This window comes from Ruegeria sp. HKCCSA071 (assembly GCF_017872555.1).
Lineage (GTDB): Bacteria > Pseudomonadota > Alphaproteobacteria > Rhodobacterales > Rhodobacteraceae > Ruegeria.
In genome coordinates this window covers 57,672-115,342 of record NZ_JAEDOX010000007.1, presented here as the reverse complement: position 1 = coordinate 115,342, position 57,671 = coordinate 57,672, and the positions used below count along the sequence as shown (strand labels likewise).

General features: G+C 56.0%; 51 protein-coding genes and 2 pseudogenes (1 of these 53 only partly in view). 24 read left to right on the top strand and 29 right to left on the bottom strand.

Annotation, left to right across the window (positions count from 1 at the left end; all coding sequences use genetic code 11):
* Positions 1 to 17: 17 nt before the first annotated feature.
* A complete protein-coding gene (locus tag I9188_RS14160) occupies positions 18 to 725 on the bottom strand; it encodes a class II aldolase/adducin family protein (protein ID WP_209506821.1) in 708 nt (235 codons plus the stop codon).
* A gap of 44 nt (positions 726 to 769) precedes the next feature.
* Entirely contained in the window at positions 770 to 1,711 is a 942-nt protein-coding gene (gene pcaQ / locus I9188_RS14155; protein ID WP_209506820.1) for a pca operon transcription factor PcaQ, read from the bottom strand.
* A gap of 97 nt (positions 1,712 to 1,808) precedes the next feature.
* Here pcaQ and pobA point away from each other — a divergent pair, with 97 nt between their 5' ends.
* The 8 genes and pseudogenes from pobA to I9188_RS14115 form a co-directional block, all read left to right on the top strand.
* Positions 1,809 to 2,978 carry a 4-hydroxybenzoate 3-monooxygenase gene (gene pobA / locus I9188_RS14150; RefSeq protein ID WP_209506819.1) on the top strand — a complete coding sequence of 390 codons (1,170 nt, stop codon included), beginning with the start codon at positions 1,809 to 1,811 and terminating at the stop codon, positions 2,976 to 2,978.
* Positions 2,978 to 3,766, top strand: coding sequence for a 3-oxoadipate enol-lactonase (gene pcaD / locus I9188_RS14145; RefSeq protein WP_209506818.1), 789 nt, complete (start codon positions 2,978 to 2,980; stop codon positions 3,764 to 3,766). Before pobA ends, pcaD begins: the two co-directional genes overlap by 1 nt.
* Positions 3,759 to 4,136, top strand: coding sequence for a 4-carboxymuconolactone decarboxylase (gene pcaC, locus I9188_RS14140; protein WP_209506817.1), 378 nt, complete (start codon positions 3,759 to 3,761; stop codon positions 4,134 to 4,136). Before pcaD ends, pcaC begins: the two co-directional genes overlap by 8 nt.
* Positions 4,137 to 4,188: 52 nt before the next feature.
* Positions 4,189 to 4,917 carry a protocatechuate 3,4-dioxygenase subunit beta gene (gene pcaH / locus I9188_RS14135; RefSeq protein ID WP_209506816.1) on the top strand — a complete coding sequence of 243 codons (729 nt, stop codon included), beginning with the start codon at positions 4,189 to 4,191 and terminating at the stop codon, positions 4,915 to 4,917.
* Positions 4,918 to 4,919: 2 nt separating this feature from the next.
* The gene (gene pcaG / locus I9188_RS14130; protein ID WP_209506815.1) at positions 4,920 to 5,537 is read left to right on the top strand and encodes a protocatechuate 3,4-dioxygenase subunit alpha; all 618 of its coding nucleotides are present in this window, start codon (positions 4,920 to 4,922) and stop codon (positions 5,535 to 5,537) included.
* Between the two features lie 48 nt (positions 5,538 to 5,585).
* A complete protein-coding gene (locus I9188_RS14125) occupies positions 5,586 to 6,407 on the top strand; it encodes a 3-keto-5-aminohexanoate cleavage protein (protein ID WP_209599640.1) in 822 nt (273 codons plus the stop codon).
* A gap of 66 nt (positions 6,408 to 6,473) precedes the next feature.
* Positions 6,474 to 7,535, top strand: a complete 1,062-nt coding sequence (locus tag I9188_RS14120; RefSeq protein ID WP_209506813.1) for a 3-carboxy-cis,cis-muconate cycloisomerase — start codon at positions 6,474 to 6,476, stop codon at positions 7,533 to 7,535.
* A 690-nt stretch (positions 7,536 to 8,225) separates the two neighbouring features.
* A pseudogene (locus I9188_RS14115) lies at positions 8,226 to 8,774 on the top strand (IS5/IS1182 family transposase); the annotation flags it as partial.
* A gap of 529 nt (positions 8,775 to 9,303) precedes the next feature.
* Here the strand turns inward: I9188_RS14115 and I9188_RS14110 are convergent.
* The 4 genes from I9188_RS14110 to I9188_RS14095 form a co-directional block, all read right to left on the bottom strand.
* Complete coding sequence (locus I9188_RS14110; protein WP_209506812.1) at positions 9,304 to 10,656, bottom strand: aspartate aminotransferase family protein; 1,353 nt, start codon at positions 10,654 to 10,656, stop codon at positions 9,304 to 9,306.
* 106 nt (positions 10,657 to 10,762) lie between these two features.
* On the bottom strand, positions 10,763 to 12,226 hold the full coding sequence (gene phnY / locus I9188_RS14105) for a phosphonoacetaldehyde dehydrogenase (RefSeq protein ID WP_245220607.1): 1,464 nt from the start codon (positions 12,224 to 12,226) through the stop codon (positions 10,763 to 10,765).
* A gap of 3 nt (positions 12,227 to 12,229) precedes the next feature.
* On the bottom strand, positions 12,230 to 13,474 hold the full coding sequence (gene phnA / locus I9188_RS14100) for a phosphonoacetate hydrolase (RefSeq protein WP_209599639.1): 1,245 nt from the start codon (positions 13,472 to 13,474) through the stop codon (positions 12,230 to 12,232).
* Between the two features lie 18 nt (positions 13,475 to 13,492).
* Positions 13,493 to 14,680 (bottom strand): 2-aminoethylphosphonate--pyruvate transaminase, encoded by a 1,188-nt coding sequence (locus I9188_RS14095; RefSeq protein WP_209506810.1) that lies wholly within the window; start codon positions 14,678 to 14,680, stop codon positions 13,493 to 13,495.
* A gap of 120 nt (positions 14,681 to 14,800) precedes the next feature.
* Here I9188_RS14095 and I9188_RS14090 point away from each other — a divergent pair, with 120 nt between their 5' ends.
* Positions 14,801 to 15,691, top strand: coding sequence for a LysR substrate-binding domain-containing protein (locus tag I9188_RS14090; RefSeq protein WP_209506809.1), 891 nt, complete (start codon positions 14,801 to 14,803; stop codon positions 15,689 to 15,691).
* 27 nt (positions 15,692 to 15,718) lie between these two features.
* Here I9188_RS14090 and I9188_RS14085 read toward each other — a convergent pair whose 3' ends face one another.
* From I9188_RS14085 to I9188_RS14055, 7 genes are all read right to left on the bottom strand, one after another.
* A complete protein-coding gene (locus tag I9188_RS14085) occupies positions 15,719 to 17,740 on the bottom strand; it encodes a putative 2-aminoethylphosphonate ABC transporter permease subunit (protein WP_245220606.1) in 2,022 nt (673 codons plus the stop codon).
* Complete coding sequence (locus tag I9188_RS14080) at positions 17,737 to 18,852, bottom strand: putative 2-aminoethylphosphonate ABC transporter ATP-binding protein (protein ID WP_209506808.1); 1,116 nt, start codon at positions 18,850 to 18,852, stop codon at positions 17,737 to 17,739. The genes I9188_RS14085 and I9188_RS14080 overlap by 4 nt, the downstream gene beginning before the upstream one ends.
* Positions 18,853 to 18,984: 132 nt before the next feature.
* On the bottom strand, positions 18,985 to 20,004 hold the full coding sequence (locus I9188_RS14075; protein WP_209506807.1) for a putative 2-aminoethylphosphonate ABC transporter substrate-binding protein: 1,020 nt from the start codon (positions 20,002 to 20,004) through the stop codon (positions 18,985 to 18,987).
* Positions 20,005 to 20,409: 405 nt separating this feature from the next.
* Positions 20,410 to 21,192: an arginine deiminase family protein gene (locus I9188_RS14070; RefSeq protein ID WP_209506806.1), complete on the bottom strand. Its 783-nt coding sequence runs from the start codon at positions 21,190 to 21,192 to the stop codon at positions 20,410 to 20,412.
* 15 nt (positions 21,193 to 21,207) lie between these two features.
* The gene (locus tag I9188_RS14065) at positions 21,208 to 22,806 is read right to left on the bottom strand and encodes a 5-guanidino-2-oxopentanoate decarboxylase (protein WP_209506805.1); all 1,599 of its coding nucleotides are present in this window, start codon (positions 22,804 to 22,806) and stop codon (positions 21,208 to 21,210) included.
* Positions 22,803 to 23,990 carry a pyridoxal phosphate-dependent aminotransferase gene (locus I9188_RS14060; protein WP_209506804.1) on the bottom strand — a complete coding sequence of 396 codons (1,188 nt, stop codon included), beginning with the start codon at positions 23,988 to 23,990 and terminating at the stop codon, positions 22,803 to 22,805. The genes I9188_RS14065 and I9188_RS14060 overlap by 4 nt, the downstream gene beginning before the upstream one ends.
* A gap of 8 nt (positions 23,991 to 23,998) precedes the next feature.
* Positions 23,999 to 24,637, bottom strand: a complete 639-nt coding sequence (locus I9188_RS14055; RefSeq protein ID WP_209506803.1) for a TetR/AcrR family transcriptional regulator — start codon at positions 24,635 to 24,637, stop codon at positions 23,999 to 24,001.
* A 95-nt stretch (positions 24,638 to 24,732) separates the two neighbouring features.
* On the opposite strand from I9188_RS14055, the gene I9188_RS14050 reads away from it, so the two are divergent.
* The 4 genes from I9188_RS14050 to I9188_RS14035 are packed head-to-tail and all read left to right on the top strand — an operon-like array spanning position 24,733 to position 27,843.
* The gene (locus tag I9188_RS14050; protein WP_209506802.1) at positions 24,733 to 25,509 is read left to right on the top strand and encodes an ATP-binding cassette domain-containing protein; all 777 of its coding nucleotides are present in this window, start codon (positions 24,733 to 24,735) and stop codon (positions 25,507 to 25,509) included.
* A gap of 29 nt (positions 25,510 to 25,538) precedes the next feature.
* Positions 25,539 to 26,312 (top strand): transporter substrate-binding domain-containing protein, encoded by a 774-nt coding sequence (locus I9188_RS14045; protein ID WP_209506801.1) that lies wholly within the window; start codon positions 25,539 to 25,541, stop codon positions 26,310 to 26,312.
* Positions 26,313 to 26,320: 8 nt separating this feature from the next.
* Positions 26,321 to 27,073 (top strand): ABC transporter permease, encoded by a 753-nt coding sequence (locus I9188_RS14040; protein WP_209506800.1) that lies wholly within the window; start codon positions 26,321 to 26,323, stop codon positions 27,071 to 27,073.
* Positions 27,070 to 27,843 (top strand): ABC transporter permease, encoded by a 774-nt coding sequence (locus I9188_RS14035; protein WP_209506799.1) that lies wholly within the window; start codon positions 27,070 to 27,072, stop codon positions 27,841 to 27,843. The genes I9188_RS14040 and I9188_RS14035 overlap by 4 nt, the downstream gene beginning before the upstream one ends.
* A gap of 129 nt (positions 27,844 to 27,972) precedes the next feature.
* Here I9188_RS14035 and I9188_RS14030 read toward each other — a convergent pair whose 3' ends face one another.
* Positions 27,973 to 28,860 (bottom strand): LysR family transcriptional regulator, encoded by an 888-nt coding sequence (locus tag I9188_RS14030; RefSeq protein ID WP_209506798.1) that lies wholly within the window; start codon positions 28,858 to 28,860, stop codon positions 27,973 to 27,975.
* A gap of 171 nt (positions 28,861 to 29,031) precedes the next feature.
* Between I9188_RS14030 and I9188_RS14025 the strand changes: the two genes are divergently transcribed.
* On the top strand, positions 29,032 to 29,652 hold the full coding sequence (locus tag I9188_RS14025; protein ID WP_209506797.1) for a glutathione S-transferase: 621 nt from the start codon (positions 29,032 to 29,034) through the stop codon (positions 29,650 to 29,652).
* 73 nt (positions 29,653 to 29,725) lie between these two features.
* Positions 29,726 to 31,378 carry a pyridoxamine 5'-phosphate oxidase family protein gene (locus I9188_RS14020; protein WP_209506796.1) on the top strand — a complete coding sequence of 551 codons (1,653 nt, stop codon included), beginning with the start codon at positions 29,726 to 29,728 and terminating at the stop codon, positions 31,376 to 31,378.
* 198 nt (positions 31,379 to 31,576) lie between these two features.
* Here the strand turns inward: I9188_RS14020 and I9188_RS14015 are convergent, their stop codons facing one another.
* Positions 31,577 to 31,909: a YegP family protein gene (locus tag I9188_RS14015; protein WP_209506795.1), complete on the bottom strand. Its 333-nt coding sequence runs from the start codon at positions 31,907 to 31,909 to the stop codon at positions 31,577 to 31,579.
* Between the two features lie 154 nt (positions 31,910 to 32,063).
* A complete protein-coding gene (locus I9188_RS14010; protein ID WP_209506794.1) occupies positions 32,064 to 32,966 on the bottom strand; it encodes a LysR family transcriptional regulator in 903 nt (300 codons plus the stop codon).
* Positions 32,967 to 33,095: 129 nt separating this feature from the next.
* Here I9188_RS14010 and I9188_RS14005 point away from each other — a divergent pair, with 129 nt between their 5' ends.
* Together I9188_RS14005 and I9188_RS14000 are read left to right on the top strand one after the other, a co-directional pair.
* Complete coding sequence (locus tag I9188_RS14005) at positions 33,096 to 34,007, top strand: PhzF family phenazine biosynthesis protein (RefSeq protein WP_209506793.1); 912 nt, start codon at positions 33,096 to 33,098, stop codon at positions 34,005 to 34,007.
* A gap of 544 nt (positions 34,008 to 34,551) precedes the next feature.
* Complete coding sequence (locus tag I9188_RS14000; RefSeq protein WP_209506792.1) at positions 34,552 to 36,531, top strand: bifunctional 2',3'-cyclic-nucleotide 2'-phosphodiesterase/3'-nucleotidase; 1,980 nt, start codon at positions 34,552 to 34,554, stop codon at positions 36,529 to 36,531.
* Positions 36,532 to 36,649: 118 nt separating this feature from the next.
* On the opposite strand, the gene I9188_RS13995 is transcribed toward I9188_RS14000, so the two are convergent.
* The 7 genes and pseudogenes from I9188_RS13995 to I9188_RS13965 form a co-directional block, all read right to left on the bottom strand.
* Entirely contained in the window at positions 36,650 to 38,014 is a 1,365-nt protein-coding gene (locus I9188_RS13995) for an aminotransferase (protein ID WP_209506791.1), read from the bottom strand.
* Positions 38,007 to 39,581, bottom strand: a complete 1,575-nt coding sequence (locus I9188_RS13990) for a trimethylamine methyltransferase family protein (RefSeq protein ID WP_209506790.1) — start codon at positions 39,579 to 39,581, stop codon at positions 38,007 to 38,009. Before I9188_RS13990 ends, I9188_RS13995 begins: the two co-directional genes overlap by 8 nt.
* Positions 39,578 to 41,644 carry an FAD-dependent oxidoreductase gene (locus I9188_RS13985; RefSeq protein WP_209506789.1) on the bottom strand — a complete coding sequence of 689 codons (2,067 nt, stop codon included), beginning with the start codon at positions 41,642 to 41,644 and terminating at the stop codon, positions 39,578 to 39,580. Before I9188_RS13985 ends, I9188_RS13990 begins: the two co-directional genes overlap by 4 nt.
* A 60-nt stretch (positions 41,645 to 41,704) precedes the next feature.
* Positions 41,705 to 42,766: an extracellular solute-binding protein gene (locus I9188_RS13980; protein ID WP_209599638.1), complete on the bottom strand. Its 1,062-nt coding sequence runs from the start codon at positions 42,764 to 42,766 to the stop codon at positions 41,705 to 41,707.
* 17 nt (positions 42,767 to 42,783) lie between these two features.
* Positions 42,784 to 43,770, bottom strand: a pseudogene (locus tag I9188_RS13975) (ABC transporter ATP-binding protein); the annotation flags it as partial.
* Positions 43,728 to 44,492: an ABC transporter permease gene (locus tag I9188_RS13970; protein ID WP_209599636.1), complete on the bottom strand. Its 765-nt coding sequence runs from the start codon at positions 44,490 to 44,492 to the stop codon at positions 43,728 to 43,730. The pseudogene I9188_RS13975 and the gene I9188_RS13970, both read right to left, overlap by 43 nt.
* Positions 44,489 to 45,346: an ABC transporter permease gene (locus I9188_RS13965; protein WP_209506785.1), complete on the bottom strand. Its 858-nt coding sequence runs from the start codon at positions 45,344 to 45,346 to the stop codon at positions 44,489 to 44,491. Before I9188_RS13965 ends, I9188_RS13970 begins: the two co-directional genes overlap by 4 nt.
* Positions 45,347 to 45,485: 139 nt before the next feature.
* Here I9188_RS13965 and I9188_RS13960 point away from each other — a divergent pair, with 139 nt between their 5' ends.
* The 3 genes from I9188_RS13960 to I9188_RS13950 all read left to right on the top strand — a co-directional run bounded on the left by I9188_RS13960 (position 45,486) and on the right by I9188_RS13950 (position 47,917).
* On the top strand, positions 45,486 to 46,121 hold the full coding sequence (locus I9188_RS13960; protein WP_209599635.1) for a TetR family transcriptional regulator C-terminal domain-containing protein: 636 nt from the start codon (positions 45,486 to 45,488) through the stop codon (positions 46,119 to 46,121).
* Between the two features lie 137 nt (positions 46,122 to 46,258).
* Entirely contained in the window at positions 46,259 to 47,044 is a 786-nt protein-coding gene (locus I9188_RS13955) for a phosphodiesterase (protein WP_209506783.1), read from the top strand.
* A gap of 3 nt (positions 47,045 to 47,047) precedes the next feature.
* Positions 47,048 to 47,917 (top strand): EamA family transporter, encoded by an 870-nt coding sequence (locus I9188_RS13950; protein WP_209599634.1) that lies wholly within the window; start codon positions 47,048 to 47,050, stop codon positions 47,915 to 47,917.
* Between the two features lie 146 nt (positions 47,918 to 48,063).
* Here I9188_RS13950 and I9188_RS13945 read toward each other — a convergent pair whose 3' ends face one another.
* Positions 48,064 to 49,239, bottom strand: a complete 1,176-nt coding sequence (locus I9188_RS13945; protein WP_209599633.1) for an alpha/beta hydrolase — start codon at positions 49,237 to 49,239, stop codon at positions 48,064 to 48,066.
* A gap of 263 nt (positions 49,240 to 49,502) precedes the next feature.
* Positions 49,503 to 50,540: an AraC family transcriptional regulator gene (locus tag I9188_RS13940; RefSeq protein ID WP_209599632.1), complete on the bottom strand. Its 1,038-nt coding sequence runs from the start codon at positions 50,538 to 50,540 to the stop codon at positions 49,503 to 49,505.
* A 138-nt stretch (positions 50,541 to 50,678) separates the two neighbouring features.
* Here I9188_RS13940 and I9188_RS13935 point away from each other — a divergent pair, with 138 nt between their 5' ends.
* Genes I9188_RS13935 through I9188_RS13920 form a run of 4 tightly spaced genes read left to right on the top strand, consistent with a single transcriptional unit; the run spans position 50,679 to position 53,422 of the window.
* Entirely contained in the window at positions 50,679 to 51,743 is a 1,065-nt protein-coding gene (locus I9188_RS13935; protein ID WP_209506779.1) for a DUF1214 domain-containing protein, read from the top strand.
* A 15-nt stretch (positions 51,744 to 51,758) separates the two neighbouring features.
* On the top strand, positions 51,759 to 52,763 hold the full coding sequence (locus I9188_RS13930; RefSeq protein WP_209506778.1) for a DUF1214 domain-containing protein: 1,005 nt from the start codon (positions 51,759 to 51,761) through the stop codon (positions 52,761 to 52,763).
* A gap of 20 nt (positions 52,764 to 52,783) precedes the next feature.
* Entirely contained in the window at positions 52,784 to 53,002 is a 219-nt protein-coding gene (locus I9188_RS13925; protein WP_245220605.1) for a glycine zipper 2TM domain-containing protein, read from the top strand.
* A gap of 48 nt (positions 53,003 to 53,050) precedes the next feature.
* A complete protein-coding gene (locus I9188_RS13920) occupies positions 53,051 to 53,422 on the top strand; it encodes a hypothetical protein (protein WP_209506777.1) in 372 nt (123 codons plus the stop codon).
* 338 nt (positions 53,423 to 53,760) lie between these two features.
* Here I9188_RS13920 and I9188_RS13915 read toward each other — a convergent pair whose 3' ends face one another.
* The 4 genes from I9188_RS13915 to I9188_RS13900 all read right to left on the bottom strand — a co-directional run.
* Positions 53,761 to 55,032, bottom strand: coding sequence for an AGE family epimerase/isomerase (locus tag I9188_RS13915; RefSeq protein WP_209506776.1), 1,272 nt, complete (start codon positions 55,030 to 55,032; stop codon positions 53,761 to 53,763).
* 67 nt (positions 55,033 to 55,099) lie between these two features.
* Positions 55,100 to 56,167, bottom strand: coding sequence for a sn-glycerol-3-phosphate ABC transporter ATP-binding protein UgpC (ugpC, locus tag I9188_RS13910; protein WP_209506775.1), 1,068 nt, complete (start codon positions 56,165 to 56,167; stop codon positions 55,100 to 55,102).
* Positions 56,168 to 56,178: 11 nt separating this feature from the next.
* Positions 56,179 to 57,021, bottom strand: a complete 843-nt coding sequence (locus tag I9188_RS13905) for a carbohydrate ABC transporter permease (protein ID WP_209506774.1) — start codon at positions 57,019 to 57,021, stop codon at positions 56,179 to 56,181.
* 10 nt (positions 57,022 to 57,031) lie between these two features.
* Positions 57,032 to 57,671, bottom strand: the 3' portion of a protein-coding gene (locus tag I9188_RS13900; RefSeq protein WP_209506773.1) for a sugar ABC transporter permease. 311 nt of this gene lie beyond the right edge of the window; the window shows 640 of its 951 coding nt (coding positions 312–951); its start codon lies beyond the right edge, outside the window — the gene reads right to left on this strand; the stop codon is at positions 57,032 to 57,034.

Genomic DNA, 57,671 nt, shown 5'->3' with positions numbered 1-57,671 from the left:
CGCAGCCAACTTGGCAGTCAGGTCTGTTCAGACGGAACTTGTTCCTGCGCAGTACCTGCTGCGACATCCTTGTAGTCGCCCTGAACACCGTAAGAAGCGAAACCGGATAGCGTTTCGGAAATCTGTTCATCGGTCAGGATCACCGGACCGAGGGCCAGAGAAAGGTAATACTGCCGGGCTATGGTTTCCAGTTCGACCGCGCGCCACATGGCCTTGTCCAAATCCTCACCCATGGCGATGGACCCATGATTGCCAAGCAGGCAGGCGGTTCGGTCTTGCAGCGCTTCGATCGCCAGCTCCGACAGCTCGGGCGTTCCAAAGCGCGCAAAGGGTGCGCAGCGAACATTAGTACCACCGAAGGCCGCAACCATGTAATGCGCTGCCGGAATTTCCTTGTGTGCAATCGCCAGCGCCGTGCAATAGGTCGGATGTGCATGGACCACCGCGCCCATATCGGGTCGGGTCTTGAGAATGTCGAAGTGGAACCGCCATTCGGTCGAAGGTTTGAGCGGGCCATCCCAGGTCCCATACTCTCCATCAAATGGCATTGAGACGATCATCTCGGGGTTCAGCTTGTCATATGGCGTCGCCGAGGGTGTGATCAGCATCCGGTTCTCGTATCGGGCCGAGATATTGCCGGATGTGCCTTGGCTAAGACCACTGGAATTCAGAAAAAGGCATTTCTCGATAATCGCCTCGCGGACTCTGCGTTCCTTGTCATCCATCTTGTGCTCCTGTCCTCGCGCCACCCCGGCAGAATGGACCAGCTTTAGTTATCAGAGGTCGCACCATCAGCCGACAAGCCCAACCTTGCAATTGCATTGTCCAAAGCCAACCCGAAAACCTGCGCCTGAGGTGACAGGACCTGGTCTGGCCGACGCATCAGCCCAACGGGTCCGCGCGTTATCGACGTATCAAACGGCAACGCCACAAGGTGGCCATCGCTGATTTCATTGGCAACCACCCCCGCCGAGATGATCCAGATCGCATCGGTCTGCCGGGTATACACCCGCCCGAAAGCACCCGAGACAGTTTCCAGACGATCTTCGATTTCACCAATCCCATGCGCGATCATGAGGCGATCCACCAAGGGCCGAATTGCCGATCCTTCAGGCGGGTAAAGCACTTGCCACTCGGTAATCCGCCTGAGATCGGGGGCTTTCAGCAGTGGGTGATCCGCGCGCACGACAAAGACGACCTTCTCCTCATAAAGCTGGGTAAAGGAAATGCCCTGCATGGTTTCAGGGCGACCCAAACGCCCGATAACAAGCTCCAGATCTCCCAGACGAAGACGCTCCATCAAATGGCCATGTGGACCGTCGAAAACGCTCAGTCGGGCATTGCCCGCAAGTTCGGAAAATTCGGTGGCAACGGCTGGCATCAAGCGAGCCGCAGCCGAAGGCAGCACCCCGACCCGGAGACTGGCTCTGCCCCGCGCCTCGATCTGCTCCACACCAGAAAAGCCTTGCTGCAAAGCGGCCAGCGACATTTCTGCGAAATGCAGAAACACTTCGCCCTGCCGTGTCAGAGAAACACCGGACCGGTTACGGGACAACAGCACAGTGCCCAGAATATCCTCAAGCTCCTTGAGCGTCTTGGATATCGCCGGTTGCGTGAGAAACAGCTTCTCTGCCGCAACTTTCAGGCTTTTCTCGCGACATATCTCAATAAAACATTGAATATGCCTAACTTTGATGCGGCGATCTATCATTACTTTCCAATTCCGGCAACTAAGTCCCAGCAGAACTCATTTTACATATCGAGAAATGGCGTTCAATTATTAGATACGCGAAATCAGGAGAGCCAACATGCGCGTTCAGGTCGCGATCATCGGCGGTGGACCTTCAGGTCTTTTGCTCAGCCAGTTGTTGCACCGCAAAGGCATAGACACCATCGTGTTAGAGCGCAAAACCAGAGAATATGTTCTGGGCCGCATTCGCGCCGGCATTCTGGAAACCGGTTTTGTGGAACTGATGCGCGAGGCCGGTGTAGCAGAGCGGATGGACAAGGAGTGTTTTGTCCATGACGGCACAGTGATCTCATACGGCGATATCGAATTCGGCATTAACTTTAAAGAGCTGACCGGCAGCCACGTGGTTGTTTACGGACAAACGGAAGTAACCCGTGATCTGTATGATGCGCGCGATGCGATGGGCGGCAAGATCGTTTTCAACGCCGATGATGTTCAGATTCACGGGGCTGACAGCGATACGCCTTATGTGACGCATCAAGCGGATGGAACCAGACACCGGATTGATTGCGATTTTGTCGCCGGGTGCGACGGGTTTCATGGGGTGTCGCGTCAAACCATCCCGCTGACCGTGCGCCGGGAATATGAAAAGGTCTATCCATTTGGCTGGCTAGGCGTTTTGTCCGAAACACCCCCGGTCCATGACGAACTGATATATGCCGGATCGGAACGCGGTTTTGCGCTTTGTTCCATGCGCAATGAGAACCTCAGCCGGTACTACATTCAATGCTCGCTGTCTGACAGTGCCGATGACTGGACTGATCAAGCCTTCTGGCAGGAACTGAAACGCAGGATCCCCGCGCAATATGCTGAGACACTGATCACCGGGCCATCGGTCGAAAAATCAATTGCGGCGCTGCGGTCTTTCGTGACCGAACCAATGCGCTGGGGCCGTTTGTTCCTGTGTGGGGATGCCGCGCATATCGTGCCCCCCACCGGGGCCAAGGGGCTTAACACAGCGGCAAGCGACATCCACTATCTGCACAACGCACTGCTGCAATTCTATGAAGACCACGACAGCGAAGGCATCGACCGCTATTCCGAAAAAGCGCTGGCCCGGATCTGGAAAGCCGAGCGGTTCAGCTGGTCCACGACCAACCTGTTGCACCGTTTTCCGGAACAGAACGGCTTTGACCTGAAAATGCAGAAGGCTGACATTGATTTCCTGCGCGAAAACAAAGAGGCCCAATCGGTGTTTGCACAAAATTACGTCGGGCTGCCCTACTGATGCAGATTGCGGCGCTGGATAACATTCACCTGCATTGGCGTGAGGATGGCGATCCAGATGGCACGCCTGTGGTGTTTGCCAACTCGCTGGGAACTGACCTGCGCCTTTGGGACAAGGTTTTGCCCTTGCTGCCCAAGAGGCTGCGCCTGATCCGGTTCGATCTGCGTGGTCACGGCCTGTCGGAATGCCCTCAGGCGCTTTACAGCTTGGCTGAGCTGACAGATGACGCCGAGGCGTTTCTTGACCATATCGGGGTTCGCGACACGGTGTTTGTCGGCCTGTCGAATGGCGGCATGATCGGTCAGGCGCTGGCTTCGCGCCGACCAGACCTGATCCGCGCCCTTGTTCTTTCCAACACCGCCGCAAAAATGGGGACGGCCCAGATGTGGCGTGACCGGATGGGCGCAATCCGATCGTCCGGCATCGAGTCTGTGGCTGACGCAATTCTGGACCGTTGGTTTGCAGCGGATTTCAGGGCAACCGATAACGTGCTGCTTTGGCGCAACATGCTGGTACGTACCCCTGTTTCTGGGTACCTGGGATGCTGCAACGCGATTGCAAATGCTGATCTCGAACCCATGACCCGGGCGCTGCGATTGCCAGTTCTGGCCATCGCCGGATCAGATGACCGCGCCTGCCCACCCGAACTGGTCCGGCAGACCTGTGCTATGATCCCCGGGGCGCGCTATGCCGAAATACCCAACACCGGGCACCTGCCATGCGTGGAAGCCCCCGCCACCTATGCTGAACACTTGTCCGCCTTCCTGATGGAGAACCGCAATGAGTGACAAATACGAGTCCGGTATGCGAGTGCGCCGCAGAATTCTGGGCGACGCCCATGTGGATCGCGCCGAAGACGCCAAGTCTGATCTGGACGATCCATTTCAGGCACTTATCACCGAAGGCGCGTGGGGTACCGTCTGGGCCTCGGACGGGATCAGTGACCGAGAGAGATCCATGCTAACGCTGGCTTTGCTGGCTGCGTTGGGAAATTTCGAAGAAATCCCGATGCATATCCGCGCCACAGCCCGTACCGGCGCCAGCAAGCGGGATGTACTTGAAGCGTTTCAGCACGTCGCAATTTACGCGGGCGTGCCACGCGCCAATCAGGCCCTCAAACTGGCAAAACTGACCTATGATCAAATGGAACAGGACTGAATGGGAAACGCGCAGAAACCCGAGTCAGACAAAAAGGAAGTGTGATCCAACAATGTTGAAACAAGGTGAATTCTACCAGCGTGACCGAGAGTGGCACCCACCTGCGCTGACGCCCGACTACAAGACCAGCGTGACCCGTTCACCGCAATATTCGCTGATCTCGCTGCAAAACTCGATCAGTGAGGTCACCGGCCCGGTTTTTGGTCACAACGATGTTGACCCTCTGGATAACGACCTGATCTCGAACTATGCGCAACCCGGCGAAAGCCCGATTGGCGAGCGTATCATTCTGCACGGCAGGGTGCTGGATGAAAACGGACGTGCGGTGCCAAACACGTTGGTGGAGATCTGGCAGGCGAATGCAGGTGGGCGCTATCGTCACAAGAAAGATACCTATCTGGCACCGATCGATCCCAATTTCGGTGGTTGCGGCCGCACCCTGACAGATGAAAACGGGTATTATTTCTTCCGCACCGTAAAACCCGGGGCCTACCCCTGGCGCAATTGGGTGAACAGCTGGCGTCCCGCCCATATCCACATGTCGATATTCGGAACAGGTTTTGCGCAACGCCTGATCACACAATGCTATTTCGAAGGCGACCCGCTGATCGACAGGTGTCCGATCGTGAAAACTATTCCTGACGCCGATGCGATCAGCCGCCTGATTTCACGGCTCGACATGAATTCAACGATCCCACTGGATACCATCGCCTATAAATTAGACGTGGTCTTGCGCGGTCGGCGCTCGACCCTGTTTGAAAACCGTCTGGAGGGGAACTGAAGATGCAACAGCTTAATTATCTGAAGGAAACCCCCTCGCAAACAGCTGGGCCTTACGTCCATATCGGCCTGGCACCCGGGGCTGCCGGATTCGAAATCTACAGGCAGGAATTGGGCTGGGACATAGCCGGACCAAATGCCGAGGGTGAGCGTATTCGGGTCGAAGGGCTGGTCGTGGACGGGGCAGGATCGCCCATCAAGGATGTTTTGCTTGAGGCTTGGCAGGCAAATGCCAGGGGCGTCTATGCCCATCCTGAGGGCGGCGGCGATGTCGAAGACGGCTTTCGCGGCTGGGGACGCGTCATCACCAACTTTGAAACCGGCGAATGGGCGTTCGACACAGTCAAACCCGGTCCGACACCGGGACGAAACGTGGGCCAGCAAGCGCCTCATATCAACCTTTGGGTTGTTGCCCGGGGTATCAATGTCGGCCTGAATACGCGTATCTATTTCGAGGACGAGGCAGAGGCCAATAGCAAGGACCCGGTCCTTAATCTCATCGAATGGGAACGCCGCCGCGCAACGCTGCTGGCCAAACGGAACAATCGGGACGGTCAAGTTGTCTATCGCTTCGATATCAAGATACAAGGCGAAGATGAGACCGTCTTTTTTGATATCTGACTACTTGGTGCTGTCTTTCCAAGGCAGCACTTAATTCAGGAAATCACCATGACCAAACCCTGCATCATCTGCGTGGCTATCACCGGTTCCCTGCCCACCAAGAAGAACAACCCCGCGGTGCCGATCTCGGTTGCGGAACAGGTCGAAAGCACGCAAGAGGCGTTCGAGGCCGGGGCCAGCATCGTCCACGCCCATGTTCGCAACGATGATCAGACGCCCTGCAGCGACCCCGAAAAATTCGCTCTCCTGAAAGAGGGTTTGCAAAAACACTGCCCCGGAATGATCATCCAGTTTTCCACCGGTGGGCGGTCAGGCGCCGGCCAGGCCAGGGGCGGAATGCTGCCCCTGTCACCTGACATGGCGTCGCTGTCGGTTGGATCGAACAACTTTCCCACCCGGGTTTATGAAAATCCACCCGATCTGGTGGACTGGCTATCAGCCGAGATGCAAAAATACAAAGTCACACCCGAGATCGAGGCGTTTGACCTGTCCCACATCCTGCAAGCGATCAGATTGCACAAGGAAGGCAAGCTGTATGGCAAGCTGTATGTTCAATTTGTCATGGGTGTCAAAAACGCGATGCCGGTCGACAGGGCCGTGTTCGACTTCTACGTAAAATCCATGCAGGATCGCGCACCGGATGCCGAATGGTGTGCCGCCGGGATCGGTCCAAACCAGATTGTGGTAAATGAATGGGCCATTGCTGCGGGCGGACACACGCGGACAGGTTTGGAAGACAATGTCCGGCTGGATCGGAATACACTAGCGCCTTCGAACGCTGCGCTGGTCAATCGCGTGACCGAGCTATGCGCAAAGCACGAACGTCCGGTCGCCACCTGGCAACAGGCCCGCGAAATTTTGGCTCTTTGAGCGCAGGGAGGAATGGCGCCATGACGATTGATATCCGCCCTCTTCAGTTCAAAGGCCACAAATAGGATGGAACAGCTTTCCACTCATCCCTGGCTCAGCGGGCTGTTTGAGGACCCACAGACCTCAGAGATGCTGGGTACAGAGGCTCAGCTGCGACACATGCTGTCCGTCGAGGCCGCTTATTCTGAGGCTTTGGCGGCCGTCGGCTCCGTACCAGCAGAGGTGGCGGATACCGCGGCAAAACTTATCCGACAACACCGTCCCGACATGCAGGCGCTGCGCGACGGGACGGCATTGGATGGCGTGGTGGTGCCCGCGCTGGTGCGGTCGCTCAAAGCAGCATTGCCTGATCATTGCCACGTGGCGCTGCATAAGGGGATGACGTCGCAGGATGTTGTCGACACCGCTCTGGTTATGTCAATCAAGGACATTCTGGAGTTGTTTTCGGCCCGTCTTTCAGACCTGACGGATGCGCTTGTGGCGCTGGAACAGGCACACGGCGAATGCGTGATGATGGGGCGAACCCGAATGCAGGCGGCATTGCAGATTACAGTTGCCACGCGCCTGCAAAACTGGCGGTTGCCATTGGCCGATCACCAGAAACGCCTGACCGAATTGCAGCCCAGATTGCTTGTGCTGCAACTTGGCGGCGCCGTTGGCGACCGCGCCGGGATGCACGGATCCGGACAGGCAATCGCAGATCATATGGCCCATAGGCTTGGCCTGATCAGTTGCGATGCAAACTGGCATACCCGCCGGGACAATCTTGCAGAATTTGCCTCATGGCTGTCATTGATAACGGGCGCGCTGGGAAAGATCGGTCAGGACGTGTCGCTCATGGCTCAGCAGGGGGTGGACGAGGTTTCGCTGACAGGTGGCGGCGGATCTTCGGCGATGCCTCACAAGCGCAACCCGGTCCGCGCGGAACTGCTGGTCGCTCTGGCCCGTTTCAACGCAATCCAACTGTCGGGAATGCATCAGGCACTGGTGCACGAGCAGGAAAGATCCGGTGCCGCCTGGACGCTGGAATGGATGATCCTGCCCCAGATGATCCTGGCAACGGGACAGGCTCTGATCAGCTGCCATACATTACTGCAACAGATTGACCGGATCGGCCCGGTGGAGTGACAGCACTATCGTTTTGAGTATTGGAGCGTTTGAGCACTGTATTGTCCCTGCGACTTAACCATCAACCCATGCGGCAAACGGCCAGTACATTCGGCCGGGTCGGAAGCGGATCAGTGTCACCATCGCTTGCCACGCTCCAGTCACTGTCTGCCGCTTTGGAAGTCCCGTTGATGGCCCTCTTCGTCCTTACCGATGTATCGGCGGTTGTTCATCACGTTAAGACAGGCGAAGGATTACCTTCGCAACGCGTCACAAAGAGTTACACGCATGACGACCGTTTGCTGGCAAGCACGGTGGGCCTGGCGGCATGTTTCAATGAGCAATATCGCGATTGCCCCGCGACCAATCCAAATCACTGCCAAGATACCAACGCGAAGGATAGGGCTTTCTGTACGTGATCCGGGGCGGAGCCGTGCATCAATGCAGAGCTGATGATTTTGTTCTGGGGGTCAGCGACTCTTTGAGCTTCGATGCAATGCTGGCGCATGATTACACCGAGATATGTTCCGAAGAAGTTGAGGTCATCACCGTGTCGCCACGCCCGCAGAAATGCGCGAAGAACGATCGTTCCAACACAAGGTCAAAGAAACCAACACCTCATGGAGGACACGTTCAAACAAGTTGAGGCATTTCGAGCGGTGGTTTCGACCGGGACGGTGACCGAAGCCGCTGCCATGCTTGGAATATTGCCGCCGGAAGACCCTGACCATGAACATCCCGTATCACAGATCCAACGGGCCGCTGCACCTGCTGATCAACAGCACCGGGATCAAGGTCGAAGGTGAAGGCGAGTTGCACTCCCGTAAGCATCGTGGCCCCAAACGGCGGGTCTGGCGCAAGAACCACCTTCGGATCGATGAGGAAACGCTGAAATCCGAGCGGTCTGGATCACCGGGGAGTCACGGCAGATGGTGCCTTCGACCCGCGCAAGTAGCTCGATGCGATTGCAGATAGCGGTACCCTTGCCGTCATCCCACCCGGCTAGAACGCGAAGCCCTGGAAGACGATCACTTTTGGAGCCGTGGCCCGCAACAAAACCCTGCACGTCAAATACCTCGGCCGCGCCCTGTGACGACGATGGAGTGGATACCATCGTGGGAGCCGTGTCGAGGCGAAGATGCAGTGTGTGAAACTGCTGGGCCAACGGCGCATGGCAAGGCATGTCGACCGTCAGGTCGCCGAGATCCAGGACCGCATCGCCGTCCTGAACGCTACACCGCGCTCGGCATCCCGGCCACGAGGCTGTGGGATACGTCTGTCCGAGGAAGGGCCAAACGCGCCCATCATCTGGTTTATGCAACAGGGCCAGACTGACAGGCAGCCTAATGACTTTGCCGACATAGGCAGTCCGAATTACCTATGGCAGGTAGAATGTAGTCGCCTGTTGATCTGCATAGTTTTTTACATTTTTTTGCAAAGACGACGGCCTGCTGTCTATAGAGCGCAGTAACAAAAGGTCCTTCAGCTTCTGAAATACATTCGGTACCATGAAAGACCCCGCTCTGTTGATATTGAGTTTCTGAAATTCCGCCAGTTTGGTCTGTTTCAGTTGCGCCAATGTCCGAATTGAAGTTTCTGCCTTTCTCCGTCGCTTTGTCGGCGTTTGAGGGCTAAGTGCATTTGGATATTACAACGCCATCGGCCAAACCCAAAATCCGTTGTACGCCGAGCACCATCGAACTCGTATTCGCAAACCGTACTTTGGAACCTTCGATGCTGTCCCGGCTAGCCCCGTTTCACAACAGCTGAGACTGACTGTTCCGACGCGTCAACTCTCGGCCTTGATCGCAGCAACCACAATGTCGATTGCGTGGTCCAGATCCGATTGCGAGATGGTCAGCGGCGGCGACAATGTCAGAACGCATCCCTGACTGATCTTATAACTCAAACCGGCCTCCAGACAGGCATAGTAAATCCGTTCAGCACGCGCATTACCCGGCGTTTTGTCGGCGCGATCATCGACGATTTCGACCCCGAACATCAAACCCCTTCCCCGGATGTCTCCGACGGTGGGAACGTTCTGAAGTTCGTCCATAAGACGGCTAATTGCGTGCTCCCCCAGCGTGGCCGACCGATGAACCAACCCCTCATCTTCGATGATCTGAAGTGTTGTCAAAGCGGCCCGTGCGGTGACCGGGTTCTTTTCGTGTGTGTAATGACCTATGGCAAAATCTCCGCAGACGTCCAGCTGTTTGCGGGCAACACAGGCGGCAATTGGCAGGATGCCACCGCCAAGCGCTTTTCCAAGCGTCACAATATCGGGAATGATCTCGTCATGTTCAAAGGCGAACATCCTGCCGGTCTTGCCAAGGCCGGTCGGGATTTCATCCATGATCAATAGCGCGCCGTGACGATTGCACGCCTCGCGCACGGATCTCCAAAACCCCGGTGGTGGCACATAGGGCACCGCACGCATGGGTTCAGCTATGACCGCCGCCACATCTCCTTCACGCTCCAGGACATATTCGACCATTTTCGCGCAGGCCAACCCGCAGGTTTCCGGTCCCGCGTGATTGTAGGGGCACCGATAACAGGCGAAAGGCGCGACATGTTCAGTACCTGACAAGAGGGGCCCCGCTATATGGCTGCGGAACGTCGCCTCGCCACCGACGCTTGCCGCGCCGAAACCCGCACCATGGAAGGCATCCCAGAAGCTGATCGTTTTGAACCGACCGGTAGCGGCGCGCGCGATCTTGAGGGCAACCTCGTTGGCGTCAGAACCGCCGGTGGTAAAGAGCATTTTCCCAAGATCGCCAGGCACGATATCTGCCAGTTTTTCCGCCAAATCCACTGCCGGATCATTGGTAAAACGGCGGGGCGCGAAAGGAAGATCGTCAAGCTGTGCCTTGATTGCGGCTACCAGACGCGGGTGCCCGTAGCCTATGTGATGCACCGAGTTGCCATGGAAATCCATGTACCGGCGACCCTCCATATCCTCGATCCAGATCCCCTCGGCCTTTGCAATAGTGCTAACGCAGGGTGATGACAGAGATTGATGCAGGAACACATCCGCATCGCGTTTGAGCAGAGGTGTCGACTTCGGTCCCATGGACTTTCGCAACCATGCCTTGCGCGCTTCGGATGTGTTTGATTCCCCTTCCGTGTGGACAATCTGTGGCATGTCCGCTCCTCGTTTCTGTCATCAAAAGATGCGGGCCCCAAAAGACCCGCCAGTATCAGGGAGGAATTGAGGCGCCCTTCCCGTTTGTGGGGAAAGGACGCAAGGTTTAGTTGGGCCAGGGCAGCGAATAGGTTTTGACGTTGGTGAAGAACTTCATCGCCTCGATAACGCCCTCTTTCACCCCGTTTCCGCTGTCCTTGATGCCGCCAAAGGGTGACATTTCAATGCGGTAACCCGGCTGTTCCCAGATGTTGCAGGTGCCGACATTCAATCCGTTGATAAAGGCGATGGCCCGGTTCAGGTCATTGGTGCATACCCCCGAAGACAGGCCGAACTCGGTCGAATTCGAGATCGCCATCACCTCTTCATCGTTGTCTGGCACGCGTACGATTGGCACGATAGGACCGAAAGTTTCTTCCATCACCAGCTCGCTGTCATGGGGAACCTTGTCGACGACGATAGGCGGCAGCAATGCGCCCTGACGGCCCGGATGATACAGGATTTCTGCACCCTCTTTTTCAGCCTGAAGAACGCGGTTCTCGAATATCTCTGCGGCTTTGTCGTGGATCACGCACCCCAGCTCGGTCTCGGGGTCCTGCGGATCGCCGAATTTGATCTTCTTGGCCTTCTCCAGAACCAGCGGCACGAACTTGTCGGCCACACTTTCCTGCACGAGAATGCGCTTGACCGCCGTGCACCGCTGGCCGGAATTTCCGGTAGCCCCCGCCACCGCAATGGCTGCCGCCTTGTCCAAATCCGCATCGCTGAGGTCATTCAGAACGATCAAAGGGTCGTTGCCGCCAAGTTCCAGCGCCTGACGCTTGTAGACGCCTTTTTCGGCGATCATCTTGCCCACCGGCACACCCCCTGTGAAGGTGATGATGTCGATATGTTCATTGGTGATCATCTCATCGCCAATGTCAGCCGGCCAGCCGGTCACCACCTGGAACATCTCGTGTGGCAGGCCTGCTTCATAAAGTATGTCAGCTAGTGTCAGCGCGGTCAGCGGCGTCAGCTCGGTCGGTTTGCAAACCATGCAATTGTTGGTGGCAATCGACGGCGCGATCTTGTGGCTGACCATGTTCAACGGGTGATTGAACGGCGTAATCGCACTGATTGCTTTCACCGGCTCTCGGGTGGTGAAAATCTTGCGGGCCTTGCCGTTGTGGGTCAGGTCGCAGGAGAAGATCTCACCATCATCCTTCAATGCCTCGGCCGCCGCGAATTGATACACGTCCTGCGCGCGCTTGGTTTCGTAGATCGCATGCTGGTGGCAAATGCCCAACTCCAACGTGAGCCATTTCGCAAGGTAATCGCGTTTCTCGCCGATCAGCTCGCCTGCGCGCTGCAGAATCTGGCTGCGCTCGTACCGGGTCAGTTTAGGTTTGTAATTCGCCGCGATTTCGAAAGCCCTGCGTGCATGTTCTGCGGCGCCGGCGGGAACATGACCCACAACTTCGTTTGTGTACGGGTAGAGAACGGGAATGGTTTCATCGGTAAAGACGATCTCGCCACCGATCCGCATTCCTTCGTTACGAACTTCGATTTTCGACATGGTCTGGTCTTTCATGGCTTACTGTGCCGCCGCTGTAGTTGCGTAGAAAAAGGCATCAAAGTTGCGCAGCACGGGTTGGTTCGGCAGGTCGATGACACGGTTCACGATGAAGGGAACTTCTTGTTCCGTCAAACCACCATGGCTGCGCAGCGGTTCCTTCAGGGCCGCAAGGTCATGGCGGTGCTCGGACGTGCCGATGCAGATGTTTTCACCAGAAACCATAACAATGTCGCCAATGCGGTCGCCCGGCAATTCGAATTGCTCGATCGCCTCGGCCTTGGTCATAACATGAGTGATGCCGCTGGTCGCCTTGAGTTTGGCAATGATGTCGCCCTGATCCGCGCCATCCGGCAGATAAGCGGTCGCGAACGAACCCAGTGCACCATGATGCACGACATAGGGGTCAGTGATCGGAAGGATGACTCGTGCCGCATCCTTGCCCAGCCATTCGTCCATCAGATCCTGCACATAGACGACCGAAGGGGATCCATCTGCCAAGTGCTTTGGCTTCATGCCGTGATCAGCCGTCACCACGATGGCGGCCCCCAATGCGTTCAACTCGCCCAGATAGCGGTCAAACATGGCGTAAAAATCCAATGCGCCCTTTTGATCGGGTGCAAACTTGTGCTGGATATAGTCGGTGGTCGACAAATACATGACGTCGGGCTTGAACTCTTTCAGCAGCTTGACGCCAGCAGCAAAAACGAATTCCGACAGCTCGGCCGAGTATACCTCGGGCACATCCATGCCCAGCCACTTGCTGGCATTGTCGATGCCATGTTCCTCAAGCGTCGTTTCACCCGAACGCTCAGAAGAGAATGCAACCGCCCTGCCCTCGTCAAACTTCAGCCCAGCACCAAGCAGCGCGCGAAGCTTGTCCTTGGCGGTTACCATCGCCACTCGGAAACCTGCATCATAGAACTGCGAGAAGATGGTCGGCGCGCGCAAGAAGCGGACATCGTTCATCATCACCTCTTCACCAGTATCGGGATCGATAAGGTAGTTGCCGCAGATTCCATGCACGATCGGCGGACGCCCGGTGGCAATCGAAAGATTGTTGGGGTTGGTGAACGACGGGATAACAGAATGCGCCAGACGGTCCGTACCTTCCTCCCGCATTCGTTTGAGGTTGGGCATCAGCCCTTTCGCAATCGCCACGTCGAGGTATTCTGGTTCACATCCATCAAGGCAGATGGCAATAGCGGGCACCTTCGGCGTCGGGTAGACACGCTCATTTGCTTCGACAGGGGTTTGAATGGTCATCTGTGTTTTCCTTGATGTTTATGCAGCCAACTTGGCGCGTTCTTCCAGTGCCCGGAGAGGGGGAGCAGCGCTTGTCACGCCCATTTCTTCCAGAGATTCTTTTGCAGCGATCACAACTTTACGCATGACATCTTCGTCCATCTGACCGATGCAACCGACGCGGAAACTGTCAACGACGGTCAGCTTGCCCGGGTAGATAATGAACCCCTTGTCCTTCATCAGTTTGTAGAACTGATCGAATACGAACTTCTCATCAGCCGGGCAGAAGAACGTGACGATGATCGGGCTGAGCCAACGATTATCCAGCAGCGTCTCGAAACCCAGTTCACGCATACCGGCGACCATGACGTCCCGGTTGCGGGTATAGCGGGCGCCGCGACCTGCAACACCTCCTTCGGCGGTGTGCGCCCGAAGCGCCTCGATGAAGGCGGCGACCACATGCGTTGGTGGGGTAAACCGCCACTGGCCCGTTTTATTCATGTGCGCCCACTGGGCATGCACATCCAGAGACAGCGAATGACTGTTACCTTTTGCGGCTTCCAGCTCGGATTTGCGCGCCACGATGAACCCAAAGCCCGGAACGCCCTCGATGCATTTGTTCGCCGAAGACACCATCGCCTCGTATCGGATTTCAGTGGGTTTGAGCTCAATCGCTCCAAATGCGGACATCGAGTCGATCAAAAGCTTGCGCCCGGCGGCATATGTGACCTCTGAAATCTCCTCGACTGGGTTCAGGATGCCCGAACTGGTTTCGCAATGAATGGCGACGACATGCGTGATGTCCGGGTCATCCGCGAGAATGCGCGCCACCTCGTCACCCCTCGGAGGCAGGTAATCGCCCTTGTCCAATACGACATGATAACGACCCAGATACTGCAACGTCTGGGCCGAACGCTGCCCATAAGCACCATTGGCCAACACCAGCGCCTTTCCGTCCCGCGGAATAAAGGATGCCAGCATCGCCTCGACAGAAAACGATCCGCTGCCCTGCATCGGCACACAATCAAATTCGTCAGCGCCTTCACCAAGCAGGTTCAGCAGGCTTGATCGCACCTCCCGCGTCATGGCGCGGAAATCGTCATCCCAGCTTCCCCAATCGCGTAGCATGGCCTCTTTGACCGCGTAGGACGTTGTCAAAGGACCGGGTGTCAGAAGGTAGGGTTCGCCAAGGCGCGGTTGCTCAATTTTGGGTATGGATGGCGTCATTACCAGGCTCCAGAACAGCGTTTTCAGGAACACATTTGCAGTAACGGTTGCTATATGTGAAATTGCAATTATCAATCCATTAATAAGCGCAGCCTATGCATTCATATTCAGGAAACCGCTATGCGACACAGCCAGTTGAAAGCTTTTCATTACGTGGCCAAACATGGTGGATTTTCCCGTGCGGCAGAGGCTTTGTATCTGACCCAGCCAGCGATTTCCGAACAGGTTCGAAAACTGGAACAGGATCACGACCTGTTGTTGTTCCAGCGTGAACGAAAACGCGTGAACTTAACGCCCGAAGGCGAACAGCTTTATCGATTCACGAAACAGTATTTCGAGATCGAAGATCAGATTGAGGATTATCTCTCTGAAACCAAAGCCGCGATTGATGGAGAATTAAGGATCATTGCCGATTCAGCGCATCACATGACATCTTTTCTAGGTGCATTCCAAAAGAAATATCCGAAAATCACGATCACCGTACGATCCGGCAACACCGAAGAAATCCTGGAGGAGCTTCGGTCTTACAATGCGGAAATCGGTGTTGTAGGCAGCCTGTCTCCTGGCAAGGACATGGACGTATTGAATTTGGGGTCCACTGAAATTGTGGCCTTTGCTGCCCAGGGCGTGCTTTTGGCATCCAAACCAACCTTATCCCTGGAAGAGTTGGCCGAATTGCCCCTGATTTTCAGAGAGCACGGGTCAAAAACACGCGAGAAACTAGAGGATGCAGCCGAGAAACACGGCATCAGATTAAACCCGGCGATCGTTGCAGAAGGCCGAGAGGCCGTTCGCGAGCTTGTTGCCTCGGGTGCGGGTATCGGTTTTGTATCTCAGGCGGAATACGGGCACGATGATCGATTGCAGCAAATCAAATTGAAGGGTGTGAACTTGCAAATGGGTGAAAGCATGATCTCACTTTCCCAGCGTTGCGACGTCAAGATCATACGGGCGTTTATGGACTTTGCTGAGCGGGTGCTTAAGGAGAAAGAAACCCCCGCTGATATGTGACCTGCGGGGACTTGAGTTTTGTGGGGCTTACCTGCTGCGCCAGGCCTGTGTGCGGGCCAAAATGCCTTTTGACGCAATCAGGTGGACAATCCGGGCGGCTGCGTTGGTATAGAAGATCATCATGCCCATCGCAGCTGCGGGTGCGATGTCCCCGGCATCATCCATGTTCAGCACCGCGATGGACGCGAGTGTGGTTTTGGGTGAGTAGAGGAACACAACCGCCGACACAGTCGTCATCGCGTTGACAAACAGATAGATTGAGATGTCCAGCACCGCAGGCAGGCAGACCGGCACCGTCACACGGGCAAACAGCTTCATTGTTGGCTGTTTGAGAGAGGCTGACACCGACTCGAACTCTTTATCCATCTGCTTGAGAGCGGTGACCGCCGTCAGGTGCGATACGGTATAGAAATGCGTCACCGTGCAAATCACCAGGATCGCCATGGTGCCGTAGATCGCATTGAACGGATTGGACGGGTTGTTGAAGAAAAAGATATACGACAGCCCCAGAACCATGCCCGGGATGGCCATCGGCAGCATGGCGAACATCTGAAAGATCGACCGCCCGGTTTTGAAACCGTTCGATTTTTCCACCAGATACGCACCGAAGAAGACAACCGTTGTGCCGATCACCGCCGTCAGGAAGGCCAGTTTGATCGAGTTGAAATACGACCCCCAGCCGCCGCCATCCATCTTGTTGAACTGGTAGTTCTTGAGGCTCAGGCTCAGATCGTAGGGCCAGAATTTGATCAGCGCCGCAAACTGACACACGGCCAGAAGACCAACGATGAACAGGCCGATCAAGCTGCAGTAAATCAGGAATATGCGATCGGTTTTCGGGTTTGGCGTTGCCTGATATGGAACCGAACGCGCAGAAAGCAGCGCCACCTGCTTGGACTGAACCATCCGGTCGATGCCAAAAGCCAGAATTGCGGGGATCACCAGAACCACCGAGACCACGGCGCCCATCTCAAAATTCTGCTGGCCGATCACCTGTTTGTAGATATCCACGGCAAGCACGTTGAACTGGCCGCCGATCACCTTTGGCAGGCCGAAATCGGTGATCACCAGGTTGAACACGACAAAGGCTGCTGAAATCAGGCCATAGCGCGCGCCAGGTATGGTGACGGTCCAGAATGTCCGCCAGGGGGTAGAGCGCAAGCTGACAGCGGCCTCGTACAACCGCGCATCCGATATCGCGAGCGCGGTCGATATGATCAGGAACGCGTGTGGAAAGGTAAAGAAGACCGATCCGATCACGATGCCTATGGGGCCATAGATACTGGCGCCGAATAGCAACTCCTTGATCATCCCCTGATTGCCGAACAGGTAGACCAGCGCGATGCCCGGCAGCAGCGAGGGAACCAGAATCGGCGCCATCGCAATCAGGCGAAAGGCCCCCTTGAACCGCATGCAGCTTCGGTTCAGCGCATAGGCAAACCAGAACGCCAGCGTCACCGTAACGATTGTGCTGACAACCGAAATCCAAAGGGAATTCTTGATCGAGTTGAACAGGGCCGGGGTTGAGAAGTAGTTGATGAAGTTGCCCAGACCCCGCGCTTGAACCGGTCGCATCTGTACCCGGCGGAACGTATTGGAATCAAGCTCGACCCAATCGGTGCCTTCGTTCAAAGTCGACCCGACCAGAAAGCGCCCGGCCTCCGTCGTGTTCCGCATCTGGTACATGACCGGGCTGCGAAAGCTGAAATCCGGAAAGAACCCGGTCACCGGCAAACGCCCGTCCGAGCCGGTTGTCAGATCGGTGTCGGAATACACCCCCAATTGCCTGTTCAGTTCGTCAGCCGTCAGGATCGTGCCGTCAAACACACCCGCTTCATCACTGACCTGAAACTCATACTGGGACAGCTCGACCCGGTAGGTCGAGAAGGACTTGGAGAGCATCGTGTAAAGTGGCAGCGCCAGTGTCACAATCAGATAGAGCGCGATCACCATCATGCTTCCGCGCATCAAGATGTCATCGCGGCTGAGCCTAGGCCTGATATCCGGCCCAGCTGGCAACGTGTCCTGATTGGTCGACATCGTGCTCATGCCCCGGCCTCCGGAATGTCAAACGCCATCAGGCGGTTCTCGGGAAGCTCGATCACCATGCTGCGACCTTCTTCCAACTCAAGGCGACGCACGGCGTTGATCGAAAAATCCGCGATCAGTTCCGATGATCCGAACCGCTCGTTGTTCAGGCGGCAGCGCCAGAATGAGCCCAGAAACTCCATTTCATCGAGCGTGACCTCGATGCAGTTCCGATTGCCGCCCGTGTCAAGATAACCGGCTTCATGAGGGATGATGTCTTCGGGGCGAATGGCCGCGATGACCGGGGTTCCATCATTGAACGTGTGGCTGAGGCAGGCAAAGGTCTTTTCCCCGACGCTCAACCGCCCGCCTTTGGTGACCTGCGACTGGATCTGGTTCATTTCACCAATAAAGTCGGCTACGAACAGGTTGGCCGGTTCGCGGTAGATCTCCGTGGGCGATCCAACTTGTTCAATCACCCCGTGGTTCATCACCACGATGCGGTCGGCCATGGCCAGCGCTTCTTCCTGATCGTGCGTCACCATCACGGTGGTCACACCCAGCTTGCGCTGCAATTCCTTGATCTCATGCCGCAGGTGAACGCGCACCTTGGCGTCCAGCGCCGACAGGGGTTCGTCCAGCAGCAGCAAACCGGGATTGGTTGCAATGGCGCGGGCCAGCGCAATCCTCTGCTGCTGGCCACCGGACAATTGTGCCGGGTATTTCCTGCCCTGATCCGGCAGACCAACAAGGTTCAACAGCTCGCTCACCCGAACTGCGATATCCGACTTGCTGCGGCCCGTGTTTTCAAGGCCAAATGCGATGTTCTTTTCGATCGTCAGGTTCGGGAACAGCGCATAGGACTGGAACACAATCCCGAAATCGCGCTCGGACGGAGGCAGGTTGGAGACGTCTTTGCCATCCTGCATAACCGTACCCTTGGTCTGCAGATCCAGCCCGGCAATCGCCCGCAACAAGGTGGTCTTGCCGCAGCCGGACGGGCCAAGGAAACAAATGAATTCACCTTCTTTGATTTCAAGAGAGATGTCCTTGAGTGCCAGAAAGCTGCCGAACGCTTTCCACAAATTCTGGATGCTGAGATACAGTTCACCGGGTGGTGTTTTCTGAAGCACGGGAGAGGTCCTCACATCTGCACCTCGGGCACGACCGATCCTGGCCGGTTCGCGCCGGGTGAGTTGGTGTTGTTGGTGGGAACAAGAGAGTGGCTTGCAGGAGAGGCACAAAAGCCCCTCCTGCCAATGGGTTTATTTCGCTTCAGACTTTCCGTCATAGCGAGACTGCCATTCCTTCAGGATTGCCGCGCGATTGTTGGCGGCATACTCGAAATCATTGTTGATCATCGCATCCAGAAGACCCTCTGGGAAGTGCTCAACCGGTTTTGCAACGCCGGGATACGCCACGACTGCATAGCCGGTATTGTACATCTCGTTGGCCTCTTTGGTGACAGTGAAATCCACCAGCTTCTGCGCGGCTTCCAGATTTGCGGTACCGGCAACGATTGCGGTTGCCTCCATGTCCCAGCCTACGCCTTCCGAAGGCACAATGATCTCTAGTGGTGCACCATCAGCTTTGGATTTCGCCCCACGGAATGCAAAAGAAATGCCAATCGGGATCTCGCCTGCCGCGGCCAGTTTGCAAGGCTTAGAGCCGGAATGGGTGTAGCGCGCAATATTCTCGTGCAGCGCATCCATGTATTCCCAGCCGCCTTCTTCGCCAAACATTTGAAGCCAGCTGGACACATCAAGGAAACCCGTGCCAGACGAATTCGGGTTCGGCATGATGACCTGATCCTTGTACATCGGATCAGTCAGGTCCTTCCACGAGGTGGGCGGCTTAAGCCCAGCCTTTTCCGCCTCAACCGTGTTGTAACAGACCGAGGCAACCCAGGCGTCCATGCCAACCCAGGCAGGTGGGTTGTCACCATCGACGAATTTCGCATCCAGCTTGTCTACGCCAGCCGGGGCATAAGGCTCCAGCATGCCTTCGGATTTCAGCAGCAGAAGAGAGGTCGCTGCCAATCCCCAAATGACATCCGCCTGAGGGTTGTCCCGCTCGGCCAGCAGTTTCGCCGTGATAATCCCGGTCGAGTCACGAACCCAGTTGATCTTGATATCCGGGTTACTCTGATTGAACGTCTCGGCATATCGTGCCAGATCCTCCGCCTCAACGGCGGTGTAAACTGTCAATTCTGTTTCCGATGCCGCTACCGTCGCCGTCAGTGCGCCGACGGCCAAAGCTGCGAGAAATGATGTGGTGTGTTTCATTGTTTTCCTCTGTTGGTGAATTGTTCGGCAGGTTCGCCATTCTTGTGCGGCGTTACATTCACATTTTAGCATTGGCATTTTGACAGAATAAGGTGTCAAGAAAAATCGATTATACCTTCAAAACCATAAGCCAGCCCTATGGATCAATTTGACTGTGAATTTCAAAGAGACCAGACAAGGTTTTGCGGGGGAGCGTGAGCAGAAGCGTGAATGGGCAAGATTGGTTCCGCCACAAACATCCCGGAAGACCACTATATCCCAAGTGTTCGGAGCTGAACGCGATTTACGCCTACTTGATGTAGTTGCCGAATAAATCAGATGACTCAATTCTGAACCGATGGCCCTGACTTTTTTGTCAGGACCAACAATTGCGATCGCCATAGGATAAAGTAACGTGCAAAGCCTTCAGAATCTAAGAGATAGGCATGACATTCCGCCATCCAGTTTTGCACATTCGGTGTTGTTGATTTCTACGACCTCGTAGCCGTTTTTCCGCAACATTTCTACTGTACGTGGGAACCCAGCCGGGGCCAGCACAAGCTCGTTGAACCGGATCGAGTTCGCCGCTGCTTCCTCACCTTCGGCTACGTGCAAAACGCGGTACCCTTCGAAACATCCTGAATCGTCCAGACGCTTGGTTGAAAGGATGGTTTCCCCATCCAACAGAGAACAATCCGTTTTGAAATGCAGTACACCCGGCGGTGTGAACACTTCACGCACGGTGTGGCCCCATTTCGAAACGATGTCGGTCAGTTCGGCAACACCAGCCGCGTCCGTGCGATCCGAACGCCCAACTAGGATTTCGCGGCCAGTGACCAGGATATCCCCGCCTTCAATATGACCCGGTCCTTTGATACGGTGCACTTCGTCGTAAACCGAGCGAATAGTTGGTTCCATCTCGGCCACTTCCCCCATGCGGCTGGGTGCCCCTGGGCGCATCATAACGGCGCCCAGGGGCAGACAAAGGGTTGTATCCTCGACAAACACTGCATCCGGGAACGTATCCAGCGGAGACAGTTCAATCACCTCGGCGCCGGTGCTCTTCAGCGTTGCTACATAGTGTGCGTGTGCCGCCAGCATCCCGTCCAAATCTGGTGTACCGATATCTTCTGCACGCAAACCCATGGTGATGGATGCAGCCGGGCGGCGCGTAATCGCCCGCGTAAACTGAAAAGTCGGGTCAGTCATTTCCGTTCTCGCTTTTTATGAGGAGTGTGATTGATTAGGTGCGCGGATTTCAACAAGTCGTGGGCCTTCATGGGACTGCGCAGCAGTCAAAGCTTGCGCCACCTCTGCTGCATCCGGCCCGATCCGCCAGAACGGCATCCCGCAGGAGCGGGCCACGCCTTCAAAGTCAGGCGGCGTTGGTTCGCACCCGAGAACGGTCACCCCGACAGCTTGCATCGAGGTCGCAATTTCCTGATAGCCATGATTGTTCCAAATAACGAAAGTAATCGGCAGGTTTTCATCAACTGCGGTCATCAACTCGGGCAGGCTGAACTGTGCCCCACCATCGCCAGAGATACAGAGCACAGATGCATTCGGCGCTGCCAGCGCCGCGCCGATCGCTGCGGGTATGCCGTATCCAAGTGCGCCAAACCCGGTCGACGCATTGAACCAACCACCAGGACGATCATGGTCATAGTAGAGATTGCCCGCGTAGATCGGATAAGTGGAATCGCCTACCATGATCGCGTCTGGAACGGCCCTGCGCATCGCAACGAGAATGTCGTGAAGCGCGCGCATATCCGCACCGATTTCCTCAAAAGCACCGCGGCGTGCCGCTTCGGCACGTCGTGCACCGTTCAAGGATGCGGTCGCAGGACCCAAAGCTTCCAATATCGCAGCGGCTACAACGCCTGCATCGCCAACAATTGCCACTTCGGCTTCGTGGCGACGCATTTGGTCGGGGCAGAGGTCGACCCGGATCAGGGACGACATACTGGCCATGTTTCCGGTTGCGTACATGTCAAAGTCCGTTTGCCCCAGCTCAGTTCCCAGCGCCAGTACCGCGTCTGATCCTTCAATCAAATCGCGTACAGCCTGAAGGCTTGGGCTTGCCGGCACACTGAGTGGATGACCATACATCAGCCCGCGCGCATTTACGGTCTGCACGACCGGCGCATCCAAACGTTCGGCCAGAAAACGTATTGCCGCGCTTTCCCGACACGCACCGCCACCGACTAACAGCACCGGAGTCTTGGCTGCGGCCAATCGGCTGACAGCTTTGTCAATAAGCGCCATGTCTTCTGGTTTTTCGGTCAGATATCCGGGCGTTACCGTTGTTTCAACATACTGATCCCCAGCAATATCCAAGGGAATTTCGATATGCGTCGGCCCCGGGCGTCCCGATTGGAACGGCCGAAAGGCCCGATCCATGGCCGGAAGCAAATCATCCGAGCCCTCAACACGCTCGGACCACAACGCGACTGTCCGCGCCATCGCCCTCTGATCCGGCAGCTCATGTAAGTGTCCTAAACCTTTACCAAGGCTGGACAGCGTATTCACCCCAGAGACCACAAGCATCGGAACACTATCTGCCCTGGCCTGCCCCATCGCAGTAAGTGTATTTGTCAAACCTGGACCAGTGATAACAAATGCAACGCCGGGCTTACCGGACACCCTGGCATACCCATCCGCCATAAACCCCGCGCCCTGTTCGTGCCGGGGGGTGACGTGGCGGATACCAGAGGATGCAAGCCCCCGATACAGCTCGACCGTATGTACGCCAGGAATACCAAAGACAGTATCTACGTCGCGCGCAACCAGTTGGGACACCAACGCCTCACCAATGCTTGTCATGCGTTCTCCAACTGCAACTGGTTCACGTGATTGATGATCCGGTCACAAGCCGTGGCAAAGTCCGCGTCATCCACCGTCAGTGCGATACGCACCCAGTCATCCACTGTGTCGCCAAACGATGTGCCCGGCATTACAGCCACTTTGCCATGTTCCAGCAGGTGAAATGCGTAATCGTTGCCGTTCAGTCCGGTCGCCGAAACGTCGATCATCGCGAACATGCCGGCCTGAGGACGATGAACACGCAGCCGCGTTTCAGTCGACAACCTGTCCTGCAAGATGCGCGCGCGATTGGCAAAGCGTTGCGCCATTCCTGCCGCGACATCCGATCCCTCGCGAATGGCCATTTCGGTCATGTCCGCGATGAAGGGTTGATTGCCGAAAAGCATGGTTTCAGACAGAGGCAAAAGGCGTTCTGCAAACGCCTCGGGGCCGATACACCATCCGCTGCGGAATCCAGGGGCGGCATGCGATTTTGATATGGATGACACCACAATGACCCGATCAGACAACTCTGGCAGGGACAGGGGCGAAACAAATTCGTTTCCGTCGAAAACCAACTCTTCATAGACCTCATCTGAAATGATCCAGAGATCATGATCGATGGCCAGCTGCCCGATAGCATTCAGATCTGCCTTGGTTAGGATCGAACCCGTCGGGTTGTGTGGCGTTGTGAGCAAAATGGCAGAGGTATTCGGGGTGATGCGAGCGGCGATGTCATCGGCAGCAATCCGAAAGCCATTCTCCGGTCGCAGAGGAACAGGCACGACGTCCGCCCCACTGGCGCGGATTACACCTTGATAGGTCGCATACATCGGATCACCTACCAGCACTTCACAACCGGTTTCCGCAACACCCATTAGTACGGCATAAAGCGCAGTTTGGGTCCCCGGGAAACACAACACTTGCAAATCGGAAATCGCCCGGCCGGACCTATCGGAGTAGCGCTCTGCCAATGCTGCACGCAGCCCGGCTTCACCGCGTCCACTCGAGTAGGTCGTTCGACCCTGATGCAGGGCGTTCACAGCCGCGTCCACAAGTCTGGTAGGTGCTGGAACGTCAGGCTCACCGATCGTCAATTCGATGATGTCCTGCCCTTCTGCAACACGGCGTTGAGCTGCAAGATGCACTTCCCACTTTGCGCCACCCAACCCGGACAGGCGTTCGGTTATCGCTGTTTCTTTCATCTTCGATCCTACTCAATAACCGTTAAGTCCAAACCGATGATTGATCCGACTGAGTCGAGCCCAATCTCTGGCAATTCGCCCGCTTTGAAAGCGCTTGGCAGGGCGCCACCTTCCATCCACAGTCCGTCGATCACCGCGTTGCAAGCGATGGCCATTCGTCTTAGGTGGCAGCTTTTTGGGGGCATACCCGCCTCTTGCAGAGCATCTGAAATATGCGCCTCTAGCCGATCACGGAAATCACGGTAGGTCTGCTCGTGGATTTCCTGCATTTTGGTATCTTTGCGCGTTTTATTCAGAAACCCCGCCCACAGACAAACCCAGTCCGGGTCGACCACGGGATGGGTCAACCCGGTCACTACAAACGTCGCCAGCCGTGATCTGGCGGAGTCATTTGGTTCAGCACTCTGCGCGGCAGTCATGGCGGTCATTCGCCGCATATGATAGTCGTAAGCTGCTGTAATCAGGTCTTCTTTCGAAGAAAAATGATGCCGGATCAGACCCTGAGTCACATTCGCCCGATCAGCAATCGCCCGAACGGTTGCCCCTTGCAAACCCTGCTCGGCAATCAAAGACAACGTAGCCTCAATCAACGACTCTTTACGCTGCTCTGCTGGTTCGCGCCTAAATTTTGTTACGTGATCCGGCATTATTCTTTCCAGATATTATAATTATACAGTTGCATAATTGTGGGGAATCGATAAAGCTGCAAGGAAAAAATGGTGGATAGGGATGGAAACAACAAATGAACGTTGACCCCGAGACCAAGCCGGATGAGGCCATTCGGGTCATTGACTTGCACAAGTCTTTTGGCTCGCTTGAGGTTCTCAAGGGCGTTTCGCTCACTGCCCATCAGGGCGATGTCGTCGCCATCATCGGAGGCAGCGGTTCCGGAAAATCCACGTTCCTTCGTTGCATCAACTTCCTCGAAACGCCTAGCTCTGGCGAGATCGTTGTAAACGGTGAAACGATCGCGATGCGCCCTGACGGGTTGCCCAAAGACCGGCGTCAGCTTGAGCGTATCCGCACGCGGCTGGCGATGGTATTCCAGGCCTTCAACCTCTGGACTCATCGCACCTTGTTGGAAAACGTCATCGAAGTGCCCGTTCACGTTTTGAAAGTGCCGCGTGACCAGGCAATCAAACGGGCGCATCAACTGCTGGAGCGCGTGGGTTTGGGCGACAAGGCCGACACCTTCCCTTCGTTCCTTTCAGGTGGTCAGCAACAACGTGCAGCGATTGCGCGCGCGCTGGCGGTCGATCCCAGTGTGATGTTGTTTGACGAACCCACCAGCGCGCTGGATCCCGAACTGGTCGGCGAGGTTTTGACCGTCATTCGGGGTCTCGCCGCCGAAGGCCGGACCATGTTGATAGTGACCCATGAGATGAAGTTTGCGCGTGAGGTTGCGACCCACGTTGTGTATCTTTTCGAAGGAAAAATCGAGGAACAGGGGCCACCTGACGAGCTTTTTGATAATCCTAAATCCGCTCGGCTGAAGCAATTCCTGAAATCAGTCGGCTGAGTAAACAAAATCATGACAGGGAGACTAAAATGATAAAAAGAAACCTTATTGCAGCAGGTGTGGCTGCGACAATGCTCAGCGCCGGAACGGTCAGTGCAGAAGAAGTTAAAATCGGGATCGCCGCCGAACCCTACCCCCCATTTGCCTCACTCGATTCCTCGGGCACCTGGGTCGGCTGGGAAATCGAGGTGATTGACGCGGTTTGTTCCGCGGCCGAGCTTGACTGCGTGATCACACCGGTTGCCTGGGACGGCATCATCCCGTCGCTGACCGGTCAGCAAATCGACGCTCTGATGGCGTCGATGTCGATCACCGAAGAGCGCCTGAAAACCATCGATTTCAGCGATCCCTACTACAACACACCGGCAGTGATCGTCGCCGACAAGTCGATGGACATCGAACCAACGCCGGAATCTCTGGCTGGCAAGATCATCGGCGTGCAGGCATCAACCATCCACCAGGCCTATGCGAACGAACACTTCAAAGATGCCGCAGAAATCCGAGTTTACCAAACCCAGGACGAGGCCAATCAGGACTTGTTCGCCGGTCGGATCGACGCGATTCAAGCGGACAGCATTGCCATGGCTGACTTTGTCGCAACCGACACCGGTGCCTGCTGCGAAATCAAGGGCCCGGTTGCGAACGACGTGGCAATTCTGGGCCGTGGCGTCGGCGCCGGTGTTCGCAAGGGTGACGACGCGCTGCGTGAAAAACTGAATGCGGGAATCGCGGCAATTCTTGCCGACGGTACGCATGAGGAAATTACCTCGCGCTATTTCACGACCAGCATCTACAGCGAATAAGCTTCGTCGTGGAAGCGCTCCTCGAAAGCCTGGGGCTTGCCCAAAGCTTGGAGCTGCTGTCCCTAACCCCTCCGGGTTGGGGCGGTAATCTCCTGCGTGGCCTCGTTCACTCGTTGCAGATCGCACTTGGCGCGTTCGGTTTCGGACTGATCATCGGGCTTTTCGGGGCCTATGGGAAACTATATGGCGGACCGGTCACCCGTGACCTTCTCGCCATATACACAACCGTGATGCGCGCCGTACCTGAACTGGTGCTTATCCTGATCCTCTACTATGTAGGGACCGACCTGATCAATCAGGCCGCACAGGCAATGGGTTATGGCCGGGTTGAAATCAGCGGCGTTGTAGCTGGTATCTGGGTATTGGGCATCGTTCAGGGGGCTTATGCGACCGAAGTGTTGCGTGGGGCTATCCAGGCGGTACCCTCAGGGCAGATTGAGGCGGCGCGATCCTTTGGTATGCCGCCATTCAAGCTTATGCGGCGTGTCACGATCCCCGCGATGATGTCCTTTGCCACACCGGGGCTGGCCAATCTTTGGCTGATCGCCACTAAAGACACTGCTTTGCTTGCCATCGTTGGTTTCAGCGAACTAACGCTGGAAACACGCCAGGCCGCTGCAAGCACTCGCGCATATTTCACGTTCTTCCTTGCTGCCGGTGCGCTTTATTTGATCGTCACCCTGTGTTCCGGCGTCGTGTTTGGCCGGATCGAGAAATGGGCCCGCCGCGGGCAACCTTCGTTGAAGGGAGCAAGCCGATGATGAACTGGCGGGCACTCATGCAACCGCACCGGATCGTGCTGATGGCCCTGTTTGCGGCGTTCGTAATCTGGTGCGCTCTCTCGTTACGATGGGATTGGATTCCGACCTATGCACCGCTGGCACTGGAAGGGTTGTGGAGAACCATCTGGCTGCTTGTCGTCACCACAGTGCTCGGGTTTCTACTGGCGATCCCGCTTGGCCTCGCGCAGGCGATTGGGCCCTGGTATCTGTCGGTCCCGGCGCGCGTGTTTTGCACCATCATTCGAGGCACGCCGATCCTCTTACAAATTTGGCTTTTGTACTACGGGCTTGGATCACTCTTCCCTCAAGTCCCGTGGATACGCGGCAGCGAACTGTGGCCCTATCTAAGGCAGGCCTGGCCCTATGCAGTTTTGGCTCTTACCCTATCTTACGCAGGCTATGAGGGCGAGATCATGCGCGGCGCATTCGCCAGTGTAAAAAAAGGCCAGCTTGAAGCGGCGCAGTCCTTTGGCATGCCGCGCTTTACGATGTTTCGCAGGATCTGGCTTCCTCAAGCTATTCGCAGTGTATTGCCGACCCTCGGTGGCGAGACCATCCTGCAGCTAAAGGCAACCCCGCTGGTCGCGACCATTACCGTGGTTGAAATTTACGCCGTGTCTTCCAGAGTTCGAGCGGATACGTTCGTGGTATACGAGCCGCTTTTGCTGTTGGCGCTAATTTACCTGATCATCGCGGGCCTCATTTCTCTGCTGTTCCGGCACATAGAGTTGCAGGTGCCCGCGCGGTAACCAGCCTCAAAAACAGTGAACCGAAACTTGCTGCATTCAGAATAAGTGCAGACACAAACAACGCAACCTGCTGGGAGCGCAGCGCGAGTTTTGTAACTGGGTTTTACCTCCTGGTTCAGGTGCGAAGCCTCAGCCTGAACGAAAATGCTGCGCCAGAAAATCAATCAACGCGCGCACCCGGGTCGTCAGATGACGATTGGGTGGATAGAGCGCATAGAGGCCGAAGTTTTCCGTTTCATAGTCCTGAAACAAGTGCTCCAGGGTACCCTCTTCCAGACTGCGGGCAATCACATAGTGCGGGCAACGCGCGATACCCAGCCCGGCAATCGCCATGTTGGCAATCGCCGCCGGGGCATTGGCATGAAACATCCCGGCCACCTTGACCGCAATATCCCTTGTCCCGGCCCGAAACCTCCATGCTGTTGCGTCGGCCGGGTTTTCGTCAATCAGGCAGTTATGTGTAGCCAGTGCCATCGGATCACCCGGACGGCCCCTCTCCGCCAGATAATCAGGCGACGCGCAAACGATCAGCGGCATATCCGACAGCTTCCGTGCAATCAGGGTCGAATCCCGCAACACTCCGATCCGAATGGCAAGATCGAACCCCTCTTCAACAAGTGCCACGCGCGAGTCCGACAGTTTAAGGTCAATATCGACCTTGGGATGCGCCCGCAGGAACAAGGCCAAAGCCTGTGTCAGGTTGATGCTGCCGAACCCGGTTGGTGCGGTTATTCGGATCGGCCCGGCCAGCGCCGATTGCCGTTCCTGAACAAGGTCCTCCAGTTCGTCGATTTGTTCCACGATCGGACGACAGCGTTCAAGGTACGCGATACCGACGTCCGTCAACGAAACGCTTCTGGTTGTCCGGTTGAACAACTGCGTCGATAGCTTTGCCTCCAACTGGGCAACATACTTGCTGACCAGTCTTGTAGACAGGCCCAGCCGCCGCCCCGCGGCAGTGAACGAGCCGTCATGAGCGACGGCCATAAATGCCCGCATCGTGTCAATTGTATCCAACGCAGCGCTCCTTCGTCAGGTTGATGTACGCCCTATTATACCCAATTCGTTCATAGTTACTGAATGAAATGCAGGATTATAACCGGAAATGGTTTTGCCATGTTCTAGCCAGTGATCGCTGACCCACATCGTCAGTTCACTCCCAAGAAACTCCTCCGAAAGGAAGCAGACATGCCAAACGCCATCCGAATCCACCGTCATCCATTGTCCGGGCATTCACACCGGGTGGAACTATTCGCCAAACTTGGCGGCATCAATCACGATTTGATCGATGTCGACCTGCTGTCTGGCGAACACAAGAAAGAGCCGTTTCTTTCCCTGAACCCTGCCGGGCAGGTGCCGGTGATTGAGGACGGTGAAATTGTGATCGCCGACTCCAATTCTATACTCGTGTACCTTGCGCGGAAATACGCGCCTGACTGGTTACCGACTGACCCGGTGCGCGAGGCGGAGGTTCAGAAGTTCTTGTCGCTGGCCGCCGGCGACATCGCCTACGGCCCAGCGGCAGCGCGATTGATCACCGTCTTTGGTGCTCAACTGGATGCAGAACGTGCCAAGGCCATCGCCAAATCCGCCTTTGACCGGCTTGAGGCGCATTTGAACGGACGCGACTGGCTGGTCGGAACCAGCCCATCCATCGCTGATGTCGCGATCTACAGCTATACGGCCCATGCGCCTGAGGGGAATGTTTCACTGGATGATTATCCCAATATCCGCGCCCTACTGGCCCGGGTTGAGGCGTTGCCCGGCTTTGTGGCCATGCAAAGCACCAAGGTCGGCCTCGCCGCCTGACACCAACGCGCGCCCGGCCCTGACGGCCGGGCGCGCGATGCACTTCCATGCACCGCATCAGAAGAGAGATCCCATGTCACCCATCGAACCCAGCGATAGCAGCACCTCCCCTTTTCATCGGGGCGAATACATGGCGCAGGCGCGGATGGGTGTCCGCGATATTGAACACTGGGCGCGGAAAGTTGTCCGCGACCACATGCCCGAACAGCATCGGGATTTTCATACCGCCCTGCCGTTTCTTGTGATGGCCGCGCGTGATGCGCAAGGTCGACCATGGGTCACGCTATTGGAAGGGCCAGACGGATTCGTCACTGCACCAGACAACAAAACGCTTTCCATAACCGCCTTGCCGACCCAAGGTGACGCGTTGCACGGTACCATTCACCCCAAAAGTGATATTGGCATCCTGGGTATTGAGTTGGCCACGCGTCGGCGCAACCGTATCAATGGTCGCGCCGGACGCGTCACTCCAACAGGTTTTGACTTTCACGTTGACCAGACCTTTGGCAACTGCCCTCAATACATCCGCGAACGTGCGTGGCACCGGGTTGAAGATTCTAGGCCCGGACCAATGTCGCGCAACCAATATTTGACGTCGGATCAGGTCCGGTGGGTCGAAACAGCCGACACTTTCTTTATCGCCAGCGGCTACCGCAAAGAGGGCGAAAGCCCGACCTATGGAATGGATGCGTCCCATCGCGGTGGCGACCGCGGTTTCGTGCAGGTTCTGGACAACCGGCGACTGCGGTTTCCCGACTATGCCGGCAATAACCACTTCAACACAATCGGCAACCTGTTGCTCGACCCAAAGGCAGGATTTCTGTTCGTCGATTTCGAAAGCGGCAGCTTGCTGCAACTGACCGGCACTGCCACAATCGACTGGGACAGTGACGAAGTTACACAGGTCCCTGGCGCGCGCCGTCTGGTGACGCTGGAGATTGACGAAGTAGTGGAAACGCGTGCGGCAGTCACCCTCAGATGGACTTCGGATGCAGATTCAGTCCGGTCGCTCCGCCTGATCGAAAAGACCCGTGAAAGCGTCGATGTCACCTCATTCGTTTTCAAAGCCCGCGATGGTGGCCCGCTAGCCGGGTTCGAGCCCGGCCAACACCTGCCAATCGAGCTTAAAGTTCCAGGGATCGCCGAACCGGTGCGCCGTACCTATTCGCTCAGCAACGGACCGAACAAGCATCGCTATCGGATCACGGTCAAGCGTGAGCCACAGGGGATAGCCTCGCAATTTCTGCACGATCATTTAGAGCCAGGCGCAATCATCAATAGCCGTCGGCCTGCGGGTAATTTCGCAATGACATGCGACCGGTGCCCATTGGTTCTGGTCAGCGCAGGTGTTGGTATCACACCGATGTTAAGCATTCTGAATAAGGTTGCAGGCGAGCGTGGCAATCGCCCTGTCTGGTTCATCCACGGTGCTCGGGACGGTCAACACCATCCTATGGCCGGTGAAGTTCACGATCTGGCGTCCAGGCGGTCGGGGATCACGTCGCATGTGGCCTACAGCCAACCAACGTCAGAGGATGAGTTCGGAGTGAACTATGACACGCATGGCCGTGTCGACGGGGCACTTGTGGCGCACCTGATCGACGATGCCAGCGCGCATTATTTTCTATGCGGCCCTGTCAATTTTATGGCCGAGATACAGGCAGGTCTGGAACGCCGGGGCGTCCCTGCAGACCAAATTCACACCGAAAGTTTTGGCCCAGTTTGACGATCTTTCACGATCCTCAAGTGTTCGTGAAAGTCAGCCTATGAGGTCAAGGGTAAGTGAGCATTCCCTGATGTGACGCGTGTAGGTAATAACTATGCCGGCCAACAGGCGTCTTGGCTTTTGGGCGGCGAGCTGCACTATCGCACTTCGCCGCCGCAGCCCGCACATTCAGAAACTACGCAGAGCAGCCGCGTCAAGTCAGGTCAGATCGTCGACACGTGCGTCTGGTGCATTCCGTTTGACGGAATCGATCCCGTTATCCCGCCCTGAAGCGCTGGTATAGCTTTCACTGGTGCCGATGACCTGACCATTGCTTGCCTTCAAGTTGAACATATGGCCGCCGGACTTGGTTTCCTTGCGTTCATACCGACTGTCATCCGGCGCGTTTTTCTTAACAGACTCGATCCCGTTCGTGGCACTTGCCCTCTGAACATATCCTTCACTGGCCAGAATGGTTTCACCATTCCCCGCTTTCAGGCGAAACCGAAATTCACCGGCCTTATCTTTGTATAGTTCGAACTTTCCAGCCATTTGACGTCAACTCCCTTTTTCTACGATCAAATTTTTCGAAGACATTCCTATAATTACACAAACGTCTCAAGAAAAAAGATGACACTTTCATTCGCCTGCCGACACAGCAATTTCCTCGAAAAACGGTAAGAGTGGTGGGTCGAGATGCGATGCTTCAGTATTCCAATGCTGCCTCACGCTTCAGGCGACTTGCGGCAAATTCGACAAACGCGCGAACTTTTGCGGACACCATCCGCCCTTCGTGGTGCACGATGTGAACCGGCGCAGGAGCCGGTTCGAAATCAGATAACACAGCACTGAGTCGTCCGTCCGCCAGATACGGTGCGATTTGATAAGACAAAAGCCGGGCCAGACCCTGACCGCGAAGCGCCATCTCGATCACGGCATCGTTGGTATTCATGCTGACCCGTGGATGAACACGCACAAGTTTCGGTTTGCCCAGTTGATCAAACTGCCATTGGCCCGACGGTGACAGGGGCTGAGAATTGATCAGTACATGACCGTTCAGATCTTCCGGTCTTTCGGGTTCACCTGCCCGTTCAAGGTATTCGGGTGCTGCAAAAACGACCTGTCTGACTGAACCACAACGCACTGCCATAAGGCTGGAATCCGCGAGCGGACCAATCCTGACACCAACATCCACACCTTCGTCGATTAAATTCACGACCCGGTCTACATAAAGTGTTTGCGCCTCGATTTTTGGATAGCGCTCCAGAAAATCCGCAAGAATTGGCGTGATGAACAATTTGCCAAACAATACGGACGAAGTGAGATTGAGCAATCCTTTGGGTTCCGAATAGGTCCCGACCGCAGCGTTTTCCGCCTGTTCCAGATCAACGAGAATACGCTTGGCATCTTCCAGAAATCTGCGCCCGCTCTCGGTCAACATGACAGATCGCGTCGTTCTTACGAACAACCGGATGCCAAGATCCCGCTCCAGCATCGAGATAGTGCGCGTCACAGCCGGCGGCGACATGTTCAGGTTGCGCGCAGCAGCAGCAAAGCCACCCAGGTCGGCTACTTTCGAAAAGACCAGAAGCGCGCGAAACTTGTCCATGCATTATTCCAAAATTGTAAATAACAAATTCAAACATACCATTATTCTGCTGACTGTTGAAACACACTACGTCTCAGGCGAAGACACTTTAACAAAGCAAAAGCGCCCGCAAGAAATGGGAGAAACGCCATGAATACAAGCCAAGCCATCGACCATAACGTGACTGTTCAGATCGTGCACGGTTTTGTGGACAACGGAGTAGGCGGCAACCCTGCCGGGGTTGTCCTGGACGCCGACGGGTTAACAGAAGCGCAGATGCTGAAGATCGCGTCACAGGTTGGCCTTTCCGAAACCGCCTTTGTCTCGCAATCTGCGACCGAGGGTTTCAAACTGGACTTCTTCACCCCGAACCGCAGGATCGCGCATTGCGGTCATGCGACCATTGCCGCTTTTTCCCATCTGGATGCACTTGGGCGTATTCCTGATCCCGAAACCTCAAAAGAAACTGTAGACGGCCCCCGCCGGATCATGATCAAGGATGGTGCCGCGTTTATGGAACAATTGGCCCCTAGATATGAAACGCCTGAAGATTGGACCTCTCAGTGTGTCAGTTTGCAGGACGTTTTGGGTTCTCTGGGGTTGTCCCCGAGCAATCTGGATCAAGAAATGCCGCCCGTCCTGGTAAATACCGGCAACAGTTTTGTCGTGATCGGAGTTGCCGACAGGGAAACCCTGGCTTCGATCAAACCCGATTTCGAGCAGATCAAAACGATCAGCGACCGTCTGGACCTGATCGGATATTACGTGTTCACAACGGCCCAATGCTTGGACGGACGCGACGCTACCGCACGCATGTTTGCCCCCCGTTACGCAATCGATGAAGAGGCCGCGACGGGAATGGCCGCAGGGCCGCTGGCCTGTGTCCTGCACGACCTGGGCCACCGCCGTCAGCACGGATTTCTGATTGAACAGGGCATGTTCATGGACACCCCCTCGCCTAGTTTGATTCAGGTTGAACTCGAAGTTTGTGACGGCGCGATCACCGGCCTTATGGCCGGCGGGCATGGAAAAGTTATGAAGTCCCTTCAAATTTCAGTTTGACGCGGACCGCGTTTTGTGCGGCATCAACGTCGCTGTTGTTGGAAGGGGTGCAGACGCCCCCTACCCTTTCTGGAGTGCCCCGCCAGTTATTCGCCGTGAGTTTTTGCAGCTGTAATCTTGGCCTGCTGTCGCCCGCTGACGTCGAAATCTGACAACACAAATTGACCAAGGCAGGTGGCTCGGAAACTGGAGGTATCTCACTCCTCCGAGGTATACGCCAAGATCGCCCCGGAAGGCCTCCGAGACGAGGAGCGCGATGTGGTGTTGTGCCAACATTAGTGTGTTGCCCAAGGCCTGCTTTTCTATGTTCTATGACTCTGAGTTACCGTTCATCGGTCCGGACCTTCCCGGTTCTGGCTGGATCCAGCAATCGCTAGCCCCGGTTCCCCTTCTGCCACGCCTTATCATGTACGGGAAGTTGGGGTATTGTACCAAACAATACCGCCTACACATGACGCGTCAGACGCGCTGGCACCCCGTTCATACGGTTGTTTCGAATCTCCGGCAAGAAGGCGCGTTGACCAACAAACCTGAAAGGTGACCCATGTCTTTCTCCAGCCGTTCTACAATTTCGCGACGCCGGTTCCTCGCCACGACAACCGCTGGTGCGGCGGCAATTACCCTGCACCCGTTTTCGGTGGCGGCGGCCAATAATCAGGCACATCTGCGCATCATGGAAACCACCGACATCCATGTCCATGTGTTCCCTTACGATTACTATTCGGACAAACCCCGTGACACGGTGGGCCTGTCCCGCACAGCGTCGATCATCAACGAAATCCGGTCTGAGGCGAAAAACTCGCTCTTGGTGGACAACGGCGATTTCCTGCAAGGCAACCCGATGGGTGACTACATCGCTTATGAGCGCGGCATGAAGGACGGCGACAGCCATCCCATCATCACGTCCTTCAATACGGTCGGGTATGATGCCGCGACGCTGGGCAATCACGAGTTCAACTACGGTCTGGAATTCCTGAACAAGGCTTTGGCCGGTGCCGAATTCCCTGTTGTTCTGGCCAACGTCGCCAAGGAAAAAGGTGCAAACCCGCGTGACGACAAGACCCTTGTTCAGGCCTATGCTATTCTCGACCGTGACATCGAGATGGGCGACGGCACCAAACATCCTATCAGGATCGGTGTCATCGGCTTTACCCCACCACAAATCGTGAATTGGGACCGCAGGCACCTGGAGGGTAATGTTCAAGCCCGCGATATCGTCGAGACGGCTCAGGCCTATGTGCCCGAGATGAAGGAACAGGGATGTGACCTGATCATCGCCCTGTCGCATTCGGGGATCGGGGGTGCCGATCATGAAGACGGCATGGAAAACGCATCGGTGGTTCTGGCAGGTGTCGACGGGATTGACGCGCTGGTCACCGGCCACAATCACCTGGTTTTCCCGTCACCGACATTTGCTGACCGCCCAGGGATCGATGTGGAAAAAGGCACGCTGATGGGCAAACCTGCCGTCATGGGCGGTTTCTGGGGGTCGCATCTTGGCCTGCTGGACCTGCTTTTGGAACGGGACGGCAATGAATGGCGCGTCGTTACCACAACCTCCGAGGCGCGACCGATTTCCAAACGCAACGAAGACCGCTCGATCACCGCTCTGGTCGAAGATGATCAGAAGGTTCTGGATTCGGTTGCGAAAGCTCATGACGAAACGCTCGCCTATGTTCGGCGCGCGGTCGGCAAGACCTCGGCTCCTCTGCACAGCTATTTCGCATTGGTCGCGGATGATCCGTCTGTGCAGATCGTCTCGATCGCGCAGAAATGGTATGTCGAAGACATGCTGAAAGGCACCGAGCATGAAGGGCTGCCGATCCTGTCTGCAGCGGCACCGTTCAAGGCTGGCGGCCGAGGCGGTCCGGAGTATTACACCGATGTCCCGGTCGGGGACGTTGCCATCAAGAACGTGGCCGATCTGTACCTCTATCCAAACACGGTCCGCGCTGTTCGCGTGAACGGAGCGCAGGTGCGTGGCTGGCTGGAACGCTCGGCCGGAATGTTCAATCAGGTCGAGGCCGGATCCAAGGATGCGATCCTTCTGAACCCCGAGTTCCCGTCGTACAATTTCGACGTGATGGACGGCGTGACCTATCAGATTGACCTGTCACAGCCGTCGCGCTTTGGACCAAAGGGTGAAGAGGTGAACCCCGATGCGGCCCGGATCGTGAACCTTGCCTTCAATGGGGCCCCTGTCACGGACGACATGGAATTCATCATTGCCACCAACAATTACCGCGCATCAGGCGGCGGCGCGTTCCCGGGCGCATTGGGCGACACGATCGTGTTCGAAGCACCGGACACCAACCGCGACGTCATTGTGCGCTACATTGTCGAACAGGGCACAATCGATCCCAAAGCGGATGCCAACTGGTCGTTTTCGCCGCTGGCGGACACCACTGTGTTGTTCGAGACCGGTCCAAAAGCCCGCGACTATATGGGCGATGTCAAAGGTGTGACAATCGAGGACGCAGGGGAAGGCGCAGACGGTTTCGCAGCCTTCCGCATTAAACTTTGATCTAACCGGCTTGCTGCTTAGATAATCTCACCCACCACCATTTACACTGGTAGTGGGTGAGTACAAAATGTCTGTCCATCCAGTTCTGCAAAATCTAGCGCCAAATTGCCCGCACCATTCACCGGTTACTAATCTTGCCGAGCCATTCGGATGTCGCTTCTAGCCCTTCTCGCAGAATAGCAAACATATGTTCGATTTCGCTTTTTGAAATGATGAGGGGCGGTGAAAGAACACACATGTTGATCACGGGCCGTACAAGCAGACCGCGTTTTTGGCATTCCATATCGATACGGCTGCCAATCTCATAGTCGCGCCCCAGCTCGCTTTGGGGATCGCCATCGACTGAGCACTGAACACACCCCATCAATCCCATCCCACGCGCATCAGCCACGATGTCAATCTGACGTAACTGCTGAAGTTGATCCTGAAAAACCGGACCGACTTCTCGAACGTGTTCGAGTATCTTTTCCCGCTCGATAATCTCGATGTTTTTCAACCCGGCTGCCGCGCTGACCGGATGGCCCGAATAGGTATATCCATTCGAAAAGGTGGCATCTTTTCCCGCAACATCCGCAATCAACCGGTCTGAGATAATCGCGGCCCCCATCGGCGCATACCCGGATGTCATCCCCTTGGCGCAGGTAATTATGTCAGGTTGAATGCCAAAGACAGCCTCGGAGGCGAACCAATGACCCAATCGCCCGAAAGCCGTAACGACCTCGTCGGAAATATACAGAACATCATACTTCCTGCAGATGTTCAGGCAGCGTGCGTGATACCCAATTGGTGGCACAATGACGCCGCCCGAGGCCAAAACCGGCTCAGCGATAAAAGCGGCAACGTTTTCCGGGCCAAGTGCCACAATGGCGTTTTCGAGATCAGCAACTTTCTCGTTCAGAAAATTTTCATCGCTTTGACCGGGCGTGCGGTAAAGTGGGTTCACGTTCGGCAGGAAATGCGCCAGGTCGTCGGCCTTGTCGAGCCAGAGCCTGTCACGTTCCTTCCCACTGACGCTGGCTGCCAGATATGTGCTTCCGTGATAGGCTTTTTGCCTTGAAATGATTTTCTTTTTCTCCGGCCGACCCACAAGGTTGTTGCGGAAATGAACAAACCGGATGGCTGTATCAACCGCAGTCGAACCGCCGGTTGTAAAGAAGACATTATTCAGGTCGCCCGGCGCGCGTTTGGCGATTTCGCGGGCAAAATGTGCCGCAGTCGAGTTGGTGTTGTTGAAGGGTGAGAAATAGGCAAGGTTCCGGGCTTGCTCGGCCATTGCTTCGGCCATTTCCGCGCGCCCATACCCGATCTGAGTACACCACATACCCCCCGGTCCGTCGATCAGGCGTTCGCCCTTTTCGTTTATCAGATGAATGCCGCTGGCTCCTTCGATAAACGTGCGGTCGTTTTCACCCAAAGCCTCCATCCCTTCCCACGGATGCAGGAAGTGATCATTGTCCCATTGCTTGGCGTTTGAGTTATCCATGGCGGGCCATACTTTCTGCGCTAAGTATAATGGGGAATTCTTCGCGCACCCGAGCGTCCAAGGCGCCAAAATAGTTCGGGAAATGGCTGTCGAGGATGGAATTCGCCTTGTCGCGGGCGCGGTCCAACAGATCAGTTTTCCCCTCATTCTCCCAAGTATCCGTGCGCTCACGGTCCATCAGCTGAGGGTAGACGAATTCGCTGTTCATATAGCTCAGCGTGTGAGGATTGCCGAGGAAATGACCCGGATCTATGGCACATTGGTGGATCACATCCACCGCCATGGTTTCATCAGTAACCTCTATCCCGCGTAACGATCGCAGAATCATACCGCCCGCTTCGTCATCGATGACCATGCTTTCAAAGCTGCACCCCATAAGACTACCGATCATGCCACCAAACTCGCACAGGCGATTGGCACCGGCATGCGCTGCAAGGGTAAAGGTCAGCGCCTTTTCCAGCCCGTATTGCGCATCAGGTATTTTTGCATCGGTCATACCTGCACCCACCGAGGTAGGAAGGCCGTAGAAGTTGCCCATCTGAATTGCTGCGGCACCGATCAGCGCCTGTTCGCCGCTGCCGCCAGTAAAAGACCCGCTGCGCAGGTCCGTAATGAAGGGCCAGGCCGCAAAGCAGATGGGGCAACCCGGCGTAATCAGGTTGACGATGGCGACACAGGCAAGTGTTTCGGCCACGGTCTGAACCAGCGTTCCCGCAAGCGTCGCCGGAGCCGTGGCCCCGGCTTGAGGCGGCACGGCCAGATCGACAGTCAGGCCCAGCTTGGCAGTATCGATCAGGATTTCCATGTTTTCCTTGCCGATCCGCAGAGGGGAAACAATGGGGCAGCCGCCAAATATGACGCTTGGCTTTTTCAGGAAAGCCCCCTCGCCGCCCTGAGCCAGGTCAAACATGCGGATGGCATGTGGGATGTGGCTGCGGTCGCGGAACGTTAGGCAGGCGGGCTTTTGGCTGCCTGCAAGCATGGCATAAATGGTGTTCATGTCATGGGTGAAATCATCGGTCACATCCGTCGCCAGAACCGTGTCGCCCAGCATGTGGATGTTTTCCAAACGGTCGACCAGGCGGGTGAAATCATAAACATCACGCAGAACCGACGGACGATAGGTTTTGGTTTTGGAATCGAATGTTGTCACCGCGGTGCCGGAATTGGCGAAATAGACGCTTTCTGCCGTGCAATGCATGTCGTCCTTGCCTTCGCGTTCCCCTCGGGCATAGACGTAAAACTCCTTGGCGGCGCCTGCCAGGATGTCTTCCATCAAGGCGCGTGGAAAGCACAGCCGGTTCAGGTCACTCAGCACTGCACCTTTGGGAAGCACCAGATCAAGCAACTCCGGAAAATGATCGGTAATGCCGGTTTGTTCCAGGACGGTCAGGGCTGCATGATGGATGTTCTCCATGTCGATTTGACTCAGAGGTTTATAGCGTCCGCCGCTCAGACCCCCACGTACGGCTTCGTTACCCGTGGTCGTCTCTTGTACCTTCAGACGCGCTGCGCGCCCGCCGCCCCCGCGACGACGTGAACGGGTTGTTTCATTGGTGCTGTTCATGTCGCATCCTCTGCCAAATCAATAATCTCACGGCGAAACCAGTCTTTGTCTGCATCGGCCTTTGGGCGCTCGAAGTCGCGGGCGGCGCGATGGCCGGCAAAAACCGCGTCTGCGATCAATCCCGGCGACGCGGCATCACCAATGAGGTCAAGCGTCTTCAAACCGGCGCCCTTCAGGCTGTCGAAAAGGGCGGTTTCACGCTGGCGCTCGGTCACCAGAACAGTTGAGGCGCACGGGATTTCAGTTTCGCGACCAGAAAAGACACAGCCGATCCGCACCGCGTCGCCCTGAACCGCCGCAAGCACCTGATTGCAGCGGATATCCACCCCCAGTTCGATCATTCGGGCCTGAATGCGGGACTGTTCCAAAGTATGAACGGCGTAGGCTGAAACCAAACTCTCTGGCGTGGCAAAAATGACCTGATATCCGGCTGTCGCCAATTTCTCGGCAATCACCCCCGCCAGATAGATGTGATCATCATCATAGATCATCACCGGGCCGTCCGGGGGCAGAACGCCTTTCATGATGTCATCAGGCGTCAACACCTTGGCATCCGGCGTGACCCTAGGCAGGCGGCGTTGCGTATTGCGACCCACTCCATCGGCACGCCAATGGCTGCCGGTTGCAACAAAGACATGTTCGATGCCAAGCTCGGCGACTTGTCTGGCTTCGAGCTTGCTGTCAGTGAATAACTGAACATTGGCCCGCTGTTTCAGATCGTTCAGGCGATAGTCAACCACCCGCGACCAAGCGGCGAGGCCGGGAAGTCTACTTTCCCTTCCAACCCGTCCACCAAGTTCGGCCGAGGCCTCGGCCAGTGTCACCTGATACCCGCGCCGTGCCAATTGCATAGTGCATTCCAACCCCGCAGGTCCGCCGCCGATGACCAGCACTTCGGCCTCGCTTTTTTTCGGCGCGATGATCTCGGGGTGCCAGCCACGGCGCCATTCCTCGCCCATCGTTGGGTTTTGTGTGCAGCGGATCGGAATACCCAGATTGTCCGACGACACGCAGATATTGCAGCCGATGCATTCGCGGATTTCGTCGATCCTGCCTTCCTCGATCTTTTTTGGTATGAAAGGGTCCGCAATGGATGGCCGCGCGGCACCGATGAGGTCGACAATTCCCTTTTTGACCATCGACAGCATCATGTCCGGGGACGTCAGTCGGCCAACGCCAACAACAGGTTTTCGGGTGATCTGTTTGACGTGGGACAGAAACGCGTTCTGATAGCCATCTTCCGGTTGGAAACGGGTCGTTGCGCTGTCATTGGACCAATCCGCCACATTCACGTCCCACAGATCGGGAAGATCGGCCAATAGCTCGACAACAGAGCGGCCTTCTTCTGCCGCCTGCATACCGTCGGCGCCCATCATCTCGTCAATGGCAAAGCGGAACGCGACGGCACAGCTGTCGCCTATGGCATCGTGGGTATCTTCCAGCAACTCACGGGTCAGCCGCACACGATTTTCAAGCGCCCCCCCATATTCATCGCTGCGCTGGTTCATATGGGGCAGCATGAAATGCTGCGCCAATGTCATGTTGTGCCCGGCATAGACATAAACGATGTCAAACCCGGCCTCTTTCGCGCGCAGGGCCGCGTCGCGGTGCCAACGGCGGAGCTCCCGGATATCGGCCTTGTCCATGGCCTGCGCGTGCTTTGGTTGCGTCGTATCCACAGACATTTCGGACGGTGCAAGAACCGGAGCGCGGGTTAGCAGGTTTTGCGCGTGGTTGCCGTTATGAACCAACTGTATGGCCGCCAGCGCGCCATGTGCATGCACTGCATCCGTCATCAGCCGCAGCGCAGGCACATCGCGTGCGTCCCACAATCGCCCTTCGGGGAACGGGGACAAGTCCGAGGTTGGATGAATCTCGGTCTCCTGATTGGACACCACGGCCCAGCCACCTTCTGCTTTCATTCCCCGTACGGCAGCGTCCGCCCGCGGTCTGAGATGCCCCATCCCGGTGCAATGCGGCACCTGATAAAAGCGGTTTCTGGCTGTCACCGGCCCGATCTGGACCGGTTCGAAAAGCAGAGCATATGGGTTCGCGTTCGACATAATCACGCGTTTTCCTGTTGTTGGATTCCGGAGCCCTTAGGCCCCGGATGATGGGTTGTGTTAGAAGCCGGCTTTGATCCGCTCGAATTCGGCCAGCATCTTTGCCTCAAGCTCGGGGTTCACAGCGTCAAAGAACAAGCTGCCTTCGAAAAAGCTTTTGGGATCGGAGAAACCATAAGCATCGATATTGGCCTGATCGGCGATTTCGAACGCTTTTGCGTTGGAATGCGGATAGCCCCAGTTGTCGATGATGTACTGACCACTGGCAGGGTCCGTAAGCGCGTTCAAAAGGTCATAGACCTGATCGACCGGTGTCGTGGACGATTTCAGATGCACATAGCCACACGCCCAGGTCGCAATGCCTTTGTCCACATCACGCATCATGGCGGCGGGCACTTCGTTCCAGATCAGGTTCAGTTCGGACTGGTTCCAGGCCCACCCCATTTCGATCTCGCCACTGGTCATGGCCTGGTCAAACTGACCCGCGTCGGACCAGTAAAAGCGCATATTCGGGTGGATCGAGCGCAGGAAATCCGATGCTTCCTTGAATTGCTCATCACTCAGGTCGGTGTAGTCATCCGCGTTTCCGGTGGCCAGCGCGGCCAGGGCATAAGCTGACGATGCGGCATCCGGGATGGCGATTTTGCCCGCATAGGCCGGGTCCGCCATCAGTTGCAGCGAGATATCATCCCCCGAGATCTTGTCGGTGCGATAGATAAGGCCCGTGTTCCCCCATTCGAACGGCAGCATGTAAAGCTGGCCGTCCAGAACGATGGCGTCGACCTCTTTGATCTCGGGCAGCACATCCACCCAGTTGGTCAGCTTGCTTTCATCCAAAGGCTGAATCAGATCGGCTGCGACCCATTTTCTGACCGCGTCGGAACAAGGATGCGCCAGATCAGCAGTAAAGCCGGAGCTCAGCTTGGTAAAGGCTTCTTCCTGGCTTCCGAAATAGGAGTAGCTTGGCGCTTCGTCCCCGTATTTTTCCATGTAACTGGCAAAGAACCCGGGATCTTCATATCCCGACCAGTCAAAAACCGTCAGATCGGCACCGCCTGCACTGGCACTGCCTGTCGTTAACGCCGTCGCACATGCGAAGGCCGCAATTCCCTGAAGTTTCATTCTATCCTCCCTCTGTTTTATTCCGAGTTCGTACCAAGATCGATCACACTGGCCGCCTGAAGCCCAAGCCAAACAGCGTCGCCGCGTTTGAAATCGACCGTATGAAAATAGTTTGGAACCGAGACCGAGATTGGTTTCTCGGCCCCAGCCACCTGAATGTGGTAGTGAATATTCTCACCGTAGAAGGCGACGTTGCTGACAGTACCCTGAACCGTTGATGGGTAGTCTTCAGGCCGGTCTACAGCAATCTCCAGCTGTTCCGGCCGAATACCGATATTCATGTTTCTGGCGCTGGTCGCCACATTGGGATTTCTCTCGATATCCATCCGCCCGAAAGCAGCCGCATCGATTGACAACGTGTCATCGCTTTCACCCAGCAATTGGGCTGGCAATATGTTCATCTCACCGATGAAGTTGGCCACTTGCTGGTCGCAGGGTCGGGCATAAAGCGTTGTTGGCGTGTCCACCTGTTTGAGTTGTCCATTGAACATTACGCCGATACGGTCGGACATGGTCATCGCCTCGTACTGATCATGCGTGACCATCACAAAGGTAATGCCAAGCGACTGTTGCAGATTGCGCATTTCGAACTGCATCTGTTCGCGCAGCTTCTTGTCGAGCGCTGACAGGGGTTCATCCAGAAGTAACACCTTTGGCCGCATGATCAGCGCGCGGGCAAGCGCCACCCTTTGACGCTGCCCGCCCGACAACTCGCTTGCACCGCGATCCTGAAGACCACCCAGTTCGACCATTTCCAAGGCTTCGGCGACGCGCTGGTCGATCTCGGCCTTGGGCGCTTTGCCCCGCAACCCGTAGGCAACGTTGTTCCCGACATTGAGATGCGGGAAGATTGCGTAGCTTTGGAAAACCATATTCGTTGGGCGGTTGTTGGCGGGCACCCCTTCCATATCCTGACCGTCAATCAGCACCTTTCCCCTGGTGGGTTCCTGAAAGCCCGCGATCATACGTAAAACCGTGGTCTTACCGCATCCCGAAGGACCGAGGTTAGCAACAGGATCGATCCCAGTGCCAAAACGTTTGGAAGCTTGGCGGGGAAGCGTATCTGGCTCCAGATGTAAACCGGCAGGGTTGGCTGGTTGCCCGACAGGAAAAAGGCGAGGACGAATTCATCGAAACTGACGGTGAACGTGACCAAAACACTGGCTACGATACCGGGAGCGACGACCGGAAGCGTCACGCGACGGAAGGTTTCAAACACTCCAACGCCCAGATCGTAAGATGCTTCCTCCAGGGATGCGTCAAAGTCATCAAAGGCGGATTTCAGGATCGAGACAGAGAACGGCAGCGCGAGAAACGTATGGCCCAGAATGACGGTCAGCAAAGACGGCTTGAGACCGAGGAACAGAAACAGGACCAGCATTGAAGAGGCGACGATTATGCCCGGGATCACCAAAGGCAGCATAACAAGACCTTCTGCCGCGCGTTGACCCCGAAAACGGTACCGAACAAAGGCACGGGCGGCGAACAATCCCATGGCGGTCGACAGAAGGGCAACAACAGTGCCGACAGCAAGCGAATTCCAAAGGGCCTGGATCAACGTGTCCTGCTCGTCCAGCTTCCGATACCAGTCCAGTGTCCAGCCCTTAATCGGGAACGCAACGATTGTGCCGCTGTTGAAAGAGAACAAAGGCAGGAACAAAACCGGCAGGTACAGAAACAGCAGATACAGGAACGCATAGGCTGTCAGGGTCGTAGGACGTCTCATCTGATCCGCCTCCCCAACCGTGTGGCGGACATGACAAACACGATGGCCACAAAGCCCACCGACAGCATTGCGATTAACGATAGCGTAGCCCCAAGTGGCCAGTTGTTGGCGGCCCCGAACTGCACCTGAATAAGATTGGCGATCATCTTCCCATCTGAACCACCAACCAGAGCCGGGGTCACATAATCACCGACTGTAGGGATGAAGATGATCAGGCAAGCAGCAATGATACCTGGGATCGTCAGCGGCAGCGTCACCCGCATAAAACGTTGAATGGGGCTGTTTCCAAGATCTGTTGCAGCCTCAAGCAGACTGGGATCGATCTTTTGCAGTGAGACATAGATCGGCAGGATCGCAAATGGTGCCCAGGCATGAGCGAGCGTCAGCACGACAGCGAATTCGTTGTAGAGCAGGAAGTCGAGAGGCTCGTTGATCAGACCCAGCGCCAGAAGCGCAGAGTTCATAACGCCGTTGAAACCCAAAATGAGTTTCCAGGCAAATACGCGCAGCAAATAGCTGGACCAAAATGGAATTGTGATCAGTAATAACCAGATGGTCTTTTTCTGGGCCTTCATCGCGATAAAATACGCGATGGGATAGGCCAGCGCGACGGTGACTATGGTCACCGCTCCGGCAATCCAGATCGACCGAAGCATCAGGTGTCGGACCAGCGGATCCGCAAACGCATCGCTGTAATTCTTCAGCGTCGGTGTCTTGTCGAGCGTCACATAGGTTTGGGTCCAGAAGGAATATGCAATCAGGATCACCAATGGCGCCGCGACCAGAAAGCCCACGTAAGCCGTGGCTGGCGCGCTGAGGGTATATCCCCGGGACGCTTCACTACGAAAGATCACCCAACCTCCCTTCCCGCAATTCACGAGTTACTAATGGACGATCGTCCATTAAATGTTGCGCCAGAAAGGTCTTTCGTGTCAATATTCCTGTAAGCTACCTCTATAGAACATTCACAAGCGGTTGGTAACATTGAATAAAGTGCAAAGCACCAAGGAACAAAAACGTGGTTCGAAGCGGGATCCGGAAGCCAACAAACAGCTACTGATCGACGCGACTCTGGACACGATTGCCGATATTGGGGTTACCGATACCTCGGTCAGCCGAATCTGCGAGCGTTCCGGCCTGTCGCGCGGAATGATCCATTTGCATTTCGGGGGTAAGGACAATTTACTGACCGCAGCCGCCCAGCATTTCAGCACCGAGTACTATGCCGAGATGGACAGAAGAACGGATCTGGGCGCGAGCGCAAAGCCCGAAGATCGTGTTATGGCAGTGATTGAGGCCGACCTGTCAGAAGCACTGCTCAATCCCCGCAGTACTAAAATCTGGCATGCGTTTCGGGGTATCGCAAGCTCTCATCCAGGTATCGCCCGATACAGCAGCACGCAGGATGACAAACTTGTCGAAGCCTTGCGGTCCGCGTTCACAGAGATAGCCCCACAAAACGGGCGTGACCCAAACCTGGTAGATGACGCAACCAGCGGAACGCTGGCCTTGCTGGAGGGGATGTGGGTGAATTACCTAACCGACATGCAGGGATTTTCACGCCGCCGCTCTGTCAACCTTGTTCGAAGGTTTTTATGCGGACTCTTTCCCGGAAGATTTGAGCGTTAGGTGATGGCGGCACTCAAATTCGACTACCAAACTTGTCGCGTATGTGCGAGTGATCCCAGGGAATTTCTTACTATATCCGTGCGATCGGCAAGCTTCGTCGATACCTTGTTTCTTACAATAATCGGGGAAAATAGCGGATGAAGTTCATTCACATCACTGACATTCACCTCGTCCGCGACTCCGGTCCGCTAAATGGCGGCTTTCCGTCTCAGCGGCTGGACGCCTGTTTGGACGATATCACTCGGTGGCATTCCGATGCGGCGTTCTGTGTCATCTCTGGCGATTTGGCTGAATTTGCCGAGGAAGAGGCCTATCGGGCGCTCAAGACGAGACTGACGGCCTTTCCGCTCCGCTCTTTTCTGCTGATGGGAAATCACGACGATCGAGCTGTTTTCCAATCGGTCTTCCCGGAACATCCAAAGGATGCCAATGGGTTTGTCCAGCACCGGTTCGAAACGGATGAGGGTGTTTTCTTGTTTCTCGATTCAACCAAAGACGGGCGCGATATGCATGAAGGGCAGCTTTGCCCTGCCCGGCTGGACTGGCTCAGGCAGCAACTGACCCTAGCCGAGGACAAGCCAACCTATGTGTTTCTGCACCACCCACCCTTTGACCTTGGTATTCCCCTTGTGGACGAAATCAGGCTGGTCGAGGCGGACGCCTTTGCTGACGCCCTCAAACACGGGCGCAATATTCGGCATGTATTTTACGGCCATGTACACCGCATGACCTATGTGAATTGGCGCGGCTTTCCATTCACCAGCCTGCCCAGCCTCAACCACCAGATTCCGTTGAATGCGGCCAGTGTAGATGGCGAGTTCTGCGACGAACCTCCGGCCTACGGCGTCGTACAGATTGCCGAGGATCAGCTGACAGTGCATTTCAACACTTTCCTGCACCGCAACCCATTGCATCAGACCTGAGGTATGGAGACCTACTGGATCGCATTGGTTCTCGTTTCGGCGGCAACCCACCCGCTGCGCGACCTTGTGCTGAAAGGGGTTGCGCATCCGGTGTCGTGCTATGTCGGAGTGTCTCTGACCTGGGTGATCATGGCTGCGGTTCATACGCTGGTCATGGGACATGATCTGAGCTTACCTTATGAGGTCTGGCCCTTTGTCGCGATTTCGGCCCTTGGACTAACCATCTATTACTACGGCACGTTGTCGGCCCTGAGACGTGGGAACCTGTCGGTCTATTACCCGATCATCCGTTCGTCACCGATTGCCATTGTCGCCTTCAGCTGGCTGGCTCTTGATCAGCATTATTCGTGGTTCACATTGGTGGGAATCGCGCTGGTCCTTCTAGGCAGCCTGATGATCCAGAAGTTGCCCGGCGGGCTGCTGCACGATCACAGAGCATTCGCGCTGGCAAGTATGGCGATGCTGGGATCGGCTGCTTATTCGCTAAGCGATGCCCACGCCATGAAACTGACCAATCCGGCACCTTTCCTGTTTTTCACCTATACTCTGGTGACACCGCTGCTTGCTGGCATCAGGGCGTGGGAAGATCGCCACTTGTCAGCCCCGTTCATGGGGGTCGTGCGGGGCTGGGCACAGGCACCGGTGCGGATCGAATTTGCCGGGATCGTTTCCTACCTGTCTTACCTGTTCATCCTGACCGCTTTTCAACTTGGGGCTGAGACCGCCACAGTTAGTGCGGTCCGGCAAGCATCAATCCCGGTTTCGGTTACCCTCGCGGCGATCATCCTCAAGGAATCCCGTTTTCTGCACCGTATCGGCTGGGCCAGCCTGATCGCATTGGGAATCCTGTTGATTACGCTGTCCCGAGGTTAACCCTGTATCCGCTGAAACTGCCGTGCTTCGGGGCGGGAGAAAACGCTATACTGCGGCGGCCAACACTCAGGAATTCCGACTACGCGGGTCAAGATCAGACGGTCTAAAGCGCTATGCAGCCGGGAAAACCTGACGGTTCCTTTCCTTCAGTAAAAGCGCCCCAGTTCCTTGATCCTTTGCGGATAGTCTTCTGGAAATCGCCAGATGATCTCTCCGGATGCGCGCACCAGGCCGCGCGCGGCTGGGTCTTTGTCGGTCAACAATGACAGGAAAAGATCGCTGCTGGCCCATGGCGAAGATCTGAAATACCAATGCCCGTTGCCGGTGCCCGCCTCTTCGGCATCCGTCACGTCGATGACATGCAGCCTTGGGGTCCGGGCCAGTTCCGCTTGCACCGCAGGCACTGCTTCGCCGGGCGGCGAGGTCTCTCCGACGCGCTTGCGGCCAAAGACAAACCTAGACATCGCCAGCGCGGAATCCGTTTGCGACTGATAGATCGTCAGGTCCGTAACCGCATCGAGAAGACCGTCCTCGATAGCATGAAGGAAATAAGCGCGGTCCAGGTCGCTGCCGATCAGGATGAGTTTGCCCAACCGCGCGTTTTCTTCGGCTCCCAACGCGATTTGATAAGCGGCATCAAAGGCCAGCCTAGTCCCGGCGCTGTAGCCGATCAGGTGAATGCGACGGGCATCGGTATGGGTCGAAAGAAAGGCAATCAGCTCGCGCAGATAGCGTCGCGAGGCCAGCGCCGATTCCTGATCGCGGAAATAGGCCAGCGTACTTGGGGTTGCTGTCCAATTGTAACTTATGAAAGCGCCCTGATAGCCCAGGAAATGCTGCAACTGGCTTGAGACCAGGGTGGAATAGTCGAAATCCACATTATAGCCGTGGATGTAAATGAAAATGTCGTTGTTGGCCGATTGCGCCAATTGCGCATTGATTTGTGACGCAAAACGGCGACCAGCAGATTCGACTTCGGCACGGCTGGGTGGCGTATCCATGTATTTGATTGCGCTGAATGGCAGAATGCCGGTCTCGGTCACACCCGCCACACGCAGCCTATAATCCCGATCCCGCGCCGCGGCGAGCGTGATGCGCCTTGCGTTTTCCCAGCTTTCAAGCGGCGGGTCCGACGCAATCTGCGCGACACCCGCCCGCAACACGTGCCCCCGTGCGTTATTGTAGCTTTTCTGTGGGTCGTCCGGTTCCGCAGGCTGGCGGTCGGTTGCGTAAAACAGACGCGTCCGCGCCTCAAAATTGCCCTCGGTCACATCCCCGAACGGGTCGAGCGAGCCATTGGCAAAGACCGTTGGCGAAGGCATGATGTCAATTTCATTGTAGGTTTTCGCCGTACACCCTGTCAGGGCGACACAGATCAATAGCCACCAAAACCTATGCATCAGACCCTTTTCGCTCCGGATGTTCCCGCCGCTTTGTGAATTCGCGGCACAAGATTTCACACATTTCTTTTGCAAGTAGTACGACATTGGCAAACGTTTATTGCCACACGCGACCATAGGTATCAGTCGCAAAAGGGGTGCGGTTTCGATGCCCGGCGCCCGCACCTGGCGCGACCTCAATGGGTCTAGTCCGCCAGAACTGGGTCAGATCCTGTGCGCCGCTGGGTTCGGTAGAGAGAGGGCGAAACGCCTGTCCAGCGGTTGAAAGCGCGTCGGAAGCTGCGGGGGTCTTTATAACCAAGCGTACTGGCGATCTGGTCAATTGACCTGTCGGTGTGAGTCAGCAGATGCTGTGCCTTGCTTTTTGCAAAGCGGGATTGGACGGCATTGAAGGACGTACCTTCCTGACGCAGCGCGCGCTGCAGGGTTCGCGGCCCTATCGCAAGATGGCTTGCTACGGTTTCCTCGGACATGTCCGCGTTTGCGACAGTGATCTGCAATATCTGTTCCACTGCATCCCCAATGGTCTGTACAGGATTAACGCCCATCAACGCCGCCAGATCATCAAGGTCGATGTTCGCATCCAGACTGCGGGGCGAACAGTTGCGCGTTTGCAAATCTCTCAGTCGGATGGCAATACTAGGCGGGCTGTCCCGAAGACGCACTGAGGCCCCAATCATCTCTTCGATCTGCGGGACATCGACGCGCGCCTCATGTGGCAGTTCAATCCAGTCCGGGTGCCAGCCTTTGCCCAGAAAATGGCGAATAACGGTGACGAGGACAAACACCGAGCCTTCGTCCAGGTGTCTGTGACCCATGACCGTCAGCCCGACCGCGCTGCGCCCGACCACGACATGTGTCTCGGTCTGACGGAATACGATCTCTGAACCTGGGTGTATCAGCAAGAACGCACGTGCCCCACGCGCCAGCGCGGTAGCCAGGTCAGGCGCGCTCAGCACAAAACTGGAATACGCACCATAGCGCGCGTAATCGAATATGCGGCCAATCCGGGCACCAAGAAGCCTGTCGCCCATCGCTCGGGCCACCGTTTCGACCAGAATGCCCTCTGATGCGTAGGGTGCAAAACCCGCTTTCAGAGATAAAACAGAACGGTCCAGGCCGGCCGCTTGAAGTGCGTCAGTGACGGTGCTTGCCCCTGCGAAATCTTCAAGCAGTTCCACGACATGGGCCAACTCGCGAATTGTAACCATGTTTCGACGCATTGGGTTAGTTTGTCGGGAATTGTCCGGTGACACAACCCATCAGGGCGCTGCACAATCGCTCTGCGACAACGGGTTACACCGCCATTCCCCGAACCCGTTATCACCGACGAAACCTCTGATTTCATAAGGGACATGTTTGTGAGTAAGTCTTCCCCCGTCTCAATCAGTCTGTCGCTGACGTTGCTGGCCACGATCTGGATTCAGGCGGCGTACGCGCAGGAAATGGATACAACCGTCGACAGTTTAAGTGACAGCCGCGAGATCCCGATTACCATCGACAATTTCATCCGCGCCGCGACTGATCTTGAGCTGGGCAAATATGTGTCTCTGGCCGGAGGCGTGAACAGGTTCTTTCACTTTCGCGAGCCGACCCCGGTGGATGATCAACCAACAATCCGGATGAACCGCGACACGCTGTACAGCACCGCTGTTATCGACATCAGCGAAGGCGCAACCCTGACGCTGCCAAATGCAGATGGCCGCTATATGACCGCAATGGTCCTCAATCAGGATCACTACATCGAAGAGGTGTTTCACGGCGGTGGTACATATGCGCTGGATGTCGAGACTTTCGGAACGCCCTATGTCGTCGTCTTCATGCGCGTGCTGGTCGATGCCGCTGATCCTTCGGATGTGGCCGCCGTCAACGCGTTGCAGGACCAGATGCTGGTCGAGGCCGGATCGGCCCGTCCGTTCATCCTTCCTAATTATGACGAAGCCAGTTTTGAGGGGCTGTTAAAAAGCATTTTAGCCCTTGGCCCCTATGTGCCGGACAGTTCCCATATGTTCGGCGCGCGTGATCAGGTTCAGGCGGTCCGGCATCTGATCGGCACCGCTGGCGGTTGGGGCGGGCTGCCCGAACATGAGGCCTATTACGTCAGTGTCGAGCCCAATCTGCCAGTGGCCGAGTATCGCATCGATGTCCCCGCCGAGGTGCCGGTCGGGGCCTTCTGGTCTGTCAGCCTTTATAACGCCAGGGGCTTTTTCCAGCCCAACGCACAAGGCGCCTATAACGTCAATTCGGTGACAGGTGCGCGCAATGGTGATGGATCAATGACCATTCACCTGGGCAGGTGTATAGATGGGCGGGTCAACTGCCTGCCGATCATGGAGGGCTGGAACTATACCGTGCGTATGTATCAGCCCGGGCCCGAGGTTCTGGATGGGACGTGGAGCTTCCCCCCGGCCCGCCTTTTGAATTAACGGAAAGGATTTCTCATGCGACGTCTTCTTTTTGCCCTTGCGCTTTGCGCGCCCTCTGTTGCCGTGTCTGAACAGGTGCGCATCCACAACCTTGTACGAGCGGAATCTGACACGATGATCCGGGCAAATCTTGCCGCCTATGGGGTAGGCGTGGGCGAAATCGTGCACGAACGTGCGCTGGTTTCAGCGGATGCTCCGCAGCCGATCATCCGCGCAAATCAGGACACGCTTTATTCCGCAGTGATCCTAGACCTATCCCAGCCGGTTCAAATCACTTTGCCCGAAAGCGATGGTCGCTTTCAGTCGATGCTAGCTATCAGCCAGGATCACTATGCCTTTGTCGAGGCAACGCCGGGCACCTATGACCTGACCGAGGAAAATGTCGGCACACGCTTTGCGTTTATCCTATTCCGGACATTTGTTGATGCTGCTGACGCAGAAGATCTGACCAAGGCACATGCGGCGCAGGATGGAATCGTGCTCAGCGGCGGTGGCAACGGCCCGTTCGAGGCTCCGGACTGGGATATGGAAAGCCTGGTCGAAGCGCGCAAGGCGGTGAACGATTTGGCAAGCGCGGTCGGCTTTGATGCTGCCAATGCCTTTGGCCGCAAGGACGAGGTCGACCCGATCGATCACCTGGTCGGCGCCATCGCTGGTTGGGCCGGGCAACCGGCGAGCACGGCATCGGCCGTTATCGCCAGTGTCGATGCAAATGATGGCGAAACACCCCATGCGATTACGGTCAGCGACGTCCCGGTCGACGCGTTTTGGTCGATCACAGTTTACAATGCCGACGGCTATCTTGAGCCGAACGAGCTTGGCCGCAACAGTTACAACAACGTTTCAGCCAAGCCCAACGAGGACGGGTCATACACTATCAATTTCGGCGCATGTAACGATGGCCGGAACAACTGTATCCCGACCCCGCCAAACTGGAACTACACCGTCCGCCTGTACCAGCCGCGCGCCGAAATTCTGGATGGAACTTGGACCTTTCCATCGGCCGAACGAGTCAACTGAACCGATAAGGAGACCGAGATATGCCGTTTTCAACAAAGTCACAGGCCACCGCACTCGCCTTGCTGATGGCTGCAATCCTGGCCTTACCACTACCAGCAGAGGCCCAGTCAAAACGAACAAAGAACACAGTTGGCGGTGCGGTCGTGGGGGCTGGTGTTGGTTATCTTGTTTCCGGCAGTGACGGGGCAAAGGCCGGAGCCGTCGTCGGAGCCATCGCCGGCTATCGTAAAAAACGCTAGGGCCACGCTGCACGTGCCGAACGCTATTAGACAAATGAGGTAGATCACATGAAACTTGTTCCCCATTCGGCCATTTTTGGGATATGCATGACCGCGCTGGCGAGCACTGCCTCTGCCGATGCGGAGATGGACGAAATCATCGCCACAGCTGCACCGTTCATGCATCTTAGCTGCGCCAGTGTTCTTGCAGAGCATGAGGATGACCCCGATCAGGTAAACCAGATCGTGCGTCTGATGGCGATGGTGTCGCTCTACAACCGTCAGATCGATGTCGTGGCCACCGTCCCCGAAGAATATCTGGGCGATCTCAAGACCGAGTTCGTCGAAGAGCTTGAAGACGCCTGCGACAACGATGGTGGCAGGTTGCTGGCCGGGGCCGTTGACGATGCTGTGCGAGAGACGTTTGAAGAGTTCGAATAAACGAGAACGCTTCGGCGCATCATAGCATGGTTAGAAGATGAGACGGGACGCTGCGAAAAGCTGTGGCAGATCGGGTGATGAAGGGCATCTAACTCAAGGTGTGAAAGAAGCGCTCCTTACAAGGCAAAATCAACCCCGGCAGGTCTGGAAGACGACAGCCTGCATTCCAGCCGCGTGCATCACTGATACGTGTCTGTCATGTCGCGCTCCTTTTGATTGCCAAAACCGGTCACTAACCGGCATACGCGGTGTTATGTATTGATCAACCACCACCAAAGCTCTTGGCAATTCTGTGTGTTTCACCACAACAGACCCCGCAAAGTGAACCTTTGAGCAGACTAAGAAAACGGCGTCTGAGGCTTGTCGGAGTATTCCGGATTCTCAAGCGGCATCATCCTCGACAGACGTCCTGACAGCGGAAACAGACAGGCTTGCAACGAGTGATAGATGTCCGGCTTGCCGTCAAAAATAGATGTCACTACAGCGCCTGCCCCATCCACTGCTGGAAACCAGCCGCCATGCTGATGATCCACAAATGTTCCATTCGCATAGGTCCAGAGCTTTCTGTACCACTCCTCGTCTTCTGGCCTTCTTTCCAGCGCGATCAGAGCGGCAACCGCCCCAATGGCTTCGGTGATGGGCCACCAGAACCGCGATGCATTGGCAACGCGGCCATCAAAATCGAGTGTATAGGCCAAACCGCCGCCAGGCAGCCACGCATCATTCAAAGCCTGCGCAATCAAGCGGCGCGCCCTATCCAGAGCATTGGGGTCGGTTCGGCCCGACAAATCCCAATGCTGAAGCTGAAGCCGCCCCAGTTCGAACGAATGCCCCGGCGTTGTTCCGGAAGGTCTGAACATCGGGTCACCCGCATAATCCCGGTTGATCTGCCAATCAGACGAATAGTGTTCAGGAAGCCGCCAGTTTTCACCGGGTGCTATTTTACCAATGAAGAAGTCCAGAATGCGACCAGCCCGGAACAGATAAATCTCGTCCCCTGTGGCCTCAAAGGCCGCCAGCATCGCCTCAACGCCGTGCATATTCGCATTCATTCCACGATATGTGGAAAACAGCGTCCAATCCCTGTTCCATTCATCGCGAAACAGGCCTGCTTCTTCGTCCCAGAAGTGTTTTTCCAGAACACTTCGGACATCTGTCATTAGCTTGTCTGCATCGGGGTGACCCGCCAGTTTCGCACTTGCCGAAGCAAGAAGGACAAAGACATGCCCATAAGCAAGCTTGCGGTCATCCTTGATCTGATCCCCATCCAACGCCCAGAGATATCCGCCGTGGTCGCGATCTCGGTGATGGCTTTCGAGATATGTCATGCCGTAATCAATGATCCGTTCAGCACTTTGAAAACCAGACAGATGTCCTAATGCATATGAATGAATCAACCGGGTTGTCGTGTGCAGCTCCTGCAGCTTGCCGAGCAGCGGGCTGCCATCGTGACCAAGTGTATAGAACCCGGGCTCATCCCGGCAACTCGCGCTGAAGAACGTAAGTTGCCGCTTGGCCTCGTTCATCAACCAATCGCGATGTCTTGGCGTTTCAATCCAAAACCCGGCTTCGGACTGCGACCCAGGTAGCAACAGCTGGTTTTCGTTCATCTAAAGATCCCGCGGATGGAGTTCTGTCGCATGCGACGAAGCCCGATCTTCCAAATTATCCACCATCTCAGCAAGCCCGTCGCAACGCTGTACCATCCGAAGCAAACAGATGTGCATTCTGCGCTTGAATGCGCAAACCGAGACGGTCCCCGGATTTCACGGGGATATTGCCATGCTTGCGCACCATCATGGGGCCGATCCCCTCAGCATTGACGTAGATGTTCGTGTCCGACCCCAGATGTTCAACAACATCCGCCACAGCCGACAGATCACCGGCACCGTTGTCCAAAACATCGATATGTTCCGGCCTTACACCTAGTTCTTTCGCCTGGGCGGTAAGGGGTTGATCGAGCATCCTGATTTCAACCCCATTCCCGACATTCACACCTGTTTCGGTTCCCAGAACGGGCACAACATTCATGGTGGGTGAGCCGATAAATTGAGCAACAAACTTGTTGGCCGGTCTTTCATAAAGCTCGAGCGGGCTGCCGACTTGCTGGATATCGCCTGCGTTCAGAACAACGATCCGATCTGCCAGCGTCAACGCTTCGACTTGATCATGGGTCACATAGATCATGGTCGCACCTAGTTTTTGATGCAGCCGCGCAATTTCCAGCCGCATCTCAACACGCAAAGCCGCGTCAAGGTTTGACAAAGGCTCGTCAAACAGAAAGGCGCGTGGGTCCCGGATGATGGCCCGCCCCATGGCAACCCGCTGACGTTGACCACCCGAAAGGGCCTTGGGCAAGCGATCCGTCAATTTGGTCAACCCCAGCGTCTCTGCCGCCTGGGCGACCTTTGATATGCGTTCAGCCACCGGAGCTTTGCGGATTTCCATCGAGAAACCCATGTTTCGCGCGACATCCATATGCGGATAGAGAGCGTAGGACTGGAACACCATCGCGATGTCCCGATCTCTTGGCCTCACATCGTTCATACACTCACCATCAATCAGAAAGTCGCCGCTTGATATCGGTTCAAGACCAGCAACCATACGCAGCAAAGTGGACTTGCCGCAGCCTGACGGGCCGACCAGAACGATGAACTCACCATCCTGTATCTCAAGGTTGATGTTGCGCAGGACCTCGACGGATCCATAGCGTTTTGCAACATCACGAAGTTCGATACGTGCCATGATCTGGCCTCCTATCCTTTGACCGCGCCGGACGTGAGGCCCTGCACGAGATAGCGTTGAATGAAGATGAAAAAGAGGCAACTGGGGATCAGAGCCAGCACGCCGGCCGCCATCATTTGCCCCCAATCGACCGAGAATTTGGAAACAAATGTCAACAAGCCAACCGGGAATGTCATTGCGTCGTTCTTTGAAATCAGCATCAACGCAAACAACAGCTCGGACCATGCGGCAGTAAAGACAAATCCAAGCGTCGCCCCGAGACCGGGCAATGTCAGTGGGAACACCACTTTGCGCAGCGCCTGAAACCGCGTACAGCCATCCATCATCGCCGCGTCTTCAAGATCTTTGGGAATGCCGTCAAAGAATGACTGCATCAGGAATGTTGCAAAGGGGATGTTGAACGCAGTGTAGACAACGATCAGACTTGTCAGCGAATTCAGCAGTCCGAGGTCGGCAACGATCTTATAGATCGGTGCAATGATCATCAGAAGCGGGAACATCTGGGTGATAAGCATCAAGGCAATGATGATGCGTTTGCCCGCGAAAACGAAGCGCGAAAAGGCATATCCCGCCCCAGCCGCAAACAGAGTCGTAAAGAACGCAGCCCCCAGCGACACCACAAGAGAGTTCCGGAAATAGGCCACAAAGTCGGTCTGAAAAATGACCGTCTTGAAATTTGAAAAGGTGACCTCGCTTGGAAACAGCCGGGTGCCCTCTGAAAAGATCAGCGCGTCCGGGGTCAACCCGATCTTGAGCAACCAGTAAAGCGGGAACAACGCAAAGATCAGATAGAACGCAAGTGCCGCGTATTTGCCCACAACCAGCAGGGGGTTGGGTTTCCTGACAGCTGACATGGCCAACTCCTCAAATCTTGACCAGCTTCTTGCGAAGCCAGAGCAGGATAACGGCATAGATCAGAAGGATCAGCAGCAGCGCCACAGCAATGGTAGACGCGTAGCCGAAGTCCAGTTTTCGAAAAGCGGTGGTGAAGATATAGGTCGACAGGATTTGCGTCGAATTCGCAGGCCCGCCACCGGTCATCACATAGATCAGGTCGGCAAAATTGGCGATCCAGATTGTCCGCAGCATCACGGTGATCGCGATCATCGGAGCAAGAAACGGCAAGGTGATCTTGGTGAAGGTCTGCCAGGGGGTCGCGCCATCGACTTCTGCGGCCTCATAAAGCTCATCGGGTATTGATTGCAAAGCCGCCAGCAGCGTGATCGCAAAGAACGGCACGCCAAACCAGATATTTGCCGTGATCGGACCCCACATGGCAAGCTTGGGGTCGCCAAGGATATTGTAGGGCTCTGACAGAATGCCAAGCGCGGCCAGCCAATGCGGCAGCGGGCCGATGACAGGGTTAAAAAGCCACGCCCAAGTCAGCGCGGAAAGGAAGGTCGGGACAGCCCAGGGTAGGAAAACAAGCGCCTGAAAAAGCTTCTTTCCAAAGAACTGCGTGTTCAAAAGCATGGCAAGGCCAAGGCCAAGCAGAAACTGGAAC

What these genes read in the sequence shown, in the direction of transcription:
- I9188_RS14160 (WP_209506821.1), bottom strand. Translation starts at nt 725, where the DNA reads ATGGATGACAAGGAACGCAGAGTCCGCGAGGCGATTATCGAGAAATGC.
- pcaQ (WP_209506820.1), bottom strand. Translation starts at nt 1,711, where the DNA reads ATGATAGATCGCCGCATCAAAGTTAGGCATATTCAATGTTTTATTGAG.
- pobA (WP_209506819.1), top strand. Translation starts at nt 1,809, where the DNA reads ATGCGCGTTCAGGTCGCGATCATCGGCGGTGGACCTTCAGGTCTTTTG.
- pcaD (WP_209506818.1), top strand. Translation starts at nt 2,978, where the DNA reads ATGCAGATTGCGGCGCTGGATAACATTCACCTGCATTGGCGTGAGGAT.
- pcaC (WP_209506817.1), top strand. Translation starts at nt 3,759, where the DNA reads ATGAGTGACAAATACGAGTCCGGTATGCGAGTGCGCCGCAGAATTCTG.
- pcaH (WP_209506816.1), top strand. Translation starts at nt 4,189, where the DNA reads ATGTTGAAACAAGGTGAATTCTACCAGCGTGACCGAGAGTGGCACCCA.
- pcaG (WP_209506815.1), top strand. Translation starts at nt 4,920, where the DNA reads ATGCAACAGCTTAATTATCTGAAGGAAACCCCCTCGCAAACAGCTGGG.
- I9188_RS14125 (WP_209599640.1), top strand. Translation starts at nt 5,586, where the DNA reads ATGACCAAACCCTGCATCATCTGCGTGGCTATCACCGGTTCCCTGCCC.
- I9188_RS14120 (WP_209506813.1), top strand. Translation starts at nt 6,474, where the DNA reads ATGGAACAGCTTTCCACTCATCCCTGGCTCAGCGGGCTGTTTGAGGAC.
- I9188_RS14110 (WP_209506812.1), bottom strand. Translation starts at nt 10,656, where the DNA reads ATGCCACAGATTGTCCACACGGAAGGGGAATCAAACACATCCGAAGCG.
- phnY (WP_245220607.1), bottom strand. Translation starts at nt 12,226, where the DNA reads ATGAAAGACCAGACCATGTCGAAAATCGAAGTTCGTAACGAAGGAATG.
- phnA (WP_209599639.1), bottom strand. Translation starts at nt 13,474, where the DNA reads ATGACCATTCAAACCCCTGTCGAAGCAAATGAGCGTGTCTACCCGACG.
- I9188_RS14095 (WP_209506810.1), bottom strand. Translation starts at nt 14,680, where the DNA reads ATGACGCCATCCATACCCAAAATTGAGCAACCGCGCCTTGGCGAACCC.
- I9188_RS14090 (WP_209506809.1), top strand. Translation starts at nt 14,801, where the DNA reads ATGCGACACAGCCAGTTGAAAGCTTTTCATTACGTGGCCAAACATGGT.
- I9188_RS14085 (WP_245220606.1), bottom strand. Translation starts at nt 17,740, where the DNA reads ATGAGCACGATGTCGACCAATCAGGACACGTTGCCAGCTGGGCCGGAT.
- I9188_RS14075 (WP_209506807.1), bottom strand. Translation starts at nt 20,004, where the DNA reads ATGAAACACACCACATCATTTCTCGCAGCTTTGGCCGTCGGCGCACTG.
- I9188_RS14070 (WP_209506806.1), bottom strand. Translation starts at nt 21,192, where the DNA reads ATGACTGACCCGACTTTTCAGTTTACGCGGGCGATTACGCGCCGCCCG.
- I9188_RS14065 (WP_209506805.1), bottom strand. Translation starts at nt 22,806, where the DNA reads ATGACAAGCATTGGTGAGGCGTTGGTGTCCCAACTGGTTGCGCGCGAC.
- I9188_RS14060 (WP_209506804.1), bottom strand. Translation starts at nt 23,990, where the DNA reads ATGAAAGAAACAGCGATAACCGAACGCCTGTCCGGGTTGGGTGGCGCA.
- I9188_RS14055 (WP_209506803.1), bottom strand. Translation starts at nt 24,637, where the DNA reads ATGCCGGATCACGTAACAAAATTTAGGCGCGAACCAGCAGAGCAGCGT.
- I9188_RS14050 (WP_209506802.1), top strand. Translation starts at nt 24,733, where the DNA reads ATGAACGTTGACCCCGAGACCAAGCCGGATGAGGCCATTCGGGTCATT.
- I9188_RS14045 (WP_209506801.1), top strand. Translation starts at nt 25,539, where the DNA reads ATGATAAAAAGAAACCTTATTGCAGCAGGTGTGGCTGCGACAATGCTC.
- I9188_RS14035 (WP_209506799.1), top strand. Translation starts at nt 27,070, where the DNA reads ATGATGAACTGGCGGGCACTCATGCAACCGCACCGGATCGTGCTGATG.
- I9188_RS14025 (WP_209506797.1), top strand. Translation starts at nt 29,032, where the DNA reads ATGCCAAACGCCATCCGAATCCACCGTCATCCATTGTCCGGGCATTCA.
- I9188_RS14020 (WP_209506796.1), top strand. Translation starts at nt 29,726, where the DNA reads ATGTCACCCATCGAACCCAGCGATAGCAGCACCTCCCCTTTTCATCGG.
- I9188_RS14015 (WP_209506795.1), bottom strand. Translation starts at nt 31,909, where the DNA reads ATGGCTGGAAAGTTCGAACTATACAAAGATAAGGCCGGTGAATTTCGG.
- I9188_RS14010 (WP_209506794.1), bottom strand. Translation starts at nt 32,966, where the DNA reads ATGGACAAGTTTCGCGCGCTTCTGGTCTTTTCGAAAGTAGCCGACCTG.
- I9188_RS14005 (WP_209506793.1), top strand. Translation starts at nt 33,096, where the DNA reads ATGAATACAAGCCAAGCCATCGACCATAACGTGACTGTTCAGATCGTG.
- I9188_RS14000 (WP_209506792.1), top strand. Translation starts at nt 34,552, where the DNA reads ATGTCTTTCTCCAGCCGTTCTACAATTTCGCGACGCCGGTTCCTCGCC.
- I9188_RS13995 (WP_209506791.1), bottom strand. Translation starts at nt 38,014, where the DNA reads ATGGATAACTCAAACGCCAAGCAATGGGACAATGATCACTTCCTGCAT.
- I9188_RS13990 (WP_209506790.1), bottom strand. Translation starts at nt 39,581, where the DNA reads ATGAACAGCACCAATGAAACAACCCGTTCACGTCGTCGCGGGGGCGGC.
- I9188_RS13985 (WP_209506789.1), bottom strand. Translation starts at nt 41,644, where the DNA reads ATGTCGAACGCGAACCCATATGCTCTGCTTTTCGAACCGGTCCAGATC.
- I9188_RS13980 (WP_209599638.1), bottom strand. Translation starts at nt 42,766, where the DNA reads ATGAAACTTCAGGGAATTGCGGCCTTCGCATGTGCGACGGCGTTAACG.
- I9188_RS13970 (WP_209599636.1), bottom strand. Translation starts at nt 44,492, where the DNA reads ATGAGACGTCCTACGACCCTGACAGCCTATGCGTTCCTGTATCTGCTG.
- I9188_RS13955 (WP_209506783.1), top strand. Translation starts at nt 46,259, where the DNA reads ATGAAGTTCATTCACATCACTGACATTCACCTCGTCCGCGACTCCGGT.
- I9188_RS13950 (WP_209599634.1), top strand. Translation starts at nt 47,048, where the DNA reads ATGGAGACCTACTGGATCGCATTGGTTCTCGTTTCGGCGGCAACCCAC.
- I9188_RS13945 (WP_209599633.1), bottom strand. Translation starts at nt 49,239, where the DNA reads ATGCCTTCGCCAACGGTCTTTGCCAATGGCTCGCTCGACCCGTTCGGG.
- I9188_RS13940 (WP_209599632.1), bottom strand. Translation starts at nt 50,540, where the DNA reads ATGCGTCGAAACATGGTTACAATTCGCGAGTTGGCCCATGTCGTGGAA.
- I9188_RS13930 (WP_209506778.1), top strand. Translation starts at nt 51,759, where the DNA reads ATGCGACGTCTTCTTTTTGCCCTTGCGCTTTGCGCGCCCTCTGTTGCC.
- I9188_RS13925 (WP_245220605.1), top strand. Translation starts at nt 52,784, where the DNA reads ATGCCGTTTTCAACAAAGTCACAGGCCACCGCACTCGCCTTGCTGATG.
- I9188_RS13920 (WP_209506777.1), top strand. Translation starts at nt 53,051, where the DNA reads ATGAAACTTGTTCCCCATTCGGCCATTTTTGGGATATGCATGACCGCG.
- I9188_RS13915 (WP_209506776.1), bottom strand. Translation starts at nt 55,032, where the DNA reads ATGAACGAAAACCAGCTGTTGCTACCTGGGTCGCAGTCCGAAGCCGGG.
- ugpC (WP_209506775.1), bottom strand. Translation starts at nt 56,167, where the DNA reads ATGGCACGTATCGAACTTCGTGATGTTGCAAAACGCTATGGATCCGTC.
- I9188_RS13905 (WP_209506774.1), bottom strand. Translation starts at nt 57,021, where the DNA reads ATGTCAGCTGTCAGGAAACCCAACCCCCTGCTGGTTGTGGGCAAATAC.